The sequence below is a fragment of the Bradyrhizobium sp. UFLA06-06 genome (genome assembly GCF_054820065.1).
On record NZ_JADFUD010000029.1, the window covers coordinates 1 to 56,368 of the forward strand.

Consider the following 56,368-nt stretch of genomic DNA (forward strand, 5'->3'; position numbering starts at 1 on the left):
GCCGCCTCATCGAGGTCCTCGACAGCGAGATCGCCGAGATCGAGGCCGACATCAGCGCATTGATTAAAGCCGAAGCGGAGATCGCGGACGATGCGAAGTTAATGCGTTCGCTGCCCGGCGTGGGCCCCGTGGCCTGCATGCAGCTCATCGCGCAGATGCCGGAACTCGGGCGGGTCGGACCGAAACAACTCGCAGCGCTCGCTGGCCTTGCTCCCTTCAACGTCGACAGCGGCGCCTTCCGCGGCAAGCGCAAGATTGCGGGCGGCCGAAAGCGCGTTCGTGACGCCCTTTATATGGCGGCCCTCAACGCAGTTCGCAGAGCTGATCCGTTCAAGGCCTTCTATGCACGGCTGCGACAGGCCGGAAAACCAGCCAAGCTCGCCCTCATCGCCGTCGCCAGGAAGCTGCTCACGGTCCTCAATGCCATGATGCGAGACCGAAAGCCGTACCTGCAGACCAAACCAACATAACAGTTGCCGGCTTTCGCCGGGACGACGATTGGGATGTAGGTCGCGCCCCATATTCGATGTCGTCCTGGCGAAAGCCAGGACCCATTACCCCAAATGTCAGGTCTTGCGCGACGCTGGGGCCACGATCCCGGTCGCAACCACTTGCGGTGGTTATGGGTCCTGGCTTTCGCCAGGACGACCATGTGGAAGCAGTGAGCTCATCACGACCGCAGTCACCAACATCATCGGCGCTTGGCTGGACGTGGCGTCTCGAACTCCCGGCCGCGGATTCGCACCAGGTCGTCGGCGGAGTTCGTCAGCAGCACGACCGTGGCCGCCCGCGCCGCCTCCGCATCTCCGGCGGCGATCGCGTCCAGTACTGCGCGGTGCTCGCGCAGCGCCCGCGGACGGTGCGAGCCCGGCGCTGCGATCGTAAAGCTCTGGCGCAAGGTGATCTCGAACATCTGCGCGATCGGCCAGAAGAATTCGTTGCGGGTGGCGAAATAGATCGCCTGGTGGAACGCGATGTCGGCAGCGACGAACTCCTCATTGGTCTTTGCCGCGTCCATGCCGTCGCATCCGGCGCGGATGCGGGCGACGTCGACCTCCTCGGCATGGTTCGCCGCGAGCGCCGCCGCGGCCGGCTCGACCGCGGCGCGCAGCTGGAACAGCTTGGCCAGATAACGGTCGATCTCCGCGCTCTCGAGGTGCCAGCGCAGCACGTCGGGATCGAGCTGATTCCACTGCTCTGGCGGCCGGACCCGCGTGCCGCTCTTGGTTCGGGATTCGATTAGGCCCTTGCCGGTCAAGGTGCGGATCGCCTCGCGCACCACGGTGCGGCTGACGTCCATCATCTCGCAGATCCGGATTTCCGGCGGCAGCGTCTCGCCGACGCCGATCTCGCCGCGCACGATGCTGCTGCCGACGCGGTCGGTGACCTGGCTGTGTACGCTCCGACGCAACGCGTTGGATGTCTGGAACATCGTGGGCCTCGCTGCGGTTGCAGCCTGCGCGGCCGCCGAGCCGCGCCCTTGCACAACCGTGTCCGTTTTGTCATACATTATGACAAATCGGCTGCCAAGCTCGCGCCGTCAAGCGGGCGGCCAACACAACAAAAGATCCGTTCCCGGGGAGGAGCACCATCATGACGTCGAACCGCGTGAGCCGCCGCATTGTGCTGCAGTCGTCGGTCGCCGCGACCGCCTGGCTTGCCGCCGCGCCTGCCATCATCGGCCGCGCAGAAGCCGCGGCCATGAAGATGCGATGCTCGTCGTCGCTTCCGAACGATCCCAAATATGCCAATGGCCGCGTCTACTACGACAATCTGGTCAAGAGCCTGAAGGCGAACGGGCTCGGCGAGCAGATCGAGGTCACCTTCTTCCCCGACAACCAGCTCGGCCAGGAGATCGACGTCATCAACTCGGTAAAGCTTGGGGTGATCGACCTGATGGTGTCGGGCTCGTCGATCTCGGCGAATCTCGTGCCGCTGGTCGGCACCTTCGACCTCGGTTACCTCTTCACCAGCTTCCAGCAGCAGACCAAGGCGTTCGACGCCGGCGCGGCGAAGCCGATCGAGGCTGCGCTGCTCAAGGGCGCCAGCATTCACATCATCGGCTGGGCCTATAATTTCGGCGCGCGCAGCGTGCTGGCGAAGAAGCCGGTGAAGACGCCGGAGGATCTCGCCGGCCTGAAAATCCGCACGTTGCCCAATCCGATCATCACCGAGTGCCTGCGGCTGATGGGGGCCGCCGCAACGCCGCTGGCGTTCGGCGAGATCTACACGGCGCTGCAGGCCGGCGTGCTCGACGGCCTCGAACACGATCCGCCGACCATCCTGGCGAGCAAGTTCTACGAGACGGCGAAGCACTATGCGCTGACCCAGCACATCTTCTCGCCGCTCGCGGTGTATTTCAGCGACACCAGCTTCAACCGCATGGCTCCCAAGCTGCGCGAAGGCTTTCTCGACGCGGCGAACAAGGCCGCGACCGACACCCGCGCGCACGGTCTTGCGGTGGAGAAGGAGGCGCTGGCGGCGCTGGTGGAGAAGGGCGTCACCGTCGTCGAATGCGACAAGGAGGCGTTCCGCAAGCGCGTGCTGCCGCAGACCGATAATTTCATCAAGGCGCGGCCCGAGGCCAAGGCCGTCGTCGACCTGATCCGCGCCACGCAGGCCTGAGGTCGGCGCATGTCAGTGGCCGCAGTCGAGGCGAGAAGCAGCGCTGATCGGATCACGGCGCCGCTGCTCGCCGTCAGCGACGCGATCGCCGCGCTCCTGCTTGCCGCCGATCTCGTGGTGGTCTGCGTCTCGGTGCTGGCCCGCTTCCTGTTCAATGCGCCGGTCGAATGGTCCGACGACGTCGCCCGCGGCCTGATGGTCGGGTCGAGCTTCTTCGGCGCCGCGAGCGCGCTCGCGCGCAGCGAGAATCTCGGCGTCGCCTTCTTCGTCAACATGCTGCCGCACGCCCTGCGGCGGATGGTCGACGCGGTCGGTGCGCTGCTCGTCACCATCATCGCCGGCTATGTTGCGTTCAACGCCGTCAAGATGGGCTGGCTGACCACCGGCCAGACCTCCGGCTCCGGCCTGCCGCTGGAATGGACGTTCTATCCGATGGGGATCGGCGCGGCGTTCATGACGATCTTCGCGTTCGAGACGTTCTGTGGCCGGCCGCTGCGCGACATGGCGGCAGCCATCGTCGCGACCGCCGTCATCGTCGGCCTGTATCTCGCCTGGGATGCGCTGGCGCCATCGTCCGTGCTGTCGTCGCAGGCGTTGATGCTGATCGGCTTCTTCCTCACCTTGTTCGGCGGACTGCCGATCGGCTTTGCGCTGGCGCTGGCGGCGCTGATCTTCATCTGGGTCGAGGGCACGCTGCCCGGCGTGATCTTCGCCCAGCAGATGGCGCGCGGCATCGACAATTTCGTGCTGCTCGCGATCCCGTTCTTCATCCTGGTCGGCTACCTGATGGAAGCCAACGGCATGTCGGTCCGGTTGATCGAGCTGCTGCAGCGCGCGGTCGGACGGATGCGCGGCGGGCTCAACGTCGTCATGGTGATGTCGATGGTGCTGTTCTCCGGCATCTCGGGCTCCAAGATGGCCGACGTTGCCGCGGTCGGCTCGGTGCTGATCCCGGCGGCGCGCCGCTCGCGGCAGAATCCGGGCGGAGCCGTCGCGCTGCTCGCGGCCTCCGCTGTCATGGCGGAGACCATTCCGCCCTGCATCAACCTCATCATCCTCGGCTTCGTCGCCAACCTCTCGATCGGCGGACTGTTCGTCGCCGGCATGTTGCCGGCCGCGCTGATGGCGCTGGCGCTGATCGCGGTGTCGATCATCTTCGGCAAGCGTCCCGCCGCGAACGTGGAAGCCGAGCCGCGCGCCGCGGTATCGGGACTCTGGACCGGCGCGATCGCCTCGTTCGGGCTAATCTTCATGATCTTCTTCGGCTTCAAGAGCGGCTTTGCCACCGCGACTGAAATCTCCGCCTTCGCCGCGGTCTATGCCATCGCCGTCGGCAGCCTGCTGTTCCGCGAGCTCGGCGCGAAGAGCCTCGCGCACTGCTTCGTGCAGTCGGCTGTTCGTTCGGGGCTGGTGCTGTTTATCGTCGCCGCGGCGCAGTCGCTGGCCTTCATCCTGACGCTGCAGCAGGTGCCGCATGCCGTCGGCGACCTCATGCTGGCGATCTCGGGCAGCCACGGGGTCTGGCTGTTCATGCTGCTGTCGATCCTGGTGCTGGTGGTGATGGGCTCGGTGCTCGAAGGCGCCGCGGCGCTGATCATTTTCGGCCCGCTGCTGCTGCCGGTTGCCGTCAAGCTCGGCATCGATCCGCTGCATTTCGGCGTCGTGCTTGTGATCGCGATGGGGCTTGGGCTCTTTGCCCCACCACTTGGTCTTGGCCTCTACGGCGCCTGCCTGATCGGCAACGTGCCGATCGAGCAGACCATCAAGCCGATCGCGGGCTATCTCGGCCTGCTGTTGCTGTGCCTGCTGGTGATCGCCTTCGTACCGGCGATCAGCACGGCCTTGCCGCATGCGCTCGGCTACTAGGGGAGTGCGATCGTGAAGGTGCTGCTCGCCCATACCCCCCAGATGCGCCGCGATTATTACGGCGAGCGCAGCCTGAACGGCCTGCGCGCGGTCGCCGACGTCAAGTTGCACGAGGGGGAGGAGGCGCTCGACGCGGCCGCGCTGGTCAGGGCCGCGGCTGATGTCGACATCATCGTCGCCGACCGCATGACCCAGGGGCCGGGAGCAATCTTTCGGCAGCTGCCGAAGCTGCGCGCTTTTGTGCGGTGCGCGGTCGATATCCGCAATATCGACGTGGCCGCGGCCTCCTCCGCCGGCGTGCTGGTGACACAGGCGAGTGCCGGCTTCGTCCAGTCGGTCGCCGAGCTCGCGCTCGGCTTCATGGTCGATCTGTCGCGCGGCGTCTCGCGGGCGACCGCGGACTATCATGCGGGCGCGTCGCCTGAGGTCGTGATGGGCCGCCAGCTTGCGGGAAGCACGATCGGCATCATCGGCTATGGCAGCATCGGGCGCTATCTTGCCGGGATCGCAAAGGTGCTCGGCATGAATGTGCTGGTCGCCGATCCCTACGTAACGATCGATGATGCGGCGATCCGGCATCTGCCGCTCGACGATCTGCTGGCACGCGCCGACTACGTTGTCTGTCTCGCGATCGCCAACGCGCAGACCGAGAACCTGATCGGGCAGGCCGCACTGGCGCGGATGCCGAAGCACGCATTCTTCATCAACCTTTCGCGCGGAAACCTCGTCGACGAGGCGGCGCTGTCGGCCGCGCTGCGCGATGGCCGCATCGCGGGTGCCGCGATGGATGTCGGCCGCGCGCCGGACCAGATGCCGACGCCCGAGCTTGCGAAGATGCACAATGTGATCGCAACGCCGCATGTCGGCGGCCTGACGCCGCAGGCGATCGAGCATCAGTCATCGGAGACGGTACGCCAGGTCGCGAAGATCATTGCCGGCGAGATACCCGTCGGCGCGGTCAATGCCGAGCACTGGACGCGGCGGCCTCGGCCATGAAAGTTTGGCGAAGCCCAATGCCGTCCGCGGGGCTGGACAAGAGCTTCGCATCCGGCCCAGACTTGGCCCGCATAACCGCGGCCCCTGAGCGCGCGGACAATCAATGAACGGACGTCCCGCAACAAACGACGGGCGCCGAGAGGGAAACAGGGAGGCATCACATGGCTATGTCACGCCGTGACGTTTTGTTGGGCAGCGCCGGCGCATTGGGCGCCGCATCATTTTCCTTCCCAGCGCCTGCCATCGCACAGTCGGAACCGATCAAGATCGGCTGTCTCGCGGCGATCACCGGCCCGAGCTCGGCGCCGACCGTCGGCTTCAATCGCGGCGTCAACTTCGCGGTCGACGCCATCAACGGCGCCGGCGGGGTGAAGGGCCGCAAGATCGAGCTCGTGATGCGCGACACCCAGGGCGATCCGACCAAGGCGGTGAACGCCACGCAGGAGCTGATCAGCCAGGCCAAGGTGCATGCGATCTGGGGCCCGCTGAACTCGGGCGAGGCGCTGGCGACAACGCCGATCATGGCGCGCGCCAAGATGCCGGACCTGCATCCCTGCGTCGTCGAGACCCTGATCGACCCGGTCAAGTTCCCCAACGCGTTCCGCATCGCGCCGTCGAACAACCAATGGGACGATGCCGTGCGCAACTACTGTCTCAAGATCCTCAAGGTGAAGAAGGTCGCGGTGATCGGCGACACCACCGGCTATGGCGTCACTGCGGTCGGCGCCTCCGTCGCGGCATTCAAGAAGGACGGCGCCGAGGTGGCCTATCAGGCCAATATCGACGCCACGCAGCCCGACATGACGCCGGATATGCTGCGTGCCAAGAATGCCGGCGCGGAAGCGATCGTGGTGTGGAGCGTCTCGACCGGCATGGAGGCGCGCATGTTCAACACCCGCGCCGCGATGAACTGGGACGTGCCCTTTGTCGGGCATCCCTCGATGGCGTCGGGCGAGCTTGCGAGCCTGGTCGCCAAGCCGGAGAACTGGAAGAAGGTCTATGCGATCGGCTACAAGAGCTGCAGCTATGACGGCGCCGGCAAGCTGCCGCCGAAGAGCGCGGACCTGGTCGCGCGCCTGACCAAGGCCAACATCGCGCTGAACGACACGCTGTTGTGGTGGGTCGCCGGCGGCATCGATTGCATCGAGCTGATCGCCAAGGCAGTCGCCGAAAGCGGCTCGACCGACAGTGCCGGCATCATCAAGTACTGGAACACGCTGTCGACCTATCCCGGCTATTTCGGCAATTACCGCTTCTCGCCGACCGAGCACAACGGCTATCTGACCGAAGAGATCGTGATGTCGGAAGCCTCTACCGCCAAGGACGGCACCTTCGCGCTGGCGCCGGGGTATACATAGAAGGGCGAGGGCGCAGCCGATGCTGGCCTCGATCCTTGCATCCGGTCTCGCAGCGGGCGCGATCTACGCGCTCGTCGGCGTCACCTACAACACGATGTTCTCGACCTCGCGGGTGATGAGCTTCACCGCCGGCCAGCTCGCGATGCTGGGCGGCGTGTTCGGCTCGATGTTCACGCTGAAGCTCGGCCTGCCCATTGCCGTCGGCTTCGTGCTGACGCTGCTCTGCTGCGCGGTGATCGGAATCATCACCGAATTCGTCGCGGTGCGGCCGGTGCTCAAGAGCCTCGACCAGCATCTCTACGTGCTCTCGACCCTCGCGGTCGCGCTGATGATCCAGCAAATCACCGCGATCAAATGGGGCACCGAGCCGCAGCCGTTCCCACGCATCGCAGGATTCGGCCAGGGTGTCCTCGACGAGAAATTCTGGCTGCCGGTTCTCGCCTGCGCCGTCACCATCGTCGGCCTTGAATATCTCTACCGCCGCACCCTGGTCGGCCGCGCGTTCCTCGCCATCGCGGAGGATAATTTTGCGGCGCGGGCGCTCGGCCTGCCGGAGCGCAATCTGCGGGTCGCGAGCTACGCGCTTGCCGGCGTGGTCGGCGGCATCGCCGGGTTTTCCGGCGGGCAGTTGCTGCTCGCCTTCTTCGCCAACGGCGCGTTGCTCAACTTCTACGGCTTCGTGCCGGTGGCGCTGGGCGGGCTCGGCAACAACAGAGGCGCGATCATCGGCGGGCTGGCGCTCGGCCTGTTCCAGCAGGCCGCGAACTTCCTGGTCGGCGGCATCTTCTCCTCGGTCGCGGTGTTCACGCTGTTCATCGTGGTGCTGCTCGCCGCGCCGCAAGGGCTGTTCGGCGCTTCGACAGCGCGGAGGGTGTGATGACGTCGGTCGTGGCCACTCCGTCCCGAACCGACAGCGGCGTGTGGCGCGCCGCGCTGCCGCACGTCCTGCCGTTCTTCGGCATTCTGGCGGCGGCGGTGCTGCTGCCGTTCGTCAGCAATGATTACTGGGTGCTGATCGGCACCCGCATGGCGATCTATTGGGTGCTGGTGTCGGGCCTCAATCTGGTGGTCGGCTTTGCCGGTCACCTTGCGATCGGCTATGTCGCGCTGCTGACGCTCGGCGCCTACACGACGAGCGTGCTGGTTGCCGGCAATGTGATGCCGGCGATTCCGGTGTTCGTCGCCTTGCCGATCGCCGGCTTGATCGGCGCGATCTTCGGCGTGGTCGTCGGCCTGCCGGCCCTGCGCCTGCGCACCTTCTACTTCGCGATGTCGACGCTCGGCTTTGCGACCATCGTGACGCAGATCGCGCTGGCCTGGCAGAGCGTGACCGGCGGCGGCATCGGCATTGCCGGTCCGGAATTCCCGGTACCGTTCAACACGCCGTGGGGCTTCTACGCCCTCTGCATCGCCTTCGCGGTCGTCACCACCTGGATGAGCGCCAATGTCGCGCGCAGCCGCTTCGGCCGCGCGCTGATCGCGGTGCGCGACGCCGAGGTCGCCGCCGAGGCCAGCGGCATCTCCAAGCCGAAAATGCTGATCGCGATCTTCCTGTTCGCCGGCGCGCTGGCGGCGATCGCCGGCGGATTGTTCGCGACCCTGCAGACCTACATCACGCCCGATGCGTTCACCTTCGATCTTTCGGTGCTGTTCTTCATCGCGATCCTGATCGGCGGCCGCGGCTCGATCCTTGGCCCGATGCTCGGCACCATCATCCTGACCATCCTGCCCGAGATCGCGGCGCCGCTCGCGGCATGGTCGACCTTCCTCTACGCGGTGCTGCTGCTCGTGATCGTGCTGGTGATGCCGGGCGGCATCGCGGCGTTGCTCGATTTTCGCAACCGCCGTCCGCTCGCCAGCAACCGCGCCATCGTTCCGCGCCCCGCTGCACTCTCCGAAATCGTGCGCCGCAGGGACGGCGGCAAGACGCTGCAACTGCGCGGCATCGCGCTGAGCTTCGGCAATGTGAAGGCGATCGACGGTCTCGATCTCGATATCGCGCCCGGCGCGATCCACGGGCTGATCGGACCGAACGGCAGCGGCAAGACCACGACGCTCAACGTGATCTCGGGCTATTATGCCGCCAAAGCCGGCACCATGACGCTTGGCGGCGAAGTCCTGGCCGCGGGCCAGCCGGTCAAGCGCGCCGCGTGCGGCATCGCGCGCACCTTCCAGACGCCGCGCGTGGTCGGCGAAGCTTCGGTGCTGGAGAACGTCATGATGGGCGGCTCGATCGAGGGCCAGGCCAATTTCGTCGAGGCGATGCTCGCACTGCCGCGCAACGGTGCCGACGAGCGTCTGCTCGCCGCCAAGGCGCACGCGCTGCTTGGCGTCGTCGGCCTCGAGGCGCTCGCCGACATACGCGCCGATCGCCTGCAGCACAGCGAGCTGCGCTTCATCGAGATCGCGCGGGCGCTGATGCTCGATCCGGACTTCCTGCTGCTCGACGAGCCCGCCGCGGGTCTCTCCAATGACGAGATCGAGCGGCTCGCCGGCCTGATCAAGGCGGTCTGCGGTCGCGGCACCGGTGTGCTGCTGGTCGAGCACCATGCCGATCTGATCTTCGACATCTGCCACCAGGTCACCGTGCTCAATCTGGGCCGGACGCTGGCGGCGGGAACTCCGGCGGAGATTCGTGTCCACAAGGAGGTCGTCAGTGCCTATCTCGGCGGCTGAACCGTTGCTCGCGGTCAATGGGCTGGAGTCCGGCTACGGCAAGATCCGTGTGCTGCACGGCATCGACGTCACGATTGCCGCCGGCGAGGTCGTGGCGCTGCTCGGGCCCAATGGTGCCGGCAAGACCACGCTGCTGCGCGCGATGTCCGGACTGTTGCCGGTCACTGCCGGGCGGGTCCGGTTCGGCGACCGCGACATGACCAACGCGACGCCGCGCGATGCCGCGCGGGCCGGGCTCGTGCATGTGATCGAGGGACATCGCGTGTTCACGCAGATCTCGGTGACCGACAATTTGCTGCTCGCCGGTTATGACCTGCCGCGCGCCGAGCGCGCCGTGCGGATCGAGGAGGCGTTGGCGTTCTTTCCCGAGATCGCCGAGAAGCGGCATGAACGCGGCGGCGCGCTGTCGGGCGGGCAGCAGCAGATGCTGACGGTGGCGCAGGGCCTGGTCCGCCGACCGCGGCTCCTGATGCTCGACGAGCCGTCCGCGGGGTTGTCGCCGGTGCTGGTCGATCGGGTCCTCAACGTCATCGGCCGGCTGCGCGAGCAGGGCACCTCTGTGCTGCTGGTCGAGCAGTTGCTGGAGAAGGCGCTCGCCTGTGCCGATCGCGTCTACGCGCTGGTGCAGGGCGCGATCGCGCTGGAGGCGCCGACCGGGGAGAGCGACCTCGCGCACCGGCTCGAGCGCGCCTATTTCGGCCATGAAAGCCACGCGTTGGGGTAAGCTAGCGGAAGTGCGTCAGAAACTCCGTCGAACCGATCGGCTTCGCGATGGAGGGCTTCTCGGTTCTTTCCGGCTTCTCCTTCTCCTTCACGACATGCATGTCGATGAGCCTCGCGCCGGAGAGATTGCGCTCCACCATCGCTCCGGTATCCGTGTTGATCGCCGACGCGCCGCAGTCGTGGAAAACCACCGTACCGTAGTCTGGAAGCTGCAAGGGGGTTGGATTTCCCGGGGCGGCCGACCTCTCCATCACCCATTCCGCCGTTGCGCCGGGAATCTTGAAGGGCTGCCCAAGATGGGTGAGGGGTGCGGTTTGAAAGAACTGTACGGAGCGACTGGTCGTAAGGTTCGTGATCACGAACGACACACCCGTGCGATCCGGCGCTACCTGCATGAGGCACATGATCAGATCGCCGGCATGAACCTTCGGCGACACAAGCGTTACGGGAAAAGCTTGAGCCGGGTCGCCCCTTACCCACCATTGCCACCACGCGAAGAACGACGTCGTCGGGCTGCCCGCGCCCGTGGCTGGGTCGATGTTCTGCGCGGTGCCAATTTGCGGCAAGGTCGATCTGTAATACCGGCGTTGTCCATCGAAGCCGATCCAGGTCGAGCTGTGATACGTCTCGCTGGCCAGGCCGCCGGCCGGCCGGGTTGGTGTTGGAACCTGAAACTTGCCCCAGATCGACGAGAAGATGGTGCCATCCCTCGGCGTGATGTAGGCCCCGGACCAGTTGAGGCTGCTTTCCCGCCGCGGCGATTGGGCGAAAGATCTGCGGAGGCCCGCAGTGACCGGGGAACGCACCCGGAAATCGAAGGCCTCGAAGGCCACCGTCGGACTAAACATCTTTTGCCAGAATGCATACTCGGCCGGCTGACGCGCCGGGTCCGGTCGTCTTGGAAAACCGAGCGCCTTCAGCTCGTCCTGCGACGCCACCAAAGTGCGAAAGCCGGTGGGGGGAAGAACGCTGGTCGTCGAATCCTTGATGACCTTCGTCGCGCCTTCGACGTCGTATGTGGGGCTCTGCCCATCCTGATTGCTCATTGCCATTCGCCTGCGGCAGCCGTGATTGCGGCGTCAAACATCAGCACGGTGGTTGGCGTCAGAATGACGGTGTCCAGCAGATCGGCGATTCTGGCGCCGGCTTCTGAATCCTTCGGATAGTGCACACCGGCGATCTCGCGGTTTCGGGCAATCGAATCCGCCAGAATCGACAGGTCGGACTTCCATACGCCCTGGTCGGCCCCAGACATTGTCGTTGCGGCGAACACCCGAAGCATGCAGTTCTTCATAAAATGCGCCTGGGTCGAATGCCCGCTGGGCCAGGACGAGTGACCGGGGACCTGGATCGGCGGCAGCAAAGCGGGACAAATCTGCGACGGCCGGGGCAAATCGTACTTATCCTTGAAATACAATGCAGCAAAGGACCCAATCAAACTCGCGATATTCAATAGGCGCCAGGTTTGCGGATGCGAACCAGGCCTGGCGGTCAGCACGGCGAGAAAATCCGAGAAAAATTCAACGTCCTGCGAGAGGATCGCGCCCATGGCATCCGGCCGTTCATCCCGCGCGGCAAGCACGAGGTTGTCGATTTGGGCGGCATAATTGGCGATCAGGTCGCCCCGAATTTGCGTGAAGGTGGCGTCAGCATCGATGGTGGCCGCCCAGGTGGGGACATTGGCGATGAACTGATGCAGGACACGCCACGCATACCAGTTTGCAGACCATTGTCGGCTGCCGAAATACGTCGGCGGCGTCCGTCGCAGGCTGCCAAGCTCGGCTGTGCCCGAGGGGTCGAGCCTCGTGACGAATGGCAAATCAACGCGGTCTGAAATAAACCAGCCACCCCCTCCAATGTTGCCGGTGTTTCCGGTGTTGCCGGTGTTGCCGGTGTTTCCGGTATTGCCCGTGTTACCTGTGTTGCCTGTCATCGACGTCTCTCCCTCTCTCGGCAGTTGCCGTCAGCAATACCAGTCAATCAGGAAGCCCCGCCGATCGCAGGTGGCCGAGCCAGGTTTCCAATGCACCGCCACGAAACGGGCAGTGTGGCGCGTAGGACGAAATGCGAAATCCGGGTTGAATTTCCAGGTAGCGGCGGGCCGCCTCCGCTGCTTCTTCACGGCGGCCCAAGGCACCAAGCGTGACGATGAGCAGACGATGATTGAAGCGAATAAGTCCGTTGCGGTTCAGTGCGCCACGCACCCACTCCAGCGCCTGCTCATAGTCGCCATCCACGTAGTGAGCCTGGCCGAACAGCCCTTCGTGCCAGAACGAGCGCGCGTCGAGCGGCGAGAGCCGGACTCCCTGCTCACCCTGGCGGACGGCGGCTGGGCCATCGCCAAGAAAGCCGGATGTAGCACTCGCCATGGTCCAGGCCATGGCCGAACTTGGGCCGGCGGCAATCGCGCGGTCGAGCGCTTTCCTTGCGCTCTGAAAGTCATGCAGCAAGAACGACTGGACGTGACCATACACCGCCAGCGCGAATGCATCGTCGCCGCCTCGATCGATCGCCTCCTTGGCGTATCTGGCGCCGGCGATGACATCACCCTCGGGATCCGGCGATCCGATTTCCCCTATCCGGAACACATACCACAGCGCGACGTAGGAATAGGCCAACGAAAAATTTGGATCGTGTGAAATGGCTTGCTCGAGCAGGCCGCGTGCCTTGGAAAAGGAATCGTAGTCCATCCGGTACAACAGATCGAGCGCCTGCAATACGAGATCGTAGGCGGTGAGGTTCTGCGGATGTTTCCGCATCGATCGCATAAGCTCACGCTCGCGAACCTGCGGCGCGATCTGTCTTACAACGTTGATGGCTATCCGATCCTGAAGCGCAAAGAGTTCGCGAAGGTCGCCTTCATGCAAGTCCGAGCGAATGACTTCGCCCGACTCGGCGTCGCTGAGTTCGGTCACGATACGGACCGAGGTCATCGTCCTCTGAATCCCCCCGTAGAGGACATAACGAACCCCGAGCCGGAGCCCGATTTCGCGCACGTCGACGTTGCGGCCGCTGAAGCCGAGGCTGGATCCGCGTGATACGACGAAAAGCTCCTTGAGCCCGGCAAGGCCGCGAATGATGTCGTCAACGACACCATCAGCGAAATACCCCTCTTCCGGGGTGGTCAGGTTCATTCGGAACGGCAGAACGGCAATCGAGGGGCGAGGTTCCGAGCCTACCGGGGCTTCGCCAACAAGCTTCGCGGGCTGCATGGATCGGTGGAGCGCATATACGCGGACAGGCCGGCCCATGTTGCGAAGATGCAGATCGCCAAGATCAATCACGCTGACGTCCAGGTCCCGGCCGATCTGCTCCGCAACGGCTCCCGAAATCACGACGCCGCCCGCTTGCGCATAGTTCTGAAGACGCGCCGCGATGTTGACGCCCTCGCCATAGACGTCATTTTCCTCAACGATGATATCCGCGGCATTCAGCCCTATGCGAAAGCTGATGCGCTCGTCAGCGGGCATCCCGGCTGTATTCACGGCAACAGCCTCTTGGAGTGAGAGAGCACACCGCGTTGCGTCGCGCGCGGTATCGAATGTTGCAAGGAAGCCGTCGCCGGTATTCTTGACGATCCTTCCGTTTTGCGCCGTGACACCCGGGTCGAGGATTTCCGAGCGCAATTGCATCAGACGGGTATGCGTGTTTTCCTCGTGCGCCTCCATCAAGCGCGTATACCCGACCACATCTGCCGCTAGGATTGCCGCAAGACGTCGTCGAACTTCCGGCGTCGATGGGGTCATCATATTATTGATACTTCTGCAAATTTTACTGATAAGCGACTAAAATCCGGCACAAAGGAAAAGACCTCAACGCGAAAAGAATATCTTCATCAAGGTCATAAAGGAAGACTTCATCCGGCAGGGATGTGCCAACCGAGTGGACTGGTATAGTATGATGTTTGCAACCTTTGAGGAGGCGGACGCGCAAGCGCGATGCCTCCAACGGGTGGGCCGGGTGCGGACCAAGCGGCATTCGCGCCTTGAGCATGCGATGCAAATGCGTCCCTCGACTTCATGGCTGGATCATCTCGCGGCGAAAACTCGTCACCATTGATCTGCGTCAATGCAGGAAATGGTGTTTTCCCGCTTGCCGCCGATCATGGGCGAGTTTGGCCGGGAGCGCGGCGGTACTGTCGGAGTGATTGCCATCGTTGTATCCGGTGCTGCCAGTCGTCCGACCGAGCCTGGTCGGAATTCCCGCAGATAACAGAAAGTCACTGGCATGGCCGAGGTGGTTGACATCGCGCGCAAGTCTGCCGCGTCAGGCCTGACTGTCTATGAATTGCTTCACACAATTTGCACCGTTCATTGAGCGAGTTGACGCGGGCTGGTGCCACTTTGTCGGTCCATGGGACTTGACCGTCAGCGGGCACGGGCTGAAACAGGTATTCGTCCTCTGACCCTGGCAACGAAAACCCACATGCGACTTCCCTTCTTCTATGGCTGGATCATTGTCGCGGTGACCTTCGTCACCATGGCGATCGGTGTCAACGCGCGTACGGCGTTCTCGCTGTTCTATCCGCCGATCATCTCGGAATTCGGCTGGGAGCGCGGCATCACGGCGGGCGCCTTCTCGTTCGGCTTTGTCGCCTCGGCGATCGCAAGTCCGCTGATCGGCCGATTGATGGACCGCGGCGGTCCGCGCGCGGTGATGGAGCTTGGTGTGCTCTTGATGGGCTCGGGCCTGCTGCTGGCGCCGCTGACGACGCAGCCCTGGCACCTCTATCTCACGATCGGTGTGCTGGTCGGCGCTGGCAGCGTCTGCCTCGGCTATTCCGGACAATCGCTGTTCGTGCCGAACTGGTTCCTCCGCCGCCGCGGACTTGCGATCGGGCTCGCCTTCGCCGGCGTCGGCATCGGTTCGGTGACGCTGCTGCCGTGGGTGCAGCACATGATCGAGCACACCGGCTGGCGCACCGCCTGCACCGCAATGGGGATCGTGGTGCTGGTCGTGCTCGCGCCGATCAATCTCTTGCTGCACAAGCGGCCGGAGGACATCGGCCTGCAGCCGGACGGCGATGCCGCGCCGACGGCGACGTCAGCCAGGCCGGCGTCGAACATCGTCGATCCGGTGTGGGCCGGCACCGACTGGACGCTCTCGCGTGCGCTGCGCACCGCGCGGTTCTGGTGGATCGCGATCGGTTATTTCTGCGGCCTGTACATCTGGTACGCGGTGCAGGTGCATCAGACCAAATTCCTGCTCGATATCGGCTTCAGCTCCAGCGTCAGCGTCTGGGCGCTTGGCGTCGTCAGCCTGCTCGGCATTCCCGGCCAGATCTGGCTCGGGCATCTCTCCGATCGCATCGGCCGGGAATGGGTGTGGGCGATCTCCTGCTTCGGCTTCGTGATCTGCTTCGCCGCGCTCGCCGCCTTGAAATACTGGCCCAACATGGCGCTGATCTATCTCATGGTCTTCACCCAGGGCGCGCTTGGTTATGGCCTGACATCCGTGATGGGACCGGTCGTGCTGGAGATCTTCCAGGGCAAGCATTACGGCAGCATCTTCGGCACCGTGATGCTGGCCGCGCTCGCCGGCGGCGCAGCGGGCCCCTGGATCACCGGCCAGCTCTATGATCTGTCGGGCAGCTATACCAGCGCCTTCCTGCTCGGCATCGCCGTCAGCCTGCTGTCGGCATTCGCGATCTGGCAGGCCTCGCCCCGCAAGGTCCGCGCCGTCGCCGGACAGATGCACAAGGTCGCAAGCGCGGCCTGACGCGTCAGGCCGACGAAACTCCGATCGCGCGCTGCAGGTCGGTGATCGCGCGCAGGCAGCTGTCGGCGGGGGTGGTTTCCGGATCGATCAGGCGGTGCAGTCGGAAACCATCTTCCAGCGCCAGCACGATCGCTCCGGTCCAATCCGGATCGAGTCTACCGTTCCTGCCGCTGTTCTTCTGCGCAGTCGTGACAATGTCGGCGATCAGCTTGCGCCGCGCGCGCAGACGCTTGGCGAGCTCGGGCCGGCGCTTCTCGGCGCGCGCCACGAACAGGATCATCTCCATGTGCAGGAGAGGGGAGCGGCCGAGCGGATCCTGCCGGCTGCGGTCCATGGTGCGCAGCGCCTCGAGGAAGTCGGCCAGGTTGTTGTGCCGGGCGAGCAAATCGAGATTGCGCCGGATCGATTGCTCGACGTGATCCTCAAGCATCGCGAAGATCAGCTCGTCCTTGCTCTTGAAATTCGAATAGAAAGCGCCGCGGGTGAAGCCCGCCGCGGCCGCGATCGCCTCGATGCTGGCGCCGCCGATCCCCTGTTCCTCGAACACCCGCGCCGCCGCCTCGAACAGCTTCTCGCAGGTGTCGTCCCGTGTCGGTCTGGTTCGAACCCTTGACATCGGCGCATTTTAGGGCACAATGCAACTCGATACAAGAGTGTATCGAGTTGCATTCGACAGAACCAGAACAGCCGCATCCGTGATGATGCGGTCTTGAGGATGACACCAGGGCGCGCCAGGTTGCATGCACCGGCGTAGCGAGCGAAGGAGGTCACCATGAACGAGCAAGTTCAGCCGGCGAGCGGCGAGCCGCTTTTCAATCCACTGGCGCCTGAATTCATTCGCAATCCCTATCCGTATTACGAGCGGCTGCGCCGCCTCGATCCGATGCATGTCAATGTGCACGGCGCCTTCGTCGCCAGCCGGCACGCCGAGGCGAGCCTCGTGCTGCGCGACAAGCGGTTCGGCAAGGATTTTGCCGAGCGCTCGATCCGCCGCTACGGTCCGAAGATCATGGAGGAGCCGGTCTTCCGCAGCATGAGCCACTGGATGCTGCAGCAGGATCCGCCCGACCACACCCGCCTGCGCGGCCTTGTCGTCAAGGCCTTCACCGCGCGCCGGGTCGAGGACATGCGGCCGCGCATCCAGCACGTCGTCGACGAGACGCTCGATCGCATCATTCCGCAAGGCAAGATGGACCTGATCGCGGATTTCGCGTTCCGCCTGCCGGTCACGATCATCTGCGACATGCTCGGCATCCCCGAGGAACACCGCGAGGCATTCTACAATGGTTCGCGCGATGGCGGCCGTATCCTCGAGCCGGTGCCGCTGACACCCGAGGAAATCATGCAGGGCAACACCGCAAATGCGATGGCGGCGATGTATTTCCATCAGCTGTTCGAGCTGCGCCGCAAGCAGCCCGGCGACGACCTCACCACCCAACTGGTGCAGGCCGAAGAGGACGGCCAGAAGCTCACCAATGAGGAACTGACCGGCAACATCATCCTGCTGTTCGGCGCCGGCCACGAGACGACCGTGAACCTGATCGGCAACGGCCTGCTGGCGCTGTTCCGTAACCCGGACCAACTCGCGCTGCTGAAGGCCAATCCCGGCCTGATCACCAATGCGATCGAGGAGTTCCTGCGTTACGATTCCTCGGTGCAGCTGACCGGCCGTGTCGCGCTGGAGGACATCGACGACCTCGGTGGCAAGCGCATCCCGAAGGGCGAGAGCGTGCTGTGCCTGTTGGGCTCGGCCAATCACGACGAGGCTGTTTACCCCGATCACCCCGAAAGGCTCGACATCCGGCGGCCGAACGTCAAGCCGCTGTCGTTCGGCGGCGGCATCCATTTCTGCCTCGGCGCCCAGCTGGCGCGGATCGAGGCCGAGATCGCGATCTCGACGTTGCTGCGCCGGATTCCCGACCTGCGGCTCGATGACGCGGAAAATCCGGAGTGGCGGCCGACCTTCGTGCTGCGCGGGCTGAAGCGCCTGCCGGCGAGCTGGTGACGTTCCTGCGGGGCGGCGATCCTCGGCGAGGCCGGCACACGCACGCTTGAACGGGAAATCCACTATCTGTCCGAAGTCCCAGCAGTATACCGGCTGTGACTTCGCCGTACTTGTCTCTATATTTGGGGTGCTCCGGCCAAAGGTTGGCAAAGGGTTCAGCATTAGGAGGCTGCCGCGGAGCTGGCTCAAAGGGAGACACCGTGCAGACGACGCTGCTCGGCCTGGCAATTGCCTTCATTCTTGCACTGGTCGCGGCGCTGGTCGGTCCGTATTTCGTTGACTGGAACCAGTTCCGGCCGCAGTTCGAGGTGGAGGCGTCCAAGATCATCGGCGTGCCGGTCCGGGTCGCCGGTAATCTCGACGCGCGTCTGCTGCCGGCACCCTCGCTGCGGTTGAAGACTGTCACCGTCGGCGGCGCCAACGACCTTGGCAAGGTCCAGGCCGCCAATCTCGATGTCGAGTTCAGCCTGAGCTCGCTGATGCGCGGCGAGTGGCGCGCGAACGAGCTCACCATCAACGGCGCGTCGCTCGATCTCGGGCTCGACCCGAAAGGGCGGATCGACTGGTCGCCGTCGAGCGGGAGCTTCAACCTCGCTTCCCTGGCGATCGACCGGCTCAACCTGACCGGCCGCCTCGCGCTGCATGATGCCGCGAGCCGCAGCACGCTCGAGCTGAACGACATTGCCTTCAGCGGCGACGTCCGCTCACTTGCCGGCGCGATCCGCGGCGACGGCAATTTCATGTTCGACGGCAACCGCTACCCGTTTCGGGTCTCCTCGGGGCAAAGCGCCGATGGTAGCGGCACCCGCCTGCACTTCAGCATCGATCCCGGGCAGCGGCCGGTGTCGGCCGATCTCGACGGCATCCTGACCTTCGAGGCCCGCGCGCCGCGGTTCGAGGGCACACTGACGCTGGCGGGTGCGCCCGGCCAGCGCGGCGGCGATGCGCCGCCGTGGCGGATCGCGGCCAAGGTGAAATCGGATTATTCGGCGGCGCGGCTCGACCAGATCGACGTGAGCTATGGCGCCGAGGATCGTGCGCTGAAGCTCGCCGGCAATGGTGATCTGCGTTTCGGTGCGTCGCCGCTGCTGCGCGCCTCGCTTACGGCGCGGCAGCTCGACGGCGACAAGTTCGCCGCCAAGGATGGCGCCAAGGACAGCAACAACGGCAACGTCGAGCCGGCCCGCGTGCTGCCGGCGATACGCGCGGTGTTGTCGGGTCTTCCGCAAAGCCCGATACCGGCGCAGGTCGAGCTGGCATCCGAGCAGATCATGCTCGGGGGCCGTCCGTTGCAGGACATCTCGGCGGAGCTGCAATCGGATGCGAAATCCTGGACGGTGCGCCGGCTGGAGTTTCGCGCGCCGGGATCCACGCGGGTTTCGATGAGCGGTGCCAGCGCGCAAGCCGGAGCGGCGAACAGCTTCAAGACCGCGCTCAACATCGAATCGTCCGATCCCGATGCGCTGATGACCTGGCTGCAGGGGCGCGGCGACACCACCTATCGCAGCCAACGGCCGCTGCGGTTGCGCGGCGACGTCATGGTATCGCCATCAGGCTTTTCGATCGACGCGATGAAGGCAGAGATCGAAAGCGGCACGCTCGAGGGCCGCGTCGCGGTTACGCATCGCGAGGCGACCAGCGGCTCGAAGGTCGAGGCGCAGTTGAAGGCGGATCGGCTCGATCTCGACGCGACCGCGGCATTGATCCGCTCGCTGGCCGGTCCGCAAGGCGAATGGCCCGACGAGGCGCAGCTGTCGCTCGACGTCGGGCGCGCGGTCTCTTCCGGGCAGGAATTGCGGCCGCTGCTGGCGAAGATCGCCTATAGCCCGAAGAATATCGTGCTCGAACGCGTCAAGATCGGCCAGCCCGACAATGTCACGCTGGACGGCAGCGGCAATTTCGACCGTGCCAATTCGACCGGCAAGCTTGCCGTCGACGCGACCGCCGCGTCGCTTGGCCGGCTGACCGCTGTGGTTCAGCCGTTCGCGCCGGCGCTGGCCGCGCGGCTTGGCGTGCTCCGCGCGGATGCCGGCCCGGTTCGCGCCAGGCTCGCGCTCGACCTCGGCAAGGGCAAGGCCGCCGATCGCGTCAGCGCGCGCGCGACGCTCGATCTCGACACGCCGCAGCTCAAGGGCAATACAGTGATCTCGGCGACGCCGCAGGTGGCCGCGATCCGTGCGCTGGATTTCGATGCACTCCGCAGCAACGAGGTTACAGCGGAGACGAAATTCTCCGCCGGCGATGGCAATGCTTTGCTGGCGCTGCTTGGGCTTGACCATGCGGTCGCAGCCGGTGCCGGTTCGACGCAATTCGAGGGCACGGTGACCGGCGCGTGGCGCGCGCCGTTGCGGCTGAAGGCAAGGCTCTGGGGCGCAGGGCTCGACGCGGATGCCGAAGGGACCGCTGAGCCTTGGACCAAGGATGGGGGCAGCGCGAGCAAATCGAGCATCAGCCTCCGCGTTCGCAGCGCCGACATCAGTCCGCTGCTCAATCTGAAACCAGCCGATCCGGTCGCAAACATCCGCCTGTCGTCGAAGCTGACGCTCGCGGGCGACAGGCTGAACTTCGACGATCTCGACAGCATCATCGCCGGTTCACGGCTGCGCGGCCATCTGGCGCTGACGCTCGCCGATCAGAAAAGCGTCGACGGCGAAGTCGGTCTCGATCAGATCACGCTGGCGCCGATTTTCGCGGCCGCGATCGGCGCGGCCGGTCACGAAGCGACGGAGCCGCTCGGCCAGGGGCTCACGAGCGCCTGGCGCGGCAAGGTCACGTTCGAAGCGCTGCACGGTCTGCTGCCGGGTGGCGCCGAGCTGCAACCGGTCAGCGGCACCATCAGGTCGGACGGGCAGTCGCTGACCTTCGACGGCATCAAGGGCAAGATCGGCGGCGGCGAGGCGACTGCCACCGTCGATGCGCGACAGGGCGCCAACGGACTTGCGCTCAGCGCCAATGTGCAGCTGTCCGGCATCGACAGTTCAGCCTTGCGCTACCGCAGTCTCGCGATGCCCAAGGGACGTACCTCGATGCAGATGACACTGTTGACGCAGGGCCGCAGCGCCTCGGCGTTGACCGGCGCGCTGTCCGGCAGCGGCACCGTGACGCTGGAGGGGCTGAGCCTTCCGGGTCTCGATCCGCGCGCCTTCGAGGTTGCGATCCGCGCCAGCGATTCCGGGCAGGCGACCGACGACACGCGGCTGCGGCAGATCGTCGAACCGGCGCTCGCGGGTGGCGCGCTGTCGATTGCTTCGGCGCAAATCCCCTTCAACATCCGCGACGGCCGCCTCCGGGTCGGCGCCACCACGCTCGCGGCGAACGGCGCCAATGCGATCGTATCCGGCGGCTACGACATTCCGGCCGACCAGGCCGACATCCGCGCCGCCCTGGCATCGACGCAGGTCGGCACGGCCAACAGCCGACCGGAAATCCAGCTGCTTGCCGTGGGCACGCCCGACGGCTTGTCGCGCAGCATCGACATTGCGGCGTTGTCGTCGTGGCTTGCGGTGCGCGCGATCGACCGGGAGACCAAGCGGCTCGACGCCATCGAGCGTGGCGAACCGACGCCGCCGCCGACCCCGACGGCCCTTCCGCATCCGGCCGAGCCGGCGCCGGATGCGTCCAACCCAAATTCGACAGGATTGCCTTCTGCCAACTTGCCGGGGCCCGGCCCTGATCCGCGCCGCGTGCCGGCGAAGCCGAAGATCGTTGCGCCGCGTCCGCCGACTGTCCCACCGGTCGTCACCGCGCCCGCCATTGCGCCGCCCGCGTCGGTTGCGAGCCAGCCGCAGCTGGCGCCGCTGCCGCCGCCGATCGAGGTCAAACCGGTGCCCGGCGCAGCCAAGTCGAGGCCGCTGCGACCGCCACTGTCGTTGACGCCACAGGTCGCCAATCCGCCGCCGCGGCCGGCGATGCAGAACTAAACGCGCTTTCAAGCGAAGTGGGCACCGGTTCGCCTCAAGAAAGCGCATCAAACGAAGCGCCGGCTCATGATCGGTGCTGGAGAATATTGATCAGCTTGCCGAAGGGATCGCGGACGAAGAAGCGCTGCACACCCCATGGCTCGTCCGCCGGTCCGTATTCGATCGCGATGCGGGCTGCCTTCATCCGGCGCAGGGCCTCGTCGAGATCATCGACCTCGATGGAAAGATCAGGCACCGGCGTGCCGGAGCCGCCTTCGGAAGCGAAGCTGATTTGAGCTTGCATTGTTTCGGATGAGCCGTAAGTCGCAACCCAACCGAAATCCATCAGTGGCTCGAGGCCAAGCAGGTCCCGGTAGAACGACTTCGCTGCCGCTGTATCTGGTGCGGCAACGTTCGCGACGATCCGATTGACCTTCATGCTGAAGCCCGCGCGTCGGAACGACCGTCTGCCGATGGCGACGGTCGGAGAGGCCGTCAGGCCTGCTGACGCGTGTCGACCTGTTGCGGCCTGACATCCGTGGGCACCGCCGGTGTGGCGCGCGAGCGGAAGTAGTCGAGCACAAAGAGCCGGATCGCGGAGGACAGATTGCCCTGCTGACGGTTGTTGTCGATCTCGCCGACCAACTCCGACAGCGTCATGTTCCGCAGACCGGAAATCTCCTTCATGCCATTCCAGAAGGCTTCTTCGAGGCTGACGCTGGTCTTATGTCCGGCGACGACGATCGAGCGCTTGACCACGGGAGACTTCATGATGCGTCTCCGTTTTCGATGCGGTGCTGATCGAGCACACGCGCGTTGCGCTCGCCGAGAAATTCGTCACGCGCTCGTTCGGATTTGGTGCGACCGAATAGCGCACGATTGGCTTCGGCCTGCTTCGCTGCTTGTTCGCGCTCACCGCGCTTCTTGAATCGTTTCAAGTTGACCACGTCGCCCATGCTCGTCGTCCTCATCGTCCCCAGAGCGGAATTGGTGATGCATCGTGACGAAAGCAAGAGCGACTGCACTACGCGCCCGGCTCGATATCCATCCCGAATCCCCATTTGATGCTCTGATAGCATCAAAGAATCCGTTTCGCTCTGCGAAAACTAGACGTCTGTACCACGCGCCAGCGCAGAGCTCATAGGTAACGCGCCTTAGTCTTTAGGCGTTATGATCCATAATTATATCACGCGCGCTGACCGTAATTATCCGGACAATGCGCGCTTCGCTTTAGCCCGGGTGTGTCATTTTGTCCGGCTGCACGAGGCGATCGAATTCATCCGCGGAAACAAATCCGAGCCGCAAAGCCTCTTCCTTCAGCGTCGTTCCGCGCGCATGCGCCGACTTGGCGACCTTGGCTGCGTTGTCGTAACCGATCTTCGGCGCGAGCGCGGTGACCAGCATCAGCGAGCGCTGCATCAGTTCGTTGATGCGCTTTTCGTCGGCGCGTATTCCGACAACGCAATGCTCAGTAAATGAGCGGACAACGTCAGACAGCAACTGAATGGAATTTATCATACAATATGCCAACACGGGCTTGTACACGTTCAGCTCGAAATGGCCCTGGCTGCCGGCGACGGTGATCGTGGTCTGATTGCCGAACACCTGGCAGCAGACCATGGTCATGGCTTCGCACTGGGTCGGATTGACCTTGCCCGGCATGATCGACGAGCCCGGCTCGTTCTCGGGCAGGATCAACTCGCCGAGGCCCGAGCGCGGGCCCGAGCCGAGCAAGCGGATGTCGTTGGCGATCTTGAACAGGCCGGTCGCCACCGAGTTGATCGCGCCGTGCACCAGCACATAGGCGTCGTTGGAAGCCAGCGCCTCGAACTTGTTGGCCGCGCTGGTGAACGGCAGCTTGGTGATCTTGGCGACGTGGCGCGCGAAGGTTTTCGCAAATCTCGGCTTCGAGTTGAGGCCGGTGCCGACGGCGGTGCCGCCCTGCGCGAGCGGAAACAGATCCTTCACCGCGACACGCAGCCGCGCGATGCCGCTCTCGACCTGCGCGGCGTAGCCGGAGAATTCCTGGCCGAGCGTCAGCGGCGTCGCATCCTGGGTGTGGGTGCGCCCGATCTTGACGATCTTGGCAAACGCCTTCTCCTTGTTGCGCAGCGCGCGATGCAGTTCGGTGAGTGCCGGAAGCAGATCGGCGACGATGCGGCTCGCCGCGGCGATATGCATCGCGGTCGGAAACGAGTCGTTCGACGACTGACTCATGTTGACGTGATCGTTCGGATGAATCGGCTTCTTGGCGCCAAGCTCGCCGCCGAGCATCTGGTTGGCGCGGTTGGCGATCACCTCGTTCACGTTCATGTTGCTCTGCGTGCCCGAGCCGGTCTGCCAGACCACCAGCGGGAAATTGTCGTCGAGCTTGCCTTCGATCACTTCCTTCGCTGCGCGGATGATGGCGCCGGCGCGGCGCGCATCGAGTTGGCCGAGCTCGCGATTGGTCTCCGCAGCCGCAAGCTTCACGATGCCGAGTGCATGGACGATCGCGATCGGCATCCGGTCGTGGCCGATCTTGAAATTCTGCCGCGAGCGTTCGGTCTGCGCGCCCCAATAGCGGTCGGCGGGAACGTCGATCGGACCGAAGCTGTCGGTCTCGCTGCGGGTCTTTGCCTTGGAGGGGATCGTCGATCGAGCCATCATGCTTCCCGTGGATGCTTGCCGTTGCGTCGTCAAAACGTGCCCACCGCGGCAACGCGACAGCGTGAAGGGCACGTTCATGCAGAAGGTAGGCCGGGATGACGATTTGTCATCCCGATCCCGGCAAGCATCCTACAAGGTCGAGGCGTGATCAGCGCTTAGATTATTTCTTGCGGAAGCGGTCCAGCCGCACGACCTCGGCGCCTTCGCTGGGCTTCGCGGGCTCCTGCTCGGTCTCGGCGCTCTCGATCTCTGCCGCGGCCTGGGCCGCAGGGGCGGGCAGGGGAGAGGCCGGCGCGGTGGCGGGAGGGGCTTCTTCGGACAGTGCGTCCGAGACATCGAAGCGCAAATCGAACGGCGCGGACGGATCGAGGAAGCGCGTCACCGCGGCGAACGGCACGGTCAGCCGCTCGGGAATCCCGCCGAACGACAGACCGACCTCGAAGCGATCCTCGGTCACCACCAGATCCCAGAACTGGTGCTGCAGGATGATGGTCATCTCCTCGGGGTATTGCGCGAGCAGCCGGGGCGACAGCTTCACGCCGTCGCCGTGCGACAGGAAGGTGATGTAGAAATGATGCTCACCCGGCAGGCCATGTTCGGCGGCGTCGGACAACACCCGGCGCAGCACCCCGCGCAGCGCATCGCGCGCCAGCACGTCATATCGGATGTGATCGGTCGCCATGGTGATCCTGTCGCTTCGAAAATGCCCGCCGGGGCGACGCCGGACCGTCCGACTCGCCCTTTTGCCATGCTACCCCGCCGGGAGCCGGAAATCAGCAGGGCTGGCCGCTGAAATGCGCGCGGACGCCCGATTGGGAAACAAGGAATGAAGTGGAGGCTTCTGTTGCCAGGTGCCTCCGAACCCCGCCTAGCGGAGCTTAACCCGCTAGGACTTTAAGATGGTCTTTCAAACTGCGTTACGCAGCCTGAGCAACCGGAGCAAAGTTGTCGTTGGCAACTATTGCATTGGCCCGATGTCGGCGGAACCATACCGAGAAAAAACACGCCCTTTACGCCCTCGTCGATCCTATTTCGCCCCCGCCGAAAGCCACCGCGACGGATGGGTTTTGGTGGAGGCGCCGGGTACCGCCCCCGGGTCCGAATGGTTTATTGCGACGGTCATTTATTTCCATAGCCGGCGAACCGGCACTCCCAATATAGCGGCAAAGTCGTAGAAAAACAGAGCCGATTCAGGCCCTTTCAGCTGTGAAAACACACCAAATTGGGTTGGCCCGGCTCCCGGCACCGTTCTAGATTTTGTCCATGTCCCCGGAATCCCCGCCGGTTGCCGCCCCGGCGCCGGATGCCTCCACACCATCGCCGCCCCACCAGCCCGGCCTGCTCGAGCTGTTCCTGGCCTTTGCCAAGATGTCGCTGGCCGGCTTTGGCGGGGTTCTGGTCTGGGCCCGGCGTGCGATCGTCGAGCAACACCGCTGGATGACCGCGGAGGAGTTCAACGAGACCTTCGCGCTGTGCCATTTCCTGCCAGGTCCGAACATCGTCAACCTGTCGGTCGTGTTCGGCTCGCGCTTTCGCGGCATAGCCGGCGGGCTCGCGGCCTTCGCCGGGCTGGTCGGGCCGCCGATGGTGATCGCGACCATCCTTGCCGCGCTCTATGCCCGTTACGGCGACATCGATGTGCTGCGCCGGACGCTCGCCGGCGTCGCCTGCGCCGCGGTCGGGCTGCTGTTCGCCGTCGTCTTCAAGATGATGATGCCGCTCCTGAAGCGGCGCGATGTCACGGGCCTCGTCATTTTGGCTGCGGTTTTCGTCGCGATCGGACTGATCCGGTGGCCGCTCCAGATCGTGCTGCTGGTGGCGATCCCGCTCAGTATTGCGACGACGGTCCTGGCCCGCCGCATGGTGCGGGCATGAGTTCGGGGTCCAACCCGATCGCAGCGCTGGTCTGGACCTTCGGGCTGATGTCGCTGTTTGCGGTCGGCGGCGCCAATTCGGCGATTCCCGAAATGCACCGTGCCGCCGTCGACGTGCATCACTGGCTGACCGACAAGCAGTTCGCCGACGTATTCGCGATCTCGCAGCTCTCGCCGGGGCCGAATGTGCTGATCGTGACCTTGATAGGCTATTCTGTCGCAGGCGTCGCCGGGGCGTTGGCCGCGACGGTGGCGATGTGCGGACCGACCGCGCTGCTTGCCTATTATGTGAGCCGTTTCCTCGATCGCTCGCGCGACGCGCGCTGGCCGGCGATCATCCAGGCGGCACTGGTTCCGTTGTCGATCGGTCTGATGGCGGCGTCCGGCCTGATCGTGGCGCAGACCTCAGACCAAAGTTGGATCGCGGTCCTGATCACCATTGTCGCGGCCGCGCTTGCTTTTGCGACGCGGATCAACCCTTTGTGGATGTTGCTGGCCGGAGGCCTCTTGGGTTTCGCTGGCGTTATCTGACGAAAATCGCTAGCAAGGCTTTCGGTCAACGGACCGCAAGCCAGCCATTCAATCAAAACGGGCGGGACAGCCCTGACGGGGGAAGCGAAGTCATGAGCGATACGCCGAGCGAGGCGCCGGTCAAATCGATCTTGCCGAAATGGGTGCGCGGTCCGCAGGACTTTGTCGGCGGGCTCGCCATGATGGCGGTTGCGCTGTTTGCCTTGTGGGCCTCGAGCGATTTGCAGGGCATGCACGGATTTTCGTTCGGCGCCGGAACCGCGCCGCGCATGTTCGCCGTGCTGCTGCTGTTGCTCGGCGGTGGTGTCGCGCTGATGGGAGTTCTGCAGGCCGGCCCGCATATCGCGGCCTATTCCTGGCGCGGCCCGTTGTTCGTATCCGCGGCGATCGTGTTCTTCGCATTGGCGATCCGGCCGCTCGGGCTTGTGGTCTCCGCCTTTGCCGCCTTCATGATCGCGGCGATGGGTTCGCAGGAGACGAAATTGGTCGAGGCCGTCATTGTCGGCGCCTGTCTGACCCTCGGCTGCGCGCTGCTGTTCCCCTATGTGCTGGGACTTCCGATGCCGATGTTCCCGCGTTTCCTGATCCAGTGAGGGCGTGATGGAACTGTTCGCCAATCTCGCCCACGGTTTCGCGGTCGCATTCTCGCCGATCAACCTTCTGATGTGCCTGATCGGCGCGCTGGTCGGCACGCTGGTCGGTGTGCTGCCGGGCATCGGCACCATCGCCACCGTGGCCATGCTGCTGCCGATCACCTTCGGCCTGCCGCCGGTCGGTGCGCTGATCATGCTCGCCGGCATCTATTACGGTGCGCAATATGGCGGCTCGACCACCTCGATCCTGGTCAATATTCCAGGCGAGGCGACCTCCGTGGTCACCGCGCTTGACGGCCACCAGATGGCCAAGCAGGGCCGCGCCGGTCCGGCTCTGGCGATCGCCGCGATCGGCTCGTTCTTCGCCGGCTGCGTCGCGACCGTGCTGATCGCCGTGCTCGGCGCGCCGCTGACCAAGCTCGCGCTGGCGTTCGGCCCGGCTGAATATTTCTCGCTGATGGTGCTCGGCCTGATCTTCGCGGTGGTGCTCGCCAAGGGCTCGGTGCTGAAGGCAATCGCGATGATCGTGTTCGGCCTGTTGCTGTCGATGGTCGGCTCCGACATCGAGACCGGCGCCTCGCGCATGGCCTTCAACATCCCCGAGCTCGCCGACGGTCTCGGCTTTGCCACGGTGGCGATGGGCGTGTTCGGCTTCGCGGAGATCATTCGCAACCTCGACCACGGCGCCGAGATGAACCGCAACCTGGTGCAGCAGAAGATCACCGGCCTGATGCCGACCAGGAAGGACCTCGCGGATTCCACGCCGGCGATCCTGCGCGGCACCGTGCTCGGCTCGATCCTCGGTATCCTGCCGGGCGGCGGCGCCGTGATCGCCTCGTTCGCGGCTTATACGCTGGAGAAGAAGCTGGCGAAGGATCCGAAGCGGTTCGGCCGTGGCGCGATCGAGGGCGTGGCGGCGCCGGAAAGCGCCAACAACGCCGCGGCGCAGACCTCGTTCATCCCGCTGCTTACGCTCGGCATCCCGCCGAACGCGGTGATGGCGCTGATGGTCGGCGCGATGACCATTCACGGCATCGTGCCGGGTCCGCAGGTGATGCAGAAGCAGCCGGATCTGGTCTGGGGCATGATCGCCTCGATGTGGATCGGCAATCTGATGCTGATCATCATCAACCTGCCGCTGGTGGGCATCTGGGTCCGTCTGCTGCGCGTGCCGTACCGGCTGATGTTCCCCTCGATCGTTGTGTTCTGCGCGATCGGCATCTACTCGGTGAACAACGCGCCGGTCGACGTCGTGCTCGCAGGCGTGTTCGGCCTCGTCGGTTATTGGCTGATCAAGCATGATTTCGAGCCGGCACCGCTGCTGCTCGGCATGGTGCTGGGCCCGCTGATGGAGGAGAACCTGCGTCGCGCGCTGTTGATCTCGCGCGGCGACTGGAGCGTGTTCGTCTCGCGGCCGCTGTCGGCGGTGCTGCTGGCGATCGCGGCCGGTCTCCTGGTGCTGGCCGTGCTGCCGACCTTGCGTGCCAAGCGCGACGAAGTGTTCGTCGAATCCGAGGGCTGAGCATGATCCGGAAAAGTGTGAAGCGGTTTTCCGGATAGATCATGCTCAAACAGCGAGCCGCCGGCCCTGCGTCGGCGCGCCGCAGGCGGAAGTCGAATCGACACTCGATATCGTCCCGTGAAATGAAAATGCCGGCCGATTTGGCCGGCATTTCTATTGGTCAAACGTTCCGGGAGGAATTGAGATGATGTCCATTCGCTCGCTTGCGGGCGCATGCCTTTCGGCATTTGTAGCGCTCGGCGCATTCGCCATGCCGGCGTCCGCGCAAAATTATCCGACCCGCACCATCACCATGATCGTGCCGTTCGCAGCCGGCGGCCCGACCGACGTTATCTCGCGCATCGTCACCGCGAACATGGCGCAGACGCTGGGACAGAGCATCGTGATCGAGAACGTGGTTGGCGCCGGCGGCACCACCGCGACGACGCGCGCCGCACGCGCCGCCAATGACGGCTATACGTTGATCACAGGGCATATGGGCACGCACGCCGCCTCCGTGCCGCTCTATCCGAAGCTTGCCTATCACCCGGAAAAGGATTTCGAGCCCGTCGCGCTGCTCGCCGGCACGCCGATCCTGATCCTTGCCCGCAAGGACTTTCCGCCGAAGGATCTCAAGGAATTCGTCACCTACGTGAAGGCCAATGCCGAGAAGGTCAACGCCGCGCATGCCGGCATCGGCTCGGTCTCGCACGCCTCCTGCGAACTCCTGAACTCGATCCTCGGCATCAAGCCGGTCGGCGTGCCCTTCAACGGCACCGGCCCGGCCATGAATGCGCTGGTCGCCGGCCAGGTCGACTACATGTGCGACCAGATCGTCAACGCGGTGCCGCAGATCAACGCCGGCACCATCAAGGCCTATGCGGTCGCCACCCCCGAGCGCAACCCGTCGCTGCCCAATGTGCCGACCACGACGGAAGCCGGTTTGCCGGCATTCCAGGCCCAGGCCTGGAATGCGATTTTCGCGCCGAAGGGAACTTCGCCCGCCATCATCGCCACATTGAATGCCGCGGCCATCAAGGCGCTCGACGATGAGAACGTCCGCAAGCGCCTGCTTGAGCTCGGCAGCGTGATCCCGGCGCCGGCCAACCGCACGCCGGAGGCGCTCGCGACCCTCGTCAAGAACGAGATCGCGAAGTGGACGCCGGTGCTCAAGCCGGCAACTTAATCCAGCACGATCAAGTGGATAGGACAGGGGCGGGACGCGAGTTCCGCCCCTTGTCGTTTGGCGCGGAGTGCTCATTTTTCAGGGTATAATCGGCGCGTTCAGCCGAATCAGCGTGCCGACCGGCGGCCTTGGCCGCTACATTGGCCGTTCTCTGGAAAGCCCGAAACAGACGCCATGAACCAGTATCACGACCTGCTCGAACGCATCCTCGCCGACGGTGCCGAGAAGCACGACCGCACCGGCACCGGGACGCTGTCGATCTTCGGTCATCAGATGCGTTTCAACCTCGCGGCCGGTTTCCCGATGCTGACCACCAAGCGGCTGCCGCTGAAGGCGATCGTGCACGAGCTGCTGTGGTTCCTCGCCGGCGACACCAACATCAAATATCTCAACGACAACGGCGTCACGATCTGGGACGAATGGGCCGACGCCAACGGCGACCTCGGTCCGGTGTATGGCTCGCAATGGCGGTCGTGGCCCGCGCCGGATGGCCGCAGCATCGACCAGATCGCTGGCGTGGTCGAGATGATCAAGCGCAATCCGGACTCGCGGCGGCTGATCGTCAGCGCCTGGAATCCGGCCGAGGTCGACAAGATGGCGCTGCCGCCGTGCCATTGCCTGTTCCAGTTCTATGTCGCCAACGGCAAATTGTCCTGTCAGCTCTATCAGCGCTCGGGCGACGTCTTCCTCGGCGTGCCATTCAACATCGCCTCCTATGCGCTGCTCACCATGATGGTCGCGCAGGTGACCGGGCTCAAGCCCGGTGATTTCGTGCACTCGCTCGGCGACGCGCACCTCTACTCGAACCATCTCGAGCAGGCGCGCCTGCAACTGACGCGGCCGACGCGGCCGTTGCCGACGATGGCGATCAATCCGGACGTGAAGGATATTTTCGCGTTCCGCTACGAGGACTTCAAACTCGAAGGTTACGACCCGCATCCGCACATCAAGGCCGAGGTGGCGGTATGAGTTGCGGTCTGAGGGATTGAATGTCGCTGACGATCCGCCGCGCGCGGCCCGATGAGGCCGGACTGGTGTTCTCGCTGGTCCGCGAACTCGCCGAATACGAAAAGCTTCTGCATGAGGTTCACGCCAGCGAGGCCGATATCGCCGACGCGCTGTTCGGCGCCAATCCGCGGCTTTATTGCGACATCGCGGAATGGAACGGCGAGCCTGCCGGCTTCGCGGTCTGGTTCGTCAACTTCTCGACCTTCGCCGGCCGTCACGGCATCTATCTCGAAGACCTCTTCGTGCGTCCGGCGCTGCGCGGCAAGGGCATCGGCAAGGCGCTGCTCATGCATCTAGCGAAGCAATGCCTCGCCAATGGCTGGTCGCGCCTGCAATGGGCGGTGCTCGACTGGAACGCGCCGTCGATTGCATTCTACAAGTCGCTCGGCGCCGAGATGATGGACGAATGGACGATTTGCCGCGTCTCCGGCGAGGCGCTGTCGACGCTCGCGGAAGGGACGCGCTGATGGAGATCGTGCTCGTCGTAGCGGTCGCCGAGAACGGCGTGATCGGGAGCGACAACGCTATTCCGTGGCGGCTGAAATCCGACCAGCAGCGTTTCAAGGCGATTACGCTGAACAAGCCCGTCGTGATGGGGCGCAAGACCTTTGAGTCCCTGCGCAGGCCGCTGCCGGGCCGCACCAACATCGTGGTGACGCGCGATGCCAACTACCGCGCGGGCGGCGCCATCGTCACGACGTCGTTTGAAAACGCCCGCGCTATTGCGCTTGGTGACGCGCTGCGGCGTTTCGCCACTGAGATTGCAATCATCGGTGGCGCGGAAATCTACGCGCAGTGGATCGGCACCGCCGATCGCCTTGAGATCACCGAGGTCCACGCCCGGCCGGACGGCGACACGCGGTTCGACAAAATCGATGCGCAGCAATGGGACGAGGTGGCGCGCGTGCGAAATCCCGCAGGTCCGGACGACAGTGCCGACTTCTCCTATGTGACATATCGTCGGCGCGGCCGGGGTTAACCAATGTTTGCATTGACAATTATGCCCCGGCGCATAGCTCGTCCGGCCAGGAAGCTTGCGTTGTAAGGGCCCTAGCGGTCCCCTATAACCGGGCCGGACATTCGAGGCCGGGCGTCCCGTCCGGACTTGCCGAGGAGATGTTTGATGCCGTGGAAAAATCAAGGCGGGGGGCCCTGGGGCTCGGGCCCGAAAGGGCCATGGGGCACCGGTCCGCAGTCAGCCGGGCCAAGGCCGCCGGATCTTGAGGATCTGCTGCGGCGCGGCCAGGACCGCCTGCAGCAGTGGCTGCCCGGCGGGCATTTCAGCGGCATGGGCGTCGCGCTGGTGCTGGTCGCCGCGCTGGCGATCTGGTTCGCGACCGGCATCTTCCGCGTGCAGTCCGAAGAGCTCGGCGTCGTGCTGCGCTTCGGCAAATATGTCCGCGATGCGCAGCCGGGCCTGCGCTATCACCTGCCATATCCGATTGAGACAGTGCTGCTGCCGAAAGCGCTGCGCGTCAACACGATCTCGATCGGCATGACCCTGATCGACGATCCCGCTCGCCGCGGCCGCACCATGCGCGACGTGCCGGAAGAGAGCCTGATGCTGACCGGCGACGAGAACATCGTCGACGTCGACTTCACGGTGCTGTGGCGCATCAAGCCGGGTGGGGCCGGCGCCTATCTGTTCAACATCCAGAATCCCGAAGGCACCGTGAAGGCGGTTGCCGAAAGCGCGATGCGTGAGGTGATCGGCCGCTCGCAGATCCAGCCGATCCTGACCGGGGCGCGCAACGTCACCGAGCAGAGCGTCCAGGAGCTGATGCAGAGGACGCTCGATACCTACAACGCGGGCATCCAGATCACGCAGGTGCAGATGCAGAAGGTCGATCCGCCGGCGCAGGTGATCGACGCATTCCGCGATGTGCAGGCGGCGCGCGCCGACCTCGAGCGCAAGCAGAACGAGGCACAGACCTACGCCAACCGGATCGTGCCGGAAGCGCGCGGTCGTTCCGCGCAGATCCTGCAGGCAGCCGAAGGCTACAAGGAGCAGGCGGTCGCCGACGCCAAGGGCCAGAGCGCACGCTTCCTGAAAGTCTATGAAGAGTACAAGAAGGCACCCGACGTGACGCGCGAGCGCATCTATCTGGAGACCATGGAAAAAGTGCTCGGCGGCTCCGAGAAGCTGGTTTATGACGGCGGCCCGGGCCAGAACATCGTGCCCTACCTTCCGCTCGGCGAACTGACGCCGCGGCGTCCGGCGGCACCGGCCACGACCGGCCAGCAGCAGGGAGCCACCCGATGAGGTCCCCCGTCACCGGCATTGTGTCCCTGATCATCCTCTTCATTGTGCTCGCCGTCGGCTACAGCTCGGTGTTCACCGTGCAGCAGACCGAGCAGACCATTGTCTTGCGGTTCGGCGAGCCGGTCGACATCGTCACCGAGCCCGGTCTGCACTTCAAGGCGCCATGGAATTCGGTGATCAACGTCGACAAGCGCATCCTCGATCTGGAAAACCCGTCGCAGGAGGTGATCGCCTCCGACCAGAAGCGGCTCGTGGTCGATGCCTTCGCGCGCTATCGCATCAAGAATGCGTTGCGCTACTACACCAGCGTCGGCTCGATCCAGGCAGCCAATCTGCAGCTGACCACGCTGCTGAACGCGGCGCTGCGCCGCGTGCTCGGCGAGGTCAACTTCATCACCGTGGTGCGTGACGATCGCGAGAAGCTGATGCAGCGGATTCGCGAGCAGCTCGACAGGGAAGCGGACGGATACGGCATCGAGGTCGTCGACGTCCGAATCCGCCGCGCCGACCTGCCGGAGCAGAACAGCCAGGCCGTCTACAACCGGATGAAGACCGAACGTGAGCGCGAGGCGGCCGAGTTCCGTGCCCAGGGTGACCAGAAGGCTCAGGAGATCCGCTCCAGGGCCGACCGCGAAGCGACCGTGATCGTCGCCGAGGCGAACTCGGCCGCGGACCAGACCCGCGGTGCGGGCGATGCCGAGCGCAACCGCCTGTTCGCCGAAGCCTATGGCAAGGACAAGGACTTCTTCGCGTTCTATCGCTCGATGACGGCTTATGAGAACGGCCTGCGATCCAGCGACACGCGTTTCCTGTTGCGGCCGGACTCGGAATTCTTCAGATACTTCGGCGGTGCAAATGGCAGGTTGCCTGAGGCGGCCGCCACGCCGAAACAGTAACGTCACGACTTGAACATCGGGACTTGGCGGCGATGCGGATGACGCTTCGCCGCCGACCAAAAACAACAAGTATCGAGCGGGAGGCTGCCATCCGATGAAGTCCATAGCGTTCGGCGACTTCCTCATCGGGTTGGGAATCCTGTTCGTGCTTGAAGGCATCCTGTTCGCGGCAAGCCCCGCCTGGATGCGCCGGGCGATGAAGAGCGCGCTGGCGACTCCCGACAACATCCTGCGCATCGTCGGTATCGGCTCGGCGGTCGCCGGGCTTGTGCTGATCTGGGTGGTGCGGAGATAGTCGCCGTTCCGGAGCATGCGAAGCATGACCGCCAATGCGCGATTGCGCATCGGGGAACCTTGAGATTCCCCAAGGCGCAATTGCGCCTCTGGGGTTCGGCCCTGTCGGGCCGCCCCGGAATGACGAGCAAGACTGAACATAATCGTGAGCCTCTCGCAGCCGGTTTTTCGCCGAAATGCCGGGGTGAGATGCTTGCGCCGTATGCCCGTTCGGGCGCACTCTGTAACCAGCTCATTTGAACCCGTTTGCCTGGAGAAACTCCGACATGACCGCTGCCAGACCAGCCCTGAGCCGCCGCTTCCGCATGATGGGAGCCGCGATCTCGATCGGTGCTGCGAGCATGCTGAGCTCCGTGCCGGCGTTCGCACGCGGTCCTGAAGGCATCGCCGACATCGCCGAGAAGGTGATCGACGCCGTCGTCAACATCTCGACGTCGCAGACCGTCGAGGCCAAGGACAGGACGATGCCGCAGCTGCCGCCGGGCTCGCCGTTCGAGGAATTCTTCGACGACTTCTTCAAGAACCGCCGCGGGCCGCCTGGCAAGGGCGGCGACAAGAGCGGTGAGTTCCAGCCACGCAAGACCAACTCGCTCGGCTCGGGCTTCATCGTCGACACCGCGGGCATCGTCGTCACCAACAACCACGTCATCGCCGACGCCGACGAGATCAACGTCATCCTCAACGACGGCACCAAGATCAAGGCCGAGCTGGTCGGCGTCGACAAGAAGACCGACCTCGCGGTCCTGAAATTCAAGCCGTCGAAGCCGCTCACCGCGGTCAAGTTCGGCGACAGCGACAAGATCCGGCTCGGCGACTGGGTGGTCGCGATCGGCAACCCGTTCAGCCTCGGCGGCACGGTGACCGCGGGCATCGTCTCGGCCAAGAACCGCGACATCAGCCAGGGCCCGTATGACAGCTACATCCAGACCGACGCCGCCATCAACCGCGGCAATTCCGGCGGTCCGCTGTTCAACCTCGATGGTGAGGTGATTGGCGTTAACACGCTGATCATCTCGCCGACCGGCGGTTCGATCGGCCTCGGCTTCGCGGTGCCGTCGAAGACCGTGGCCGGCGTCGTCGACCAGCTGCAGAAATTCGGCGAGCTGCGCCGGGGCTGGCTCGGCGTGCGCATCCAGCAGGTCACCGACGAGATCGCCGACAGCCTCAACATCAAGCCGGCGCGCGGCGCGCTGGTTGCCGGTGTCGACGACAAGGGGCCGGCCAAGCCGGCGGGCATCGAGCCCGGCGACGTCGTCGTCAAGTTCGACGGCAAGGACGTCAAGGATCCCAAGGATCTGTCGCGCATCGTTGCCGACACCGCGGTCGGCAAGGAAGTCGACGTCGTCGTCATCCGCAAGGGCAATGAGGAGACCCGCAAGGTCACGCTCGGCCGGCTCGAGGACAACGAGAAGGTTCAGCAGGTCAACGCCAAGTCGAAGGACGACACCGCCGAGAAGCCGGTGACCCAGAAGGCGCTCGGTCTCGACCTCGCCGCGCTGAGCAAGGACCTGCGCACCAAGTACAAGATCAAGGACAGCGTAAAGGGCGTCGTCGTCACCAGCGTCGACGGCAACTCCGATGCCGCCGAGAAGCGGCTGTCGGCGGGCGATGTCATCGTCGAGGTGGCGCAGGAGGCGGTGTCGAGTGCCGCCGACATCAAGAAGCGCGTCGATCAGCTCAAGAAGGACGGCAAGAAGTCGGTGCTGCTGCTGGTCTCGAACGGCGACGGCGAACTGCGCTTCGTCGCGCTCGGCGTGCAGTAGGCGTGTCGTCCCGGCGAAAGCCGGGACCCACGCCGCGGCCTCTCTTGTTGAGGAAGTGGGCAACGGCTTTTCTAGGTAACCGGCATCGGTGGTTATGGGTCCCGGCTCCGTGCGCAAGCGCGCACTCGGCCGGGACGACGCCGAGGATCAATTCTCGACGAACTCATCCCGCCGATAGCCCTGCGCGTACAGCAACGCGGTGAGATCGCCGTGGTCGATCCGGACCGCGGCCGCGGCCGCGACCGCCGGCTTGGCGTGATAGGCAACGCCGAGGCCCGCAGCCTGGATCATGCCAAGATCGTTGGCGCCGTCGCCCACTACCAGCGTGTCGATCTCGTCGAGATCGAAGGATTCGGTGAGCTCGATCAGGGTGGCAAGCTTGGTGGCGCGGCCGAGGATCGGTTCGACCACCTCGCCGGTCAACTTGCCGCCCGCGACCTGCAGCTGGTTGGCGCGGTTCTCCTGAAAGCCGACCTTCGCCGCGACCACCTTGGTGAACAAGGTGAAGCCGCCCGAGATCAGGCAGGTATAGGCGCCGTGCGCGCGCATGGTCATGACCAGTTCGCGGCCGCCCGGCGTCAGCGTGATGCGCTTGTCGAGCACCTCGTCGACCACGCTGACCGGCAGGCCCTTGAGCAGCGCCACCCGCTCGCGCAGCGCGGATTCGAACTCGATCTCGCCGCGCATCGCGCGCTCGGTGATCGCGGCGACATGGGCCTTGAGCCCGGCGAAGTCGGCGAGCTCGTCGATGCACTCCTGGCCGATCATGGTGGAATCCATGTCGGCCAGAAAAAGCTTCTTGCGCCGGGCGATGCGAGGCTGCACGACAATGTCGATCGGCAGGTCGCCGCGGGCCTGGCGAAGGCGTTCCTCAATCGCCTTGATACCGTCCCTGCTGCTATCTTCGCTTTCGAACGGAATGTCGGCAGCGACTTCGTTGAACAGCCACTGCGCCGGGCCGGGTGAGGGCAGCACGGCCCGCGCACCGTCGACGATGGTGGAGTCGAGCGCGGGGCTTGCAGGATTGCAGATCAGCGTGGCAACGAGGGACATGCAGGCGCATTCGGGATTGTTGAACAAGGCAGTGCTTATCGCAGGGCCGACCGCCAGCGGCAAGTCGGCGCTGGCGCTCGAACTCGCGCAGCGGACCGGCGGGGTCGTGATCAACACCGACTCCATGCAGGTCTATCGTGACCTCCGGATTATCACCGCACGGCCGGCCGCAGGCGAAGAGGCGCTGGTTCCGCACCGGCTCTACGGCCATGTCGACGCCGGCGTGAATTTCTCCGCCGGCGCCTGGGTGACTGACGCGGCGAAGGTGCTCGGCGAGACGCGTGCGCAAGGACGGCTGCCGATCTTCATCGGCGGCTCCGGCCTCTATTTCAAGGCGCTGACGCGCGGCTTGTCGGCGGTGCCGCCGATCCCGGCTGATGTGCGCGACGGCGTGCGCGCACGGCTCGAGCAGCACGGCGTCGAGGCGCTGCATGCCGAGCTTGCCGAGCGCGATCCGGTGTCGGCCGAGCGGCTGAAGCCGCGCGACCGCACCCGCATCGCGCGCGCGCTCGAGGTCGTCGAGGCCACCGGCCGCCCGCTGCCGGACTGGCATCGCGAGGGCCTGCCGCCTCTGCTGCCGCCGGGCGATTTTCATGCGCTGTTTCTCGCGCCGGAGCGCGAGACGCTCTATGCACGGATCGACGCCCGGTTCGGTGTCATGCTCGATACCGGCGCGCTCGACGAGGTCGCGGCGCTGGCGGCCCGTGGGCTCGATCCGTTGCTGCCGGCGATGAAGGCCCATGGGGTGCCGGCGCTGATCCGGCACCTCAAGGGCGAGATCAGCCGCGAGGAGGCGGCTGAGATCGGCCGGGCCGACACCCGCCATTATGCGAAGCGCCAGTTCACCTGGTTTCGCCATCAGCTCCCGGAGTTCGACTGGGTGGTGCCGGAAGCCGGCGGGGAATGGCTGGAGAGCCGGGTCCCGTAGCCCGGATGAAGCGCAGCGCAATCCGGGGACCCCGCCGCGGAGACGCTGGTCCCGGATTTCGCTTCGCTCCATCCGGGCTACGGACCCCGCCGAGCTGCTGGCAGCGCACGCCCGTCAGCCATGCGCGTTCGCCTGCGGAAAAACACTCGCCGAACGAGCGGAACCCCGGTAGAGTACGGAAATCGCGAAAGTGCTTGCCTTGCCTTGACATTCAGGCTTTGGCCGCTATGTTCGCGCAACCTTTGGGAAGACTGGGTCGTCTCGTGCGCAACATTATTACCAAACTGCTTATCGCCGTCGTACCCAGGCACACCGCCGGGGATGGCTAGCTGCCATCCAAATTCGGGCGGTGTGCATGGGGCCTCTAGGGCCCCTTTTTATTGCCCGAAGCCGAAGTGACGAGAACTGACAAAAGCCGCGCAAAAACAAGCGCATCCGGAGCGAACCATGACCGACAAGAGCCACGATCCCAATCAGATGACCGGCGCCGCGATGATCGTGCGCGCGCTCATCGATCACGGCGTGCAGCATGTCTTCGGCTATCCCGGCGGTGCGGTGCTTCCGATCTACGACGAGATCTTCCAGCAGAGTGAGGTCGAGCACATCCTGGTCCGTCACGAGCAGGGCGCCGGCCATGCTGCCGAAGGCTATGCGCGCTCGACCGGCAAGCCCGGCGTGGTGCTGGTAACGTCGGGTCCCGGCGCCACCAACATGGTGACGCCGCTCACCGACGCGCTGATGGATTCGATCCCGCTGGTCTGCATCACCGGCCAGGTGCCGACCCACCTGATCGGCAACGACGCCTTCCAGGAGTGCGACACGGTCGGCATCACGCGGCCCGCCACCAAGCACAATTGGCTGGTCCGCGACGTCAACGACCTCGCCAGGGTGCTGCACGAGGCCTTCTATGTCGCCACCACCGGCCGGCCCGGCCCGGTCGTGGTCGACGTGCCGAAGGACGTGCAGTTCGCGACCGGCACCTATCATCCGCCGCGCAAGTCGGACGTGCACATCTCCTACACGCCGCGCGTCAAGGGCGACGCGACCCAGATCCGCAAGGCGGTGGCGCTGCTCGCCAACGCAAAGCGTCCGGTGATCTATTCCGGCGGCGGCGTGATCAATTCGGGTCCCGAGGCCTCGAAACTGCTGCGCCAGCTGGTGGAGGCGACCGGCTTCCCGATCACCTCGACCCTGATGGGTCTGGGCGCCTATCCCGCCTCGGGCCCGAACTGGCTCGGCATGCTGGGCATGCACGGCACCTACGAAGCCAACATGACGATGCATGATTGCGACGTCATGCTGTGCATCGGCGCGCGCTTCGACGACCGCATCACCGGTCGTACCGACGCGTTCTCGCCGGGCTCGAAGAAGATCCACATCGACATCGACCCGTCCTCGATCAACAAGAACATCCGCGTCGACGTGCCGATCATCGGCGACGCCGGCAACGTGCTTGGCGATTTGCTGCAGGTGTTCAAGGCCGAAGCCAGGAAGCCGGACATCAAGTCGTGGTGGCAGCAGATCGCGCAATGGCGCGCGCGCAACTCGCTGTCCTACCGCAAGAACAACGATATCATCCTGCCGCAATACGCGATCCAGCGCCTGTTCGAGCTGACCCGCGGCAAGGACACCTACATCACGACCGAGGTCGGTCAGCACCAGATGTGGGCCGCGCAGTTCTTCGGCTTCGAGGAGCCGCACCGCTGGATGACCTCGGGCGGTCTCGGCACCATGGGCTACGGCCTGCCGGCCGCGGTCGGCGTGCAGGTGGCGCATCCGGACAGCCTGGTGATCGACATCGCCGGCGACGCCTCGGTGCAGATGACGATTCAGGAGATGTCGACGGCGGTCCAGTTCGAGCTGCCGATCAAGATCTTCATCCTGAACAACCAGTACATGGGCATGGTTCGGCAATGGCAGCAGCTGCTGCACGGCAACCGCCTGTCGCACTCGTACTCCGAGGCGCTGCCGGACTTCGTCAAGCTCGCCGACGCCTATGGCTGCGTCGGCCTGCAGGCGACCAAACCGTCCGATCTCGACGGCGCGATCAAGGAGATGATCTCGATCAAGCGCCCGGTGCTGTTCGACTGCCGTGTCGCCGCGCTGGAGAACTGCTTCCCGATGATCCCGTCGGGCAAGGCGCACAACGAGATGCTGCTGCCGGAAGAGGCGACCGACGAGGCCACCGCAAAGGCCTTCTCCGGTGGCAAGGCGCTGGTGTGATGATGGATCGGCGTGGAGCACTCTCTCGTCACCTCGCCCCGCTTGCGGGGAGAGGTCGGATTGCGCGCGAGCGCAATCCGGGTGAGGGGGAGTCTCCGCGAGTCCGTCTCTCACCGCTTTCTTGGAGGCAGCCCCTCGCCCCAACCCTCTCCCCGCGAAGAGCGGGGCGAGGGAGCCTATCGCGCGCTCGGATGGAGGGCGGCTCCCATGTTTGACCTCAACGAGCTCGAGCGCGCGCACCGGATCGTCGGCACCGCGGTGCCGGCGACGCCGGCGCACGCCTGGCCGCTGCTCGCCGAGCGGCTCGGCACCGAGGTCGTGGTCAAGCATGAGAACCACACGCCGACCGGCGCCTTCAAGGTGCGCGGCGGCCTGGTCTATCTCGAGCGGCTGAAGCGCGAGCGCGCCGACGTGCCCGGCATCATCTCGGCGACGCGCGGCAATCACGGCCAGAGCCTGGCGTTCGCGGCGGGGCGTCACGGCGTGCCGGCGACAATCTACGTGCCGCGCGGCAACTCGGTCGAGAAGAACCGCGCCATGCACGCGTTCGGGGCCGAGCTCGTCGAGCACGGCGACGACTTCCAGGCCGCGCGGGAGGAGGCCGAGCGCCGCGCCCAATTCGCCGGCCTGCACATGGTGCCGTCGTTCCACCCGGACCTCGTGCTGGGTGTCGCGACCTACGCGCTCGAACTGTTCCGTATCGCGCCCGATCTCGACATTCTCTATGTGCCGATCGGGCAGGGCTCCGGCATCTGCGGCTGCATCATGGCGCGCGACCTGCTTGGGCTGAAGACCGAGATCGTCGGCGTGCAGTCGACCGAGGCGCCGTCCTACGCGCTGTCGTTTGCGGCCGGAAAGATCGTTACCACCGAGACCAGCAACACCCTTGCCGACGGCATGGCGACGCGGATTCCGGACGCGGATGCGTTCGCGCTGATCCGCAAGGGTGCGTCCCGCATCGTGCAGGTCAGCGACGACGAGGTCGGGCAGGCGATCCGCGCCTACTGGACCGACACCCATAATCTCGCCGAGGGCGCGGGCGCTGCGGCGCTTGCGGCCGCGCTGCAGGAAAAGAGCAGGCTCGCCGGCAAGCGGGTCGGCCTGATCCTGAGCGGCGGCAATATCGATTTCGATCTGTTCCGGACCTGGATCGGAACGGATGCTGCGCCGGCCGCCGAGCGGGCGGTGGCGTGAACAGAATGTAAGGGGACGACCATGAACCAGCCCGCATCCGCCTACTTCCTCGAAGAGCGTCACGATCCCAACGAGACGCATACTTTGTCCGTGCTCGTGCAGAACGAGCCCGGCGTGCTCGCGCGCGTGATCGGCCTGTTCTCCGGCCGCGGCTACAACATCGAGAGTCTCACCGTCTCGGAGACCGAGAGCCAGAAACATCTCTCGCGGATCACGATCGTCACCACCGGCACGCCGATGGTGATCCAGCAGATCAAGCATCAGCTCGACCGCATGATCCCGGTCTACCGCGTCGTCGACATGACGCTGACCGGCAGCTCGATCGAGCGCGAGCTCGCGATGGTCAAGGTGCGGGGCGGTGGCGATCACCGCGTCGAGGCGCTGCGGCTGGCGGACGCGTTCCGCGCCCGGGTGATCGACGCCACGACCGAGAGCTTTGTGTTCGAGATCACGGGCAATTCGTCCAAGATCAGTCAGTTCATCGACCTGATGCGTCCGTTGGGCCTGGTCGAGGTGTCACGAACCGGGGTGGCCGCGATCACGCGTGGGCCGGAAGGGATGTGAGTCATGTTGGCGCGCGACTGGTACTACACGCAACGGCGGCAGGTCGGTCTCGATACCGCGGTGGCCTCGATCTATGACGTCAGCGAGGACAGTGATGTCCGTGCCCGCCAGGCGCTGACCATGCTCGGCGTCAAGCCGGGCTGGCGGATCGCCGATATCGGCTGCGGCAACGGCGTGCTGGCCACCGAGGCGGCGCTGATGGGCGCCGAGGTCGATGCCATCGACATCTCGCCGGCGATGATCGGGCTTGCCGAAATCTATGCGCGCGACCGCAAGGCGAAGATCCGGACCCAGCCGGCCGGCCTGTTGTCGTTCGCCTACCAACCGAATTCCTACGACCTCATCGTCAGCGAGTTCACGCTGCACCATCTTCCGGACTTCTGGAAGGCAGTGGCGCTGTCGCGAATCTTCAACGCGTTGAAGCCGGGCGCGAATTTCTACCTGCGCGACATGGTGTTCGTCGGCATGCCCGACGGTGTCGATCGCGATGTCGAAGGATGGGCCGACTTCTCGATCAAGAATCACGGTTTCGAGCGCGAAAGCGTGATCACCCACATGCGCGACGAATACTCGACCTTCGGCTGGGTGATGGAGCGCATGCTGACCGAGACCGGTTTCACGCTGGTCTCCGTTGATTACCACGCGCCGCTGCACGGCACCTATCTGCTGCGCAAACCGAAGCCCGACGAACAGATCTAGATCCCGACCGAAACGGAAGCAAAAGAAGAACAACAATGAAGCCGGCCGATGTTGGCATCGCCGTCATGGTCGCGGTGATCTGGGGGCTTGCGTTCGTCGCAAGCCGGATCGCGCTCGATGAGTTCTCGCCGGAGTTGATGACGACGCTGCGCTTCGCCATCGCCGCGCTGCCGTGCCTGTTCCTGCGCAAGCCCGGCGTTTCCTGGCCGCTTCTGATCGCGATTAGCGCCACGCTGTTCCTCGGCCAGTTCCTCGCACAGGCCTTTGCGATCGCGCATGGCGTTCCGGTCGGGCTTTCCAGCGTGATCGTGCAGAGCCAGGCGCTGTTCACCATCGCCTTTGCTGCTTTGGCTTTCGGTGAAATCCCGACGCGGACCCAGGCGATCGGCATCGCGATCGCCGCGCTCGGCCTGCTGATGATCTGCGGGACGGTCGGCTACGACTTCAGCGTCGCCGCGTTTGCGATCATCATGATCTGTCCGATCAGCTTCGCGATCGGCAATCTTCTTCTGAGGCAGGCGAACGGCGCGCCGATGTTCGATCTGTTCGCCTGGCTGTGCCTGTCCGCCGCGGTGCCGCTTGCGGTGCTGACCTTGATCACCAACGGCCCGCAGCCGACCTGGCATGCGCTGATCCATATGTCGCTGACCGGGCTCGTCTGCATGCTCTGCCTCGGCGGCATCTCGACCAGCATCGCCTACTGGCTGTGGGGCCGCCTGCTGCGGGATTATCCGGCGGCGCAGGTGGTGCCGTTCGCGCTGCTGGTGCCGTTCGTCGGCTCCGCCGCCTCCAGCATCGTGTTCGGCGAGACATTCGGGCCGCTGCGGCTGGCCGGCATGGTCACCGTGATCGCCGGCATCGCCGTGATGCTGCTGTCGAAGCGGCCAAAAGCTCTGCCGAAAGTCGCGTGAGGGCACCATGTCGAGTTCGCTGCTGTTCGCCTTTGTCGTGTTCGCCGTCGTGATGTTCTTCACGCCGGGCCCCAACAACATCATGCTGCTGTCGTCGGGGCTGACCTACGGCTTCCGCCGCACGGTGCCCCACATCGCCGGCATCACGGTCGGCTTCGCCTTCATGGTCGGCGCGGTCGGCGTCGGGTTAGGGGCCGTCTTCATCGCCTATCCGGTGCTGCAGACAATCCTGAAATATGGTGGCGTCGCCTACCTGATCTATCTCGCCGCCGTCATCGCCATGGCCGAGCCGCCCTCGGCGGACAAGGACGACAGGGGCGGCCGCGGCCCGATGACGTTCTGGGGCGCCGCCATGTTCCAGTGGATCAATGCCAAGGGCTGGGTGATGGTGATCGGTACCATCACGGCCTATGCGGCGATTGCCGCCTTTCCCTGGAACATCGCGATCCAGGTCGGCCTGAGCCTGATCCTGGGCACGGTGTCTTGCATCGTCTGGGCGCTGTTCGGGACCGCCTTGCGGCCGATCCTGACCTCGCCCCGGGCGATCCGCGCCTTCAATGTGGTGATGGCCATCCTGCTGCTGGCCTCGCTCTACCCGGTCTTCATGGACGCATGATGCCGCACCGCGCCATGCGAGATGAGGGTTTCCCCTGAGGGGGAAAATGCTCTAGACAACGCCGGAAATTCGCGGGCGCCCGGCGGTTCTGACCTTCCGAAAGCCTGATTCATCGGCCGATTTTGGCCCCTTCAAACGAGGAAACCACGATGCGAGTTTACTACGATCGCGATGCCGACCTGAACCTGATCAAGGGCAAGAAGGTCGCCATCGTCGGCTACGGCAGCCAGGGCCACGCCCATGCGCTGAACCTGAAGGATTCAGGCGTCAAGGAAGTGGCGATTGCGCTGCGCAAGGGTTCGGCCTCGGCCAAGAAGGCCGAGAACGCCGGCTTCAAGGTGATGGAAGTCGCCGATGCCGCCAAGTGGGCCGACCTCGTCATGATGCTGACCCCGGACGAGCTGCAGGGCGACATCTATCGCGAGCACCTGCACGACAACATGAAGAAGGGCGCGGCGCTCGTGTTCGCCCACGGCCTCAACGTGCACTTCAACCTGCTCGATCCGCGCGCCGACCTCGACGTGCTGATGATCGCGCCGAAGGGCCCCGGCCACACCGTGCGCTCGGAATACCAGCGCGGCGGCGGCGTGCCCTGCCTGATCGCGATCGCCAAGGACTCGTCGGGCAACGCCCATGACCTCGGCCTCAGCTATGCCTCGGCGATCGGCGGCGGCCGCGCCGGCATCATCGAGACCACCTTCAAGGAAGAGTGCGAGACCGACCTGTTCGGCGAGCAGGTGGTGCTCTGCGGCGGCCTGGTCGAGCTGATCAAGGGCGGCTACGAGACGCTGGTCGAGGCCGGCTACGCGCCCGAGATGGCCTATTTCGAGTGCCTGCACGAAGTGAAGCTGATCGTCGACCTGATCTATGAAGGCGGCATCGCCAACATGAACTACTCGATCTCCAACACCGCCGAATACGGCGAGTACGTCACCGGTCCGCGCATCGTCACGGCCGAGACCAAGGCCGAGATGAAGCGCGTGCTCGCCGACATCCAGGGCGGCAAGTTCGCCCGCGACTGGATGCTGGAGAACAAGGTCAACCAGACCTCGTTCAAGGCGACCCGTGCCAAGCTCGCCGCGCACCCGATCGAGGAAGTCGGCGCCAAGCTGCGCGACATGATGCCCTGGATCAAGAAGGGCGCGCTGGTCGACAAGAGCAAGAACTAAGGCGGAAATTGCAGGGCGAGCGCGGTTCGCTTGCCCTGCACGCCAAAAGCAAAAGGGTGGGCGCGTTGCCCACCCTTTTTCTTTGTCGTAGAGGCGCGGCGGCCTAGCCGGCCGCCATCGGCTGCTTCTCGATCCTGTTGTGCAGCTGCCAGAACCGCACCGTGCGCTGCGCGGTTTCCAGCGAGAGCCGGCGGTAATCGCGCTGCGCGATTTCGAGCGTCGCATTGTCGAGCGGCAGCGGCAGCGGCCGCTTGCGCAGGATGGTTTCGACCGTCGGCCAGTTGAGCCGCGCCGAGCGGCACGGGATCAGGATCAGGTCGGAGCGCAGGCCGAGCATCAGGCGTTCGATCATCGCGATCGGCATGTCGTTGAGCACGGCAAGCGCGACCGTGACCTCGTCGAGCTTGCCCTCTTCGGCGAACTTGTAGACGGCCGCATCGTCGAGCTCGTTCAGCTGCTTCATCAGCTTGACCAGCTCTTCGGCGATGCCGTAGTTGCGGCGCGGCGCCGCGGCCTCTTCCTGGGCGATGTCGTTCAGCACCTGGCTGATCTCTTCGCGCGCCCTGGGCGACGCGATCGAGAGCAGGCGGGCGCGCACCGTATCCTTGGCGCGCTGCAGCAGGTCGCGCAGCAGCTTGGCCGGAATGTCGATGCGCAGCCCGAGGATCTCGACCAGCTCGTCGTCGCCTTCGGCGCGGGCGACGATGCTGGAATAGCCGTTGTCGGAGAACTGCGCTCCGGCGTTCTTGGCGAGACGCCGGATCACCTTGTCCTCGCCGCGGTCGATGATCACGTCGGTGACGGAAGGCGGCAGGTTTTCCCGCGCGGAGATCGCGAACAGGTGGTCCTGGCCCTTGCTGCTCGCGATCTCGCGCAGGGCGTCGTTCGAGAGGCGGCTGGAGTGGGTCAACACGTCGCCGGCGACGCTGATGTCGTCGTCCCAGGCGAGGTGCTGAATCACCTCGAACGGCGCATAGTCGAGCGGCGCGAGCCGCTTGCTGAGCTCGGCCCGCGCACGCGTCTCGACGCGCGCGACCAAGAGGCAGAGCACGTCGTCGAACACCTTGACCTGTTCATCGTTGAGGCGGTCGCCATCGTTCAGGAACAGATCGGTGACCTGCCGCAGCGTCTGCACACGCTTGGCCGATGTCCCGTCCCGGACCGCATCCTCGAGTTCGGCAATAATCGATTGTGACGCCTGTTGCGCCATCGATGGGCAACCTTGTTTTTGTTGAATGACACCTGTCTGCGCACCATGCGGGGCGCGGTCTTACACCTGCGTTAAGGTGGAACCCGGTGCAAATACGGTGTGCGTCGCATCCTTAACAGGCTGCGACCGGACTCGATTCAATGCGCGCTTTCGGCTCGGCGGAAGCTGATGCCGGTGCATTTTAAGAGATCGTTTAGGACGATAGGCGCCGCGCGACGGAAAAGATGTCGATCGACGCTGCACGTCCGCGCAATTGCGTCGAGCCGAGCGGCTCGACGACTAAATCCCGGTCCGGCGGCAGCAGGCGGAGCAGGTCGCGCGATACCAGCAGCGGACGGCCGGCCTCCTTGCAATGCGCCTGCAGCCGCGCCGTGACGTTCACGGTGTCGCCGAAATAGGCGATCTGTCGCCGCGAGTCCCCGCATTCCGCGATCACGACCGGACCGGCATGCATCCCGGCCCTAAACGAGGGCACCACGCCGAACTCCTTGCGATATTGATCGGCCCGCTTGGCGAGGCGATCCTCGATCGCGAACACGCAATCGAGATACCGCCGCGATTGCCCGTCGGCATTGGCCGGCCAGGTCACGATCACTTCGTCGCCGACATAGGCGTGGACTTCGCCGCCGTGCGACACGATCGGCTGGTCAATGTCGAAGAAGAAGCGCGTCAGCAATTCCTGCACGCGCAGCTCGCCCATCGACTCCGCCAGCGTCGTCGAGCCGACCAGGTCGAGAAACAGCAGCACGCGCTCCTCGCGCACCGGCTGCCGATAGCGTCCGAGCACGATGCCGAGCAGCGTATGCCCGCCGATCATCCGGACCAGCTCGTAGATCGTCGTGATCGGGATCGACAACAGCAGGCCGACGCCAATGATCTTCAGGAAGGTTTCGCGCATCCACTTGGCTTCGAGCCCATGCCCGTAGAGCACGATTTCCAGTACGATCGCGGCGGCCGCAACGGTGACGGCGAGGATCACAGAGCGGCCGATCAGCTCGACGATGAGTGATTGCCGTCGCAGCCAGCCACCACGTGCGGCCAGATAGAGATGCGTCGCCCAGACGATCACCGTGAGGGCTGCGCCGTCGAGGGCGCTGCGCACATAATTCGAGACGGAGGCCTCGTCGGACTCATCGAAGGCATAGCGAAACAGCCCACCGACGAGCAGGCCGAACGCCGCCAAGACGATCACAGGCGTCACGGCGCGCCGCATGGTCCCTCCATGCATATGAAATATCCTGCGCGGACCGGGAAGGCCAGCCGCGGCGCGGCCGGCGGTGACGGGATGCACCGCGGCGGCACACATGTATGCTGCGACGACAGGATCGATCGAACCGGGAAAGTGGCATGACATCGGCTGTCACGACAGGCGCGTGCAGGCTCATGGCCGTTCTGGCGGCCGTCTCCATCGCCTTCACCGCGCCGGTTGTTCGCGCCGGCGATCAGAGCGTTGGCGAGCCATCCTGCGACGGCGGCACCTACCAGATGGTCGAATGCCTCAAGGCCAAGACCGCGCAGTGGGACAAGCGGATGAACGTCGCCTATCAGAAGGCGTTGAAGGATGCCGCCGACGACAAGCAGCGCGAACAGCTGCGCACCGCGCAGCGGCTATGGATCCAGTATCGTGACGCCAACTGCCTGTATTACGACCTCGGCGAGGGCACCATCGCCCGGCTCGATGCCGGCGAATGCATGCGCAGCATGACTGAAGCCCGCGCTAGGGAACTGGAGAATCTTGGCCATCAGTGAGCCATCTTCCGGAGTCAGGACCGAGGTCATGACTGATGGAAAGAGCCAGGACGAATTGACCCAGCTTGCCGAGGAGGCGCTGCGCGCCCAGCCCGGCTGCGAAACCGCGCGTGTGCCGGCGGTCGCAGCGCTGCCCGATGCGCAGATCGGGCGCAACTGGGAGATTCCGAACGTCGTGCTCGGTGACAGCCTGATCAGCGACGTCGACCGCGCGGTGCTGTCGGTTCATCGCCAGCTCGGCCGCAAGTTTCACCTGGTGTAAGGCGGCCCGATCTCAGCTCGCCTGCGCCGGACGCGGCGCAGGCCGCGCGGCCATGCTGATCATCCGGAGCGCGAACACGGCGGCGAGCGGCACAAGGAACAGCGCGTAGAGCGGCATCTCGGGAATTCGCTTGCCGAACGAGACCATGAACTGCAGCAGCAGATAGTAGCCGCCGATGAGATGCAGCCGGCGCCAGGCGCGCGGGCCCAGCATCGCAGCCGTGCGATCGAATGATGTCGCGGTCAGCGCGATGATGAAGGCATAGCCGATGCCGCCGAAGATATACGAGACCGCCGAGGTTGCGGCGGCGAAGCCGGGCGGATCGAGGATCGCGAAGGCTGTGATCGCGACCGCATGGATGGCGTGCGAGGTCGCGAAGGTGACGCCCAGGTAACGGCGGTTGCGGCGCTGCCACTGCGTCCAGGCGTTCGGCCACAGCCGCGCCAGCGCCGCCGCCGAGAAGGCGAGGCAGAAGAACAACAGCGAGGTCCGCGCCGTGAAGCGGATCACCATCCGCACGCCCTCGACCTCGAACTGCCGCATCGCGGCGATCCAGATCGAAAGCCCGATCAGGGTGAGCGTGAGCAGGCCAAACAGCCGCCAGCCCTCGAACCAGTTGCGATGCGTCGCCATATCCCGTCTCCCGTTCATGTAATCACCAGTTACATTTCGCGCCCGCGCGCGGTCAATCCGTGTAATCATCGCTTACATTCACAAGCGGGTGATGCTAGTGGTGCGCCATGCGCCGCCCCGCCAAAAGCCCGTCCACCGGCCGCCGGCCCGCCAAGCCGCGTCCGGTCGCGACGCGGGCGCCGGCGGCGAGGCCGTATCACCACGGCGACCTCCGCCGCGTCCTGATCGATGCCGCCATGCAACTGGTCGGCGAGGGCGGGCCGGAGGCGGTCAGCGTGCGCGAGGCCGCGCGCCGGGCCGGGGTCTCGCCGGGCGCGCCGTTCCGGCATTTCCCGAGCCGGGACGCCCTGATGAATGCGGTGGCGGAGGAGGCGCAACGCCGCTTTCGCGCCGAGATCGAGGCGGCGTTGGCCGAGGCGCCGTCAGGCAATCCGCTCGGCCGCTTCCGCCATCTCGGGATCGCCTATCTGCGCTGGGCGATGAAGAACCCGACCCATTTCGAGATCATATCCAGCCGCCGCTTCTTCGACCACGACCGCTCGGCCGCCGTCTCCAGCGACAATGCCGACTTGATCGGCCTGACCGAGCGCACGCTGGCGGAGGCATTTTCAGCTGGCCAACTCGGGACGCGCGACCTCAGGCAGGTCCAGATCGCCGGCCGCGCGCTGGTCTATGGCTTCGCGCGGATGCACATCGACGGCCATTTGCCGCGCTGGGGTGTCGGCGATGCGGAGGTCGAGCAGATGGCTGCCGACATCGTCGATCTCTTCATCGCGGGCATCGCGAGCCACGCCGCGCCGGCCGCCAAAGTTTAAGGCACGCGCGCTGCCTGCCGCGGCCAGGCTGGGCGCGGCAAATTCATTGCGCGTTCATGACGATTCAATTACGGTTTTGTGACGCGGCCCAGACACCGGCTGTGCCGCATGCCTCCTGGCCGTTGCCAGTCAAGGCGGTGGCATTGCGCCGGGTTGTATTGCGTCCCGCCCATGGCGCCCGCGCCTCAGCAAAACTCCTCCGTTGCCGCACTGGCCGGCGGTCTTGCCGCGCTTGGCATCTGGCGGTTGATGGCGGTCGCGGCACCGCATTTCGGCGCGCTGATCCTGATGCTGCGCACCGAGACCGATTTCGGCTCGCGGCTTTGCTTCCTGCTCACCTGGGGAATCCTGAACTTCCTGTTCATCGCGCTGCTGCGTCGGCCGGCGCTGTCGGGCGCGCTGTCGCTGACACTGGTCGTCGTGTTGGTGCTGCTGTCGCGCTTCAAGCACGACGTGGTGCAGATGACCGCGAATTTCGTCGACCTGATGGTGATCGACCGCGACACCGCGGCGTTCCTGCTGACGATCTTCCCGAGCCTGCGCTGGTCGATCATCGGCGCCGGCCTCGTCACGCTGCCCTTGATGTACGCGCTGTGGTGGCTCGATCCGTTCCGCATCCGCCGCCTGCCGGCTGCGGCGGCCTGCCTCGCCTGCACCGCGGCGCTCTCGGGTTATGCCTTCGCCTGGCCGGACGAAGCCTGGCGCGGCTATTACGACGACGGCTATCTCTCGAAGTTCGCGCGCTCCGGCGTCACGGCCGTGTCCGATTTCGTCGCCTACGGCTTCATGGAGTCGGATCCGACCGCGAGCGACCAGCTTAGGATGCCCTTGGTCGATGCCTGCCATCCCGCCGGGCGGCGGCCGAACATCATCGTGATCCATGATGAATCGAGTTTCGACATCCGCGCAGCCTCCGGCGTCAAGGTGCCGCCGGGCTACGGCAGCCAGTTCAAGTCCTATGACGGCGTCGAGCGCAAATTCCTCGCCGAGAGCAATGGCGGGCCGAGCTGGTTCACCGAGTACAACGTGCTTGCGGGATTGTCCTCGCGCTCGTTCGGCCGGTTCTCCTATTTCGTCACCCGCATCGCGTCGGGACGCGTGGAGCGCGGCCTGCCGTTGGCGCTGCGTCGCTGCGGCTACGACACGCTCTCGCTCTATCCCGCGTTCGGCGCCTTCATGAGCGCGCGCAACTTCCAGACCACGACCGGCATCCAGCGCTTCTACGACGCGCATGACCTGCATGCGAAGGACGTCGAGCCCGACAGCTTCTTCTACGACAAGGCGCTGAAGCTGATGGCCGAGCAGAAGACGTCAGGTACGCCGCTGTTCGCCTTCGTCTATCTCGCCGCCAATCATTTCCCCTGGGAAACCAAATTCCACCCCGAGTTGCTGCCGTCGTGGAAGCGGCCGGGCAATAGGCCCGCGGTCGACGAATATCTGCGCCGGCAGGCGATGAGCGCTGGCGACTATGCCGGCTTCGTCGCGGCGCTGAAAAAGAAGTTTCCGGCGCAGCCTTTCCTGATCGTGCGTTACGGCGATCATCAGCCGGAATTCTCGCCGCAGCTGCTAGATCCCGATCTCGACGAGGCCGGCATCGGCAAGAAGCTGATGGATTACGATCCGCGTTACTACGCGACCTACTATGCGATCGACGCCATCAACTTCGAGCCGGTGAAGAGCCCGGCGGTGATGGACACGATCGACGCCGCCTATCTGCCGCTGGTGATTCAGGAAGCTGCCGGCATTCCGCTCGATCCGTCGTTCGAGGAGCAGAAGGCGATCATGCTTCGTTGCAACGGCGCATTCTATTCCTGCAAGGACGGCGCAGAAGCACGCCGCTTCAATCGCCTGTTGATCGACGCGGGGATCATCAAGGGATTGTGAGACGTCGTCATTGCGAGGAGCGTAGCGACGAAGCAATCCATCTTTCGTCGCATGCGGAGAGGTGGATTGCTTCGCTTCGCTCGCAATGACGGCGAGAGGCTATTTTCCGCCGACCTTCTCCCACAGCCAGCGCGCCACGGCGTCGGGCGACGATGATGCGTCATTGCCCGACGCGCGCAAGTTCGCCTCGCGCATCTCGGCGATATCGATCCTGCCGAGCAGCGGCCGCAGCGCCGCCTTGAGCGTCTCGTCGTCGCGTCGCTTTGGCGACAGCAGCACGATGGCGTCATAGGGCGGGATGGCGTGCCTGTTGTCCTCGAGCGTGACAAGATCGTATTTCGCGATCAGCCCGTCGCTGGTGTAGCCCGCGATCACGTCGACCTCGCCGGAGGCGACCGCCGCATACATGAAATCCGGCTGCATCTGACGCTGGGCGCGGAACGTCAGCCCATAAGCCTTCTGGATGCCGGCCCATTCCGGCCGCGAGAAGAATTCATAGTCGCCGGCGATCGACATCGTCGCGGCGCGTGACGCGAGGTCGGCGATCGAATGGATGCCGAGCTCTTCGGCGCGCTTCCTCGGCATCACCAGCGCATAGGCATTCTCGAAGCCGAGCTCGCCGAGCAGCGTGATGTTCTGCTTCGCCAGCGTCGTCTGCAATTCGCCCAACAGCTCGGCGCGGGGTTTGATGTCGGTGTGGTGGAACTGGTTGGCCCACAGCGTGCCGGAATAGTCGACATAGACATCGATATCGCCGGCCGTGAGCGCGTCGAAGATCACGTTGGAGCCGAGGCCGGCGCGGGTCGTGGCCGGAAAGCCGGCCGCTTGCAGCCGCTGCGCGATCAACGCCGACAGCACATATTGCTCGGTGAACGTCTTGGCGCCGACGACGATGCCCGCATGCGGGCGCGCGATCGTGGGCACCAGCGTCGCCGCGATCAGGGCGGCAATACCAAGCCCGCCGAGCGCCGTCCGGACGCGGCTGCGATTACGCAGGCCGTTCTCGATCAGCGCCAGCAATTGGTCGACCACAAGCGCGAGCACGGCCGCAGCGAAGCAGCCGAACAGCACGAACACCCAGTTCTGGGTCTGCAATCCCGCGAAGATATAGTTGCCGAGGCTGGTCTGGCCGATCGGCGTCGACAAGGTGGCGGTGCCGATCACCCATACCGCCGCGGTGCGGATTCCAGCCATCATCACCGGCAGCGCCAGCGGAAGCTCGACCATGGTGAGCGATTGCCGCGGCGTCATGCCGACGCCCTGGGCGGCTTCCAGCACCGCCGGATCGACGCCCGACAGGCCGGTGATGGTGTTGCGCAACACCGGCAGCATCGAATAGAGCGCGAGCGCCAGCACCGCCGGCAGGAAACCGAACGCAGAGAAGCTGAAGCCGAGCCACGCCGCGGTCAACGCGGCGAGCGCCAGCAGCAGGGGATAGAACAACGCGAGCAGCGCGAGACCGGGCACGGTCTGCACGATGCTGGCAAGCCCGAGCAACGTCGTGCGCAGCACCGGCCGGTTGCGGGCGATGATCGCAAGCGGCAGGCTGATCAGAAGCCCGAGCGCCAGCGCGGCGACGCTGACCCGTACATGATTGCCGAGATAGTCGGGCAGATGCGCGAGCGCCTCGCTCCAGCGCGGATCGGCTGATAGGTTCATGCGGTGTCGCCCCGCGGCAGCAAAGCGCCCAGGCGTTCCGCCTGCCGCCGCGGCGTGCGCATCAGTTCGCCGACATAGCCATCGGCGCTGGCCGAGAGCTCCGCCGGCGTGCCCTGGGCCAGAAGCCTGCCGCCACGCATCACCGCGACACGGTCGGCCAGCAGCAACGCCTCGGTCATGTCGTGGGTGATCATGACCGTGGTCAGGCCGAGCTCGCGGTGCAGCGTTCGATAATCGTCGCCGAGCGCGTCGCGGGTGAGGGGATCGAGCGCGCCGAACGGCTCGTCCATCAGCACGATGCGCGGCCTCGCAGCCAGCGCACGCGCGACGCCGACGCGTTGACGCTGGCCGCCGGAGAGTTCGTGCGGCATGCGCTCGCGATATTGTGAGGGGTCGAGCCGCACAAGGTCGAGCAGTTCGTCGACCCGCGCCGAAATCTCCGCTTGCGTCCAGCCGAGAAGCTTCGACGTGATGCCGATGTTGCCGGCGACGGACAGATGCGGAAACAGCCCACCGCTCTGGAAGACATAGCCGATGCGGCGCCGCAGCAGGATGGGATCGACGCGGCTGATATCTTCACCTTCGACGGCGATCCGGCCGTGGTCGGCTTCGATCAGGCGATTGGCGAGCCTCAGCAGCGTCGTCTTGCCGGAGCCCGAGCCGCCGACGATCGCGAGGAATTCACCCTCGGCCACGTCAAGCGAGACGTCGTCGACCGCCACCACGCGACCACTGTCAAAACTCTTGCCGACATGCGCATAGGCAATCAGCGGCGTTACGGGCATTCCAGGGCGACCTCATGTCTCACCGTCGTGAACGACAGTGATAGCCCATAAAATGGACTTTGACTTGAGGCGCGCGCCTGCGTCGTGTGGTTTCGCAGGCTGTTCTGGTCGAAGCGGATCAGCCCCGTCCGGGGCTGTGAGCACACATCACACTTCGTTCTTGGGTACGTACTTGCCCATGATGCATTTATAGCTCTGCAGGTGCCATTCGTGATACGGCCCCTTGGCGAGCCAATCGGCGATGCCGATCTGCGCATTCACTGCGCAGGCGCCCATGGTGATGCCGGATTGGTCACTCGTGGTGACGACCTTTTCCATGCAGAGTTGAGCATTGCAGAGGATGGCGACGAGCGTAACGAGCATGACGGCCTTTATCAGTGGGGTTAACCCGGTCTGACCCGAATCATGCAGGGTTCATGCCACTATCAGCAGCTTTGGCGCCGCAGCGGGCAAGACCGGGAAAGTACGGCCGGAGCGAATCGTCACGCCCGTCAGCGCGTAGCCGCACGCCTGTAGATACGCTATAGTCGCTGCCCAACTACGACGTGAGATCGGGGCGAGCGAGGAACGTTGCGCGGTCGGGGGCTGCATCGATGATGACGTTACCTGAGTTGGCGGCAGGTGCTTTGGAGAAGTTTCTCGCCACGCATGTCAGCCGCACTTTCGGCGCTTCGCAGGCGCGCTTCGGCGAACTGCTGCCTGCCGCCGCGCGCATCGCGCTGGAATGCATCGGCAACAGCGACGCGCTCTACCACAATGTCGAGCACACGATGCTGGTCACGCTCGCCGGGCATGACATCATCCGCGGCCGCGCGCTGCACACCCATGTCACCGCCGAGGATTACACCCACACGATCATTGCCTGCCTGACCCACGACATCGGCTATGTGCGCGGTCTTTTGAAAGGCGATGGACCCGATGGCTACGTCATCGATGCCTCCGGCAAGAAGGTGGTGCTGCCGCGTGGCTCGTCGGATGCCGGCTTGATGCCGTATCATGTCGACCGCTCGAAGCTGTATGTGCTCGACAGGCTCGAAGCCGTCCTTCCGCTCGATCGCGAGCGCGTCGCGCGCAACATCGAGGGCACGCGGTTTCCGGCGCCCGAGGGCCAGCAATATGACGATGAGGCGTCGATCGTCCGGGCGGCCGATTTCATCGGTCAGCTCGGCGATCCCAACTACATCAGGAAGGCCAACGCGCTCTATCACGAGTTCGAGGAGGTCGGCATCAACCGCCAGCTCGGCTATGAGTCGCCGGCCGATATCGTCGACCGCTATCCGCAATTCTACTGGAACATGGTTGCGCCGCACATTCAGGGCGCCATCAACTGCCTGAACATGACGGCAAGCGGCCGCCAGTGGATCGCGAACCTCTATAGCAACGTGTTCCGCGCCGAGCGCGAGGTGACGTTGTCCGGCCCGCAAATCTGACGCCGCGGCCTTTCAGCACGGATTGCGCTGCGTTCCCGAGCCGTTCGCGGAGTGTCCACATTTAGGCCTGCTTCGTCGTTGCACAGTCCGTGGAAATCAGCGACCTTGCGCCATGGATCCCTCCAGCGACCGTGTTTTCGACCGTTTCAGCATGATCTCC

54 protein-coding genes and 1 other RNA gene (1 of these 55 cut by a window edge) are annotated in these 56,368 nt (G+C 64.9%); 37 read left to right on the forward strand and 18 right to left on the reverse strand.

The features are described from left to right. Positions 1 to 470, forward strand: a 470-nt coding sequence (locus IF803_RS23860) for a transposase (RefSeq protein ID WP_461193633.1), incomplete at its 5' end; no start/stop codon positions are given. A gap of 221 nt (positions 471 to 691) precedes the next feature. Here the strand turns inward: IF803_RS23860 and IF803_RS23865 are convergent. Then, a complete protein-coding gene (locus tag IF803_RS23865) occupies positions 692 to 1,432 on the reverse strand; it encodes a FadR/GntR family transcriptional regulator (protein ID WP_461193635.1) in 741 nt (246 codons plus the stop codon). A gap of 161 nt (positions 1,433 to 1,593) precedes the next feature. On the opposite strand from IF803_RS23865, the gene IF803_RS23870 reads away from it, so the two are divergent. The 7 genes from IF803_RS23870 (at position 1,594) to IF803_RS23900 (ending at position 10,245) form a co-directional block, all read left to right on the forward strand. After that, positions 1,594 to 2,625 (forward strand): TRAP transporter substrate-binding protein, encoded by a 1,032-nt coding sequence (locus IF803_RS23870; RefSeq protein WP_461193636.1) that lies wholly within the window; start codon positions 1,594 to 1,596, stop codon positions 2,623 to 2,625. 9 nt (positions 2,626 to 2,634) lie between these two features. Then, positions 2,635 to 4,491, forward strand: a complete 1,857-nt coding sequence (locus IF803_RS23875) for a TRAP transporter large permease (RefSeq protein WP_304496402.1) — start codon at positions 2,635 to 2,637, stop codon at positions 4,489 to 4,491. 12 nt (positions 4,492 to 4,503) lie between these two features. Continuing rightward, positions 4,504 to 5,487, forward strand: a complete 984-nt coding sequence (locus IF803_RS23880; protein WP_461193638.1) for an NAD(P)-dependent oxidoreductase — start codon at positions 4,504 to 4,506, stop codon at positions 5,485 to 5,487. A gap of 161 nt (positions 5,488 to 5,648) precedes the next feature. Next, the gene (locus IF803_RS23885) at positions 5,649 to 6,845 is read left to right on the forward strand and encodes an ABC transporter substrate-binding protein (RefSeq protein WP_244435725.1); all 1,197 of its coding nucleotides are present in this window, start codon (positions 5,649 to 5,651) and stop codon (positions 6,843 to 6,845) included. A gap of 19 nt (positions 6,846 to 6,864) precedes the next feature. Further along, positions 6,865 to 7,722: a branched-chain amino acid ABC transporter permease gene (locus IF803_RS23890; protein WP_461193640.1), complete on the forward strand. Its 858-nt coding sequence runs from the start codon at positions 6,865 to 6,867 to the stop codon at positions 7,720 to 7,722. After that, positions 7,722 to 9,521 carry a branched-chain amino acid ABC transporter ATP-binding protein/permease gene (locus tag IF803_RS23895; protein WP_461193641.1) on the forward strand — a complete coding sequence of 600 codons (1,800 nt, stop codon included), beginning with the start codon at positions 7,722 to 7,724 and terminating at the stop codon, positions 9,519 to 9,521. The genes IF803_RS23890 and IF803_RS23895 overlap by 1 nt, the downstream gene beginning before the upstream one ends. Beyond that, entirely contained in the window at positions 9,502 to 10,245 is a 744-nt protein-coding gene (locus tag IF803_RS23900; RefSeq protein WP_051447974.1) for an ABC transporter ATP-binding protein, read from the forward strand. The genes IF803_RS23895 and IF803_RS23900 overlap by 20 nt, the downstream gene beginning before the upstream one ends. Before the next feature lies 1 nt (position 10,246). Here IF803_RS23900 and IF803_RS23905 read toward each other — a convergent pair whose 3' ends face one another. Genes IF803_RS23905 through IF803_RS23915 form a run of 3 tightly spaced genes read right to left on the reverse strand, consistent with a single transcriptional unit; the run spans position 10,247 to position 13,993 of the window. After that, positions 10,247 to 11,290 (reverse strand): A4/G1 family peptidase, encoded by a 1,044-nt coding sequence (locus IF803_RS23905; protein ID WP_461193642.1) that lies wholly within the window; start codon positions 11,288 to 11,290, stop codon positions 10,247 to 10,249. Further along, positions 11,287 to 12,177 carry a phosphatase PAP2 family protein gene (locus IF803_RS23910; RefSeq protein WP_461193643.1) on the reverse strand — a complete coding sequence of 297 codons (891 nt, stop codon included), beginning with the start codon at positions 12,175 to 12,177 and terminating at the stop codon, positions 11,287 to 11,289. The genes IF803_RS23905 and IF803_RS23910 overlap by 4 nt, the downstream gene beginning before the upstream one ends. Positions 12,178 to 12,220: 43 nt before the next feature. Next, the gene (locus IF803_RS23915; RefSeq protein ID WP_461193644.1) at positions 12,221 to 13,993 is read right to left on the reverse strand and encodes an adenylate/guanylate cyclase domain-containing protein; all 1,773 of its coding nucleotides are present in this window, start codon (positions 13,991 to 13,993) and stop codon (positions 12,221 to 12,223) included. A gap of 676 nt (positions 13,994 to 14,669) precedes the next feature. Here IF803_RS23915 and IF803_RS23920 point away from each other — a divergent pair. Next, entirely contained in the window at positions 14,670 to 15,962 is a 1,293-nt protein-coding gene (locus tag IF803_RS23920) for an MFS transporter (protein ID WP_461193645.1), read from the forward strand. Between the two features lie 4 nt (positions 15,963 to 15,966). Here IF803_RS23920 and IF803_RS23925 read toward each other — a convergent pair whose 3' ends face one another. Next, positions 15,967 to 16,578 carry a TetR/AcrR family transcriptional regulator gene (locus tag IF803_RS23925; protein WP_092088624.1) on the reverse strand — a complete coding sequence of 204 codons (612 nt, stop codon included), beginning with the start codon at positions 16,576 to 16,578 and terminating at the stop codon, positions 15,967 to 15,969. Between the two features lie 156 nt (positions 16,579 to 16,734). Here IF803_RS23925 and IF803_RS23930 point away from each other — a divergent pair, with 156 nt between their 5' ends. Next, positions 16,735 to 17,967, forward strand: a complete 1,233-nt coding sequence (locus IF803_RS23930) for a cytochrome P450 (protein WP_461193647.1) — start codon at positions 16,735 to 16,737, stop codon at positions 17,965 to 17,967. Between the two features lie 200 nt (positions 17,968 to 18,167). Then, on the forward strand, positions 18,168 to 21,887 hold the full coding sequence (locus tag IF803_RS23935) for an AsmA family protein (protein WP_461193648.1): 3,720 nt from the start codon (positions 18,168 to 18,170) through the stop codon (positions 21,885 to 21,887). A gap of 64 nt (positions 21,888 to 21,951) precedes the next feature. Here the strand turns inward: IF803_RS23935 and IF803_RS23940 are convergent, their stop codons facing one another. The 6 genes from IF803_RS23940 to ssrA form a co-directional block, all read right to left on the reverse strand. After that, on the reverse strand, positions 21,952 to 22,305 hold the full coding sequence (locus IF803_RS23940; RefSeq protein ID WP_461193649.1) for a VOC family protein: 354 nt from the start codon (positions 22,303 to 22,305) through the stop codon (positions 21,952 to 21,954). Between the two features lie 56 nt (positions 22,306 to 22,361). Then, positions 22,362 to 22,637: a ribbon-helix-helix domain-containing protein gene (locus IF803_RS23945; protein ID WP_024580116.1), complete on the reverse strand. Its 276-nt coding sequence runs from the start codon at positions 22,635 to 22,637 to the stop codon at positions 22,362 to 22,364. Then, positions 22,634 to 22,822, reverse strand: a complete 189-nt coding sequence (locus tag IF803_RS23950) for a DUF4169 family protein (protein WP_016841076.1) — start codon at positions 22,820 to 22,822, stop codon at positions 22,634 to 22,636. The genes IF803_RS23945 and IF803_RS23950 overlap by 4 nt, the downstream gene beginning before the upstream one ends. Before the next feature lie 274 nt (positions 22,823 to 23,096). After that, on the reverse strand, positions 23,097 to 24,515 hold the full coding sequence (gene fumC / locus IF803_RS23955) for a class II fumarate hydratase (RefSeq protein ID WP_461193650.1): 1,419 nt from the start codon (positions 24,513 to 24,515) through the stop codon (positions 23,097 to 23,099). A 160-nt stretch (positions 24,516 to 24,675) separates the two neighbouring features. Further along, the gene (locus IF803_RS23960) at positions 24,676 to 25,197 is read right to left on the reverse strand and encodes an SspB family protein (RefSeq protein WP_461193651.1); all 522 of its coding nucleotides are present in this window, start codon (positions 25,195 to 25,197) and stop codon (positions 24,676 to 24,678) included. Positions 25,198 to 25,345: 148 nt separating this feature from the next. After that, positions 25,346 to 25,701: a transfer-messenger RNA gene (gene ssrA / locus IF803_RS23965) on the reverse strand. Positions 25,702 to 25,778: 77 nt separating this feature from the next. Here ssrA and IF803_RS23970 point away from each other — a divergent pair. From IF803_RS23970 to IF803_RS24025, 12 genes are all read left to right on the forward strand, one after another. Next, the gene (locus IF803_RS23970) at positions 25,779 to 26,390 is read left to right on the forward strand and encodes a chromate transporter (RefSeq protein WP_461193652.1); all 612 of its coding nucleotides are present in this window, start codon (positions 25,779 to 25,781) and stop codon (positions 26,388 to 26,390) included. Beyond that, on the forward strand, positions 26,387 to 26,920 hold the full coding sequence (locus IF803_RS23975; protein ID WP_411781623.1) for a chromate transporter: 534 nt from the start codon (positions 26,387 to 26,389) through the stop codon (positions 26,918 to 26,920). The genes IF803_RS23970 and IF803_RS23975 overlap by 4 nt, the downstream gene beginning before the upstream one ends. Positions 26,921 to 27,012: 92 nt before the next feature. After that, a complete protein-coding gene (locus IF803_RS23980) occupies positions 27,013 to 27,513 on the forward strand; it encodes a tripartite tricarboxylate transporter TctB family protein (protein WP_028332491.1) in 501 nt (166 codons plus the stop codon). A gap of 7 nt (positions 27,514 to 27,520) precedes the next feature. Further along, positions 27,521 to 29,035, forward strand: a complete 1,515-nt coding sequence (locus IF803_RS23985) for a tripartite tricarboxylate transporter permease (protein ID WP_028342337.1) — start codon at positions 27,521 to 27,523, stop codon at positions 29,033 to 29,035. 184 nt (positions 29,036 to 29,219) lie between these two features. After that, positions 29,220 to 30,200 carry a tripartite tricarboxylate transporter substrate binding protein BugD gene (locus IF803_RS23990; RefSeq protein ID WP_304496392.1) on the forward strand — a complete coding sequence of 327 codons (981 nt, stop codon included), beginning with the start codon at positions 29,220 to 29,222 and terminating at the stop codon, positions 30,198 to 30,200. A 174-nt stretch (positions 30,201 to 30,374) separates the two neighbouring features. After that, a complete protein-coding gene (locus IF803_RS23995) occupies positions 30,375 to 31,169 on the forward strand; it encodes a thymidylate synthase (RefSeq protein WP_028332488.1) in 795 nt (264 codons plus the stop codon). A gap of 20 nt (positions 31,170 to 31,189) precedes the next feature. Beyond that, positions 31,190 to 31,675 carry a GNAT family N-acetyltransferase gene (locus tag IF803_RS24000; protein ID WP_461193654.1) on the forward strand — a complete coding sequence of 162 codons (486 nt, stop codon included), beginning with the start codon at positions 31,190 to 31,192 and terminating at the stop codon, positions 31,673 to 31,675. Continuing rightward, on the forward strand, positions 31,675 to 32,187 hold the full coding sequence (locus tag IF803_RS24005; protein ID WP_304496390.1) for a dihydrofolate reductase: 513 nt from the start codon (positions 31,675 to 31,677) through the stop codon (positions 32,185 to 32,187). The genes IF803_RS24000 and IF803_RS24005 overlap by 1 nt, the downstream gene beginning before the upstream one ends. A gap of 144 nt (positions 32,188 to 32,331) precedes the next feature. After that, positions 32,332 to 33,471, forward strand: a complete 1,140-nt coding sequence (hflK, locus tag IF803_RS24010) for an FtsH protease activity modulator HflK (RefSeq protein ID WP_028342342.1) — start codon at positions 32,332 to 32,334, stop codon at positions 33,469 to 33,471. Then, the gene (gene hflC, locus IF803_RS24015) at positions 33,468 to 34,367 is read left to right on the forward strand and encodes a protease modulator HflC (RefSeq protein ID WP_411781626.1); all 900 of its coding nucleotides are present in this window, start codon (positions 33,468 to 33,470) and stop codon (positions 34,365 to 34,367) included. Before hflK ends, hflC begins: the two co-directional genes overlap by 4 nt. A 94-nt stretch (positions 34,368 to 34,461) precedes the next feature. Beyond that, positions 34,462 to 34,662, forward strand: coding sequence for a DUF2065 domain-containing protein (locus tag IF803_RS24020; RefSeq protein WP_028332483.1), 201 nt, complete (start codon positions 34,462 to 34,464; stop codon positions 34,660 to 34,662). Positions 34,663 to 34,927: 265 nt separating this feature from the next. Continuing rightward, positions 34,928 to 36,424 carry a Do family serine endopeptidase gene (locus IF803_RS24025; RefSeq protein WP_028342344.1) on the forward strand — a complete coding sequence of 499 codons (1,497 nt, stop codon included), beginning with the start codon at positions 34,928 to 34,930 and terminating at the stop codon, positions 36,422 to 36,424. Positions 36,425 to 36,571: 147 nt separating this feature from the next. On the opposite strand, the gene serB is transcribed toward IF803_RS24025, so the two are convergent. Further along, positions 36,572 to 37,477, reverse strand: coding sequence for a phosphoserine phosphatase SerB (gene serB, locus IF803_RS24030; RefSeq protein ID WP_461193656.1), 906 nt, complete (start codon positions 37,475 to 37,477; stop codon positions 36,572 to 36,574). Here serB and miaA point away from each other — a divergent pair. The 8 genes from miaA (at position 37,476) to ilvC (ending at position 45,781) form a co-directional block, all read left to right on the forward strand. Then, entirely contained in the window at positions 37,476 to 38,405 is a 930-nt protein-coding gene (gene miaA / locus IF803_RS24035) for a tRNA (adenosine(37)-N6)-dimethylallyltransferase MiaA (protein WP_461193705.1), read from the forward strand. The two genes, serB and miaA, sit on opposite strands and share 2 nt — an antisense overlap. A 447-nt stretch (positions 38,406 to 38,852) precedes the next feature. Further along, positions 38,853 to 40,628 carry an acetolactate synthase 3 large subunit gene (locus IF803_RS24040; RefSeq protein WP_461193658.1) on the forward strand — a complete coding sequence of 592 codons (1,776 nt, stop codon included), beginning with the start codon at positions 38,853 to 38,855 and terminating at the stop codon, positions 40,626 to 40,628. A gap of 207 nt (positions 40,629 to 40,835) precedes the next feature. Then, positions 40,836 to 41,822, forward strand: a complete 987-nt coding sequence (locus IF803_RS24045) for a threonine dehydratase (protein WP_461193659.1) — start codon at positions 40,836 to 40,838, stop codon at positions 41,820 to 41,822. Between the two features lie 21 nt (positions 41,823 to 41,843). Then, complete coding sequence (ilvN, locus tag IF803_RS24050; protein ID WP_016841057.1) at positions 41,844 to 42,386, forward strand: acetolactate synthase small subunit; 543 nt, start codon at positions 41,844 to 41,846, stop codon at positions 42,384 to 42,386. Between the two features lie 3 nt (positions 42,387 to 42,389). Then, a complete protein-coding gene (locus IF803_RS24055) occupies positions 42,390 to 43,085 on the forward strand; it encodes a class I SAM-dependent methyltransferase (RefSeq protein WP_028332477.1) in 696 nt (231 codons plus the stop codon). Between the two features lie 35 nt (positions 43,086 to 43,120). Then, entirely contained in the window at positions 43,121 to 43,996 is an 876-nt protein-coding gene (locus tag IF803_RS24060; RefSeq protein ID WP_461193661.1) for an EamA family transporter, read from the forward strand. 7 nt (positions 43,997 to 44,003) lie between these two features. Next, positions 44,004 to 44,612: a LysE family translocator gene (locus IF803_RS24065; protein WP_304496384.1), complete on the forward strand. Its 609-nt coding sequence runs from the start codon at positions 44,004 to 44,006 to the stop codon at positions 44,610 to 44,612. Between the two features lie 149 nt (positions 44,613 to 44,761). After that, complete coding sequence (gene ilvC, locus IF803_RS24070) at positions 44,762 to 45,781, forward strand: ketol-acid reductoisomerase (RefSeq protein ID WP_225162567.1); 1,020 nt, start codon at positions 44,762 to 44,764, stop codon at positions 45,779 to 45,781. A 103-nt stretch (positions 45,782 to 45,884) separates the two neighbouring features. On the opposite strand, the gene IF803_RS24075 is transcribed toward ilvC, so the two are convergent. Both IF803_RS24075 and IF803_RS24080 read right to left on the reverse strand, forming a co-directional pair. After that, a complete protein-coding gene (locus tag IF803_RS24075; RefSeq protein WP_069277951.1) occupies positions 45,885 to 46,991 on the reverse strand; it encodes a DUF2336 domain-containing protein in 1,107 nt (368 codons plus the stop codon). A gap of 193 nt (positions 46,992 to 47,184) precedes the next feature. Continuing rightward, complete coding sequence (locus IF803_RS24080) at positions 47,185 to 48,204, reverse strand: adenylate/guanylate cyclase domain-containing protein (protein ID WP_461193662.1); 1,020 nt, start codon at positions 48,202 to 48,204, stop codon at positions 47,185 to 47,187. Positions 48,205 to 48,338: 134 nt separating this feature from the next. Between IF803_RS24080 and IF803_RS24085 the strand changes: the two genes are divergently transcribed. Then, positions 48,339 to 48,740 (forward strand): lysozyme inhibitor LprI family protein, encoded by a 402-nt coding sequence (locus IF803_RS24085; protein WP_461193663.1) that lies wholly within the window; start codon positions 48,339 to 48,341, stop codon positions 48,738 to 48,740. A 28-nt stretch (positions 48,741 to 48,768) separates the two neighbouring features. Further along, complete coding sequence (locus IF803_RS24090) at positions 48,769 to 49,002, forward strand: hypothetical protein (protein ID WP_304496380.1); 234 nt, start codon at positions 48,769 to 48,771, stop codon at positions 49,000 to 49,002. Between the two features lie 12 nt (positions 49,003 to 49,014). On the opposite strand, the gene IF803_RS24095 is transcribed toward IF803_RS24090, so the two are convergent. Continuing rightward, complete coding sequence (locus tag IF803_RS24095; protein ID WP_461193664.1) at positions 49,015 to 49,635, reverse strand: hypothetical protein; 621 nt, start codon at positions 49,633 to 49,635, stop codon at positions 49,015 to 49,017. Positions 49,636 to 49,742: 107 nt separating this feature from the next. Between IF803_RS24095 and IF803_RS24100 the strand changes: the two genes are divergently transcribed. Together IF803_RS24100 and IF803_RS24105 are read left to right on the forward strand one after the other, a co-directional pair. After that, positions 49,743 to 50,450, forward strand: a complete 708-nt coding sequence (locus IF803_RS24100; RefSeq protein ID WP_461193665.1) for a TetR/AcrR family transcriptional regulator — start codon at positions 49,743 to 49,745, stop codon at positions 50,448 to 50,450. 171 nt (positions 50,451 to 50,621) lie between these two features. Beyond that, positions 50,622 to 52,334, forward strand: a complete 1,713-nt coding sequence (locus tag IF803_RS24105; RefSeq protein ID WP_461193666.1) for a sulfatase-like hydrolase/transferase — start codon at positions 50,622 to 50,624, stop codon at positions 52,332 to 52,334. A gap of 99 nt (positions 52,335 to 52,433) precedes the next feature. Here IF803_RS24105 and IF803_RS24110 read toward each other — a convergent pair whose 3' ends face one another. The 3 genes from IF803_RS24110 to IF803_RS24120 all read right to left on the reverse strand — a co-directional run bounded on the left by IF803_RS24110 (position 52,434) and on the right by IF803_RS24120 (position 55,141). Next, positions 52,434 to 53,993 carry a glycine betaine ABC transporter substrate-binding protein gene (locus tag IF803_RS24110; RefSeq protein ID WP_461193668.1) on the reverse strand — a complete coding sequence of 520 codons (1,560 nt, stop codon included), beginning with the start codon at positions 53,991 to 53,993 and terminating at the stop codon, positions 52,434 to 52,436. After that, on the reverse strand, positions 53,990 to 54,778 hold the full coding sequence (locus IF803_RS24115; RefSeq protein WP_461193669.1) for an ATP-binding cassette domain-containing protein: 789 nt from the start codon (positions 54,776 to 54,778) through the stop codon (positions 53,990 to 53,992). Before IF803_RS24115 ends, IF803_RS24110 begins: the two co-directional genes overlap by 4 nt. 147 nt (positions 54,779 to 54,925) lie before the next feature. Further along, the gene (locus IF803_RS24120; protein WP_016844293.1) at positions 54,926 to 55,141 is read right to left on the reverse strand and encodes a hypothetical protein; all 216 of its coding nucleotides are present in this window, start codon (positions 55,139 to 55,141) and stop codon (positions 54,926 to 54,928) included. A 230-nt stretch (positions 55,142 to 55,371) separates the two neighbouring features. Here IF803_RS24120 and IF803_RS24125 point away from each other — a divergent pair, with 230 nt between their 5' ends. Further along, positions 55,372 to 56,208 carry a metal-dependent phosphohydrolase gene (locus IF803_RS24125; RefSeq protein WP_310880641.1) on the forward strand — a complete coding sequence of 279 codons (837 nt, stop codon included), beginning with the start codon at positions 55,372 to 55,374 and terminating at the stop codon, positions 56,206 to 56,208. Positions 56,209 to 56,359: 151 nt separating this feature from the next. Then, positions 56,360 to 56,368, forward strand: the 5' portion of a protein-coding gene (locus IF803_RS24130) for a hypothetical protein (protein ID WP_411781641.1). The gene runs 663 nt beyond the window's last position; 9 of the gene's 672 nt are visible here — the first part of the coding sequence; it begins with the start codon at positions 56,360 to 56,362; its stop codon lies off the right edge, out of view.

Coding starts and splice junctions, on each gene's coding strand:
- IF803_RS23980 (WP_028332491.1), top strand. CDS start 27,013: ATGAGCGATACGCCGAGCGAGGCGCCGGTCAAATCGATCTTGCCGAAA.
- IF803_RS24095 (WP_461193664.1), bottom strand. CDS start 49,635: ATGGCGACGCATCGCAACTGGTTCGAGGGCTGGCGGCTGTTTGGCCTG.
- IF803_RS24060 (WP_461193661.1), top strand. CDS start 43,121: ATGAAGCCGGCCGATGTTGGCATCGCCGTCATGGTCGCGGTGATCTGG.
- ilvN (WP_016841057.1), top strand. CDS start 41,844: ATGAACCAGCCCGCATCCGCCTACTTCCTCGAAGAGCGTCACGATCCC.
- IF803_RS24000 (WP_461193654.1), top strand. CDS start 31,190: ATGTCGCTGACGATCCGCCGCGCGCGGCCCGATGAGGCCGGACTGGTG.
- IF803_RS24075 (WP_069277951.1), bottom strand. CDS start 46,991: ATGGCGCAACAGGCGTCACAATCGATTATTGCCGAACTCGAGGATGCG.
- IF803_RS24020 (WP_028332483.1), top strand. CDS start 34,462: ATGAAGTCCATAGCGTTCGGCGACTTCCTCATCGGGTTGGGAATCCTG.
- serB (WP_461193656.1), bottom strand. CDS start 37,477: ATGTCCCTCGTTGCCACGCTGATCTGCAATCCTGCAAGCCCCGCGCTC.
- IF803_RS23960 (WP_461193651.1), bottom strand. CDS start 25,197: ATGGCGACCGATCACATCCGATATGACGTGCTGGCGCGCGATGCGCTG.
- IF803_RS24120 (WP_016844293.1), bottom strand. CDS start 55,141: ATGCTCGTTACGCTCGTCGCCATCCTCTGCAATGCTCAACTCTGCATG.
- IF803_RS23985 (WP_028342337.1), top strand. CDS start 27,521: ATGGAACTGTTCGCCAATCTCGCCCACGGTTTCGCGGTCGCATTCTCG.
- IF803_RS23925 (WP_092088624.1), bottom strand. CDS start 16,578: ATGTCAAGGGTTCGAACCAGACCGACACGGGACGACACCTGCGAGAAG.
- miaA (WP_461193705.1), top strand. CDS start 37,476: ATGCAGGCGCATTCGGGATTGTTGAACAAGGCAGTGCTTATCGCAGGG.
- IF803_RS23995 (WP_028332488.1), top strand. CDS start 30,375: ATGAACCAGTATCACGACCTGCTCGAACGCATCCTCGCCGACGGTGCC.
- IF803_RS24105 (WP_461193666.1), top strand. CDS start 50,622: ATGGCGCCCGCGCCTCAGCAAAACTCCTCCGTTGCCGCACTGGCCGGC.
- IF803_RS23990 (WP_304496392.1), top strand. CDS start 29,220: ATGATGTCCATTCGCTCGCTTGCGGGCGCATGCCTTTCGGCATTTGTA.
- IF803_RS24040 (WP_461193658.1), top strand. CDS start 38,853: ATGACCGACAAGAGCCACGATCCCAATCAGATGACCGGCGCCGCGATG.
- IF803_RS24055 (WP_028332477.1), top strand. CDS start 42,390: ATGTTGGCGCGCGACTGGTACTACACGCAACGGCGGCAGGTCGGTCTC.
- IF803_RS23975 (WP_411781623.1), top strand. CDS start 26,387: ATGAGTTCGGGGTCCAACCCGATCGCAGCGCTGGTCTGGACCTTCGGG.
- IF803_RS24115 (WP_461193669.1), bottom strand. CDS start 54,778: ATGCCCGTAACGCCGCTGATTGCCTATGCGCATGTCGGCAAGAGTTTT.
- IF803_RS23885 (WP_244435725.1), top strand. CDS start 5,649: ATGGCTATGTCACGCCGTGACGTTTTGTTGGGCAGCGCCGGCGCATTG.
- IF803_RS24065 (WP_304496384.1), top strand. CDS start 44,004: ATGTCGAGTTCGCTGCTGTTCGCCTTTGTCGTGTTCGCCGTCGTGATG.
- IF803_RS24005 (WP_304496390.1), top strand. CDS start 31,675: ATGGAGATCGTGCTCGTCGTAGCGGTCGCCGAGAACGGCGTGATCGGG.
- IF803_RS23910 (WP_461193643.1), bottom strand. CDS start 12,177: ATGACAGGCAACACAGGTAACACGGGCAATACCGGAAACACCGGCAAC.
- hflC (WP_411781626.1), top strand. CDS start 33,468: ATGAGGTCCCCCGTCACCGGCATTGTGTCCCTGATCATCCTCTTCATT.
- hflK (WP_028342342.1), top strand. CDS start 32,332: ATGCCGTGGAAAAATCAAGGCGGGGGGCCCTGGGGCTCGGGCCCGAAA.
- IF803_RS24045 (WP_461193659.1), top strand. CDS start 40,836: ATGTTTGACCTCAACGAGCTCGAGCGCGCGCACCGGATCGTCGGCACC.
- IF803_RS24025 (WP_028342344.1), top strand. CDS start 34,928: ATGACCGCTGCCAGACCAGCCCTGAGCCGCCGCTTCCGCATGATGGGA.
- fumC (WP_461193650.1), bottom strand. CDS start 24,515: ATGATGGCTCGATCGACGATCCCCTCCAAGGCAAAGACCCGCAGCGAG.
- IF803_RS24080 (WP_461193662.1), bottom strand. CDS start 48,204: ATGCGGCGCGCCGTGACGCCTGTGATCGTCTTGGCGGCGTTCGGCCTG.
- IF803_RS23940 (WP_461193649.1), bottom strand. CDS start 22,305: ATGAAGGTCAATCGGATCGTCGCGAACGTTGCCGCACCAGATACAGCG.
- IF803_RS24110 (WP_461193668.1), bottom strand. CDS start 53,993: ATGAACCTATCAGCCGATCCGCGCTGGAGCGAGGCGCTCGCGCATCTG.
- IF803_RS24090 (WP_304496380.1), top strand. CDS start 48,769: ATGACTGATGGAAAGAGCCAGGACGAATTGACCCAGCTTGCCGAGGAG.
- ilvC (WP_225162567.1), top strand. CDS start 44,762: ATGCGAGTTTACTACGATCGCGATGCCGACCTGAACCTGATCAAGGGC.
- IF803_RS24085 (WP_461193663.1), top strand. CDS start 48,339: ATGACATCGGCTGTCACGACAGGCGCGTGCAGGCTCATGGCCGTTCTG.
- IF803_RS24125 (WP_310880641.1), top strand. CDS start 55,372: ATGATGACGTTACCTGAGTTGGCGGCAGGTGCTTTGGAGAAGTTTCTC.
- IF803_RS23895 (WP_461193641.1), top strand. CDS start 7,722: ATGACGTCGGTCGTGGCCACTCCGTCCCGAACCGACAGCGGCGTGTGG.
- IF803_RS23945 (WP_024580116.1), bottom strand. CDS start 22,637: ATGAAGTCTCCCGTGGTCAAGCGCTCGATCGTCGTCGCCGGACATAAG.
- IF803_RS24100 (WP_461193665.1), top strand. CDS start 49,743: ATGCGCCGCCCCGCCAAAAGCCCGTCCACCGGCCGCCGGCCCGCCAAG.
- IF803_RS23870 (WP_461193636.1), top strand. CDS start 1,594: ATGACGTCGAACCGCGTGAGCCGCCGCATTGTGCTGCAGTCGTCGGTC.
- IF803_RS23915 (WP_461193644.1), bottom strand. CDS start 13,993: ATGATGACCCCATCGACGCCGGAAGTTCGACGACGTCTTGCGGCAATC.
- IF803_RS23865 (WP_461193635.1), bottom strand. CDS start 1,432: ATGTTCCAGACATCCAACGCGTTGCGTCGGAGCGTACACAGCCAGGTC.
- IF803_RS23920 (WP_461193645.1), top strand. CDS start 14,670: ATGCGACTTCCCTTCTTCTATGGCTGGATCATTGTCGCGGTGACCTTC.
- IF803_RS23905 (WP_461193642.1), bottom strand. CDS start 11,290: ATGAGCAATCAGGATGGGCAGAGCCCCACATACGACGTCGAAGGCGCG.
- IF803_RS23890 (WP_461193640.1), top strand. CDS start 6,865: ATGCTGGCCTCGATCCTTGCATCCGGTCTCGCAGCGGGCGCGATCTAC.
- IF803_RS23930 (WP_461193647.1), top strand. CDS start 16,735: ATGAACGAGCAAGTTCAGCCGGCGAGCGGCGAGCCGCTTTTCAATCCA.
- IF803_RS23950 (WP_016841076.1), bottom strand. CDS start 22,822: ATGGGCGACGTGGTCAACTTGAAACGATTCAAGAAGCGCGGTGAGCGC.
- IF803_RS23875 (WP_304496402.1), top strand. CDS start 2,635: ATGTCAGTGGCCGCAGTCGAGGCGAGAAGCAGCGCTGATCGGATCACG.
- IF803_RS23970 (WP_461193652.1), top strand. CDS start 25,779: ATGTCCCCGGAATCCCCGCCGGTTGCCGCCCCGGCGCCGGATGCCTCC.